Genomic DNA, 57,378 nt, shown 5'->3' with positions numbered 1-57,378 from the left:
AAGTTCTTACTGCAAAGAAGCTATCAACGTTTAGCTGTAATGTGGTTGCGGGAGCCGGATTTGAACCGACGACCTTCGGGTTATGAGCCCGACGAGCTACCAAACTGCTCCATCCCGCGTCCGGATGTTTCTCTTTTCGCATCATTACCGTTTAAGGAGAATGAGACTAAACCATTTTCATTCTGAGCACATTCTCAAAGAGACAGCTTCTAAGAATAGAATTTGGAGCGATACATCGGGTTCGAACCGATGACCTCAACCTTGGCAAGGTTGCGCTCTACCAACTGAGCTAGTATCGCATAAGCTAACCGTTAATCCGTACTGCAAGGCAGTGACCAACGTGTAACTGTAATGTGGTTGCGGGAGCCGGATTTGAACCGACGACCTTCGGGTTATGAGCCCGACGAGCTACCAAACTGCTCCATCCCGCGTCCGGATGCATTGTTAAGTACAATGAAACTTGACCATCTTCTTCAGTGCTAAGCACAAGAGAGAATTTGGAGCGATACATCGGGTTCGAACCGATGACCTCAACCTTGGCAAGGTTGCGCTCTACCAACTGAGCTAGTATCGCAATCTGAAACGTCTTTCGTCGTTCAGGGCTGCGAATTATAAGAGCATTTTTTTGTGATGCAAGTCCTTAATGCAAAATTACGAAAGTTTTTACTCAACTGCTGTAAAAGCACGCAGATTTGCAAAAAAATCAGCTCTTATGTCCCTGAAAAGTTAGATAAACGTGATCATTTGATCTGATTAGATGTTAATAATCGTTTTTCGGTAGTACTGCAGTTCAGCGATCGACTCACGAATATCATCCAATGCAAGGTGACTTCCCGACTTTGAAAAACCATCGAGTACTTCGGGTTTCCAGCGACGAGTCAGCTCTTTCAGGGTACTTACATCGACATAACGGTAATGGAAGTACTCTTCCAGCTCTGGCATGTGTTTGTATAAGAAACGGCGATCTTGGCCAATGCTGTTCCCACAAATCGGTGATTTGCCTTTTGGTACCCACTTCTCAAGAAACTCAATCGTTTGTTGAATAGCCTCTTGCTCTGAAACCGTGCTTTCTTGAATTCGTTTCACTAGGCCGCTGCCGGTGTGGGTCGTTGTACACCACTCGTCCATCTTGTCCAATTCACTCTGAGGTTGGTGAATAGCCAAAACAGGTCCTTCAGCCAGGATGTTAAGCTCACTATCAGTAACGATAGTAGCAATTTCAATGATTTTATGAGTTTCAGGATCAAGTCCCGTCATCTCTAGATCAACCCAAATCAGGTTCTGATCGCTAAAGGACATAAGGCGTCGCCTATTTGTTTATGTATAAAAGAGGTACTATACCCAAATAACTATACTCAAACTAGCTTTAGGGCCATCGAAATCAATGGTACCAACAACATTCCGTTTGAGTCCTCAATCATCAAGTTAGATGTGTTAAGTGAAAAATTGTGGCTAAAAAAAAGAAGTTAACCAAAGGTCAAGTGCGTCGTGTACGTAGCAACCAGAACAAGCGACTCAAGAAAGAAGATTCTATCCAGTGGGATGAGAACATGCTTGGCGGAACAAAAAGCGGACTCGTAATTACGCGCTTTGGCCAACATGCCGATATCGAAGATCTTGAAACCAACGAAGTTCACCGTTGTAACTTACGCCGCAGTATTGAAACGTTAGTTTCTGGAGACAAAGTCATTTGGCGCGCAGGACTTGAATCAATGGCCGGCATCTCTGGTGTTGTAGAAGCCGTTGAGCCAAGAACGTCAATGCTAACTCGCCCTGATTACTATGACGGCCTAAAACCGGTTGCCGCAAACGTAGACCAAATGGTTATCGTTTCAGCTGTACTGCCGGAGCTATCACTTAATATCATCGACCGTTACTTGATCGCCTCTGAAACGGTGAATATTGCCCCGTTAGTTGTGCTCAATAAAGTCGACTTGCTGACAGAACAACAAATTAGCGAATACCGCGAAACGCTGAAAATATACGAGAAAATCGGCTATAAAGTCATGTTCGTCAGTAAAGAGTCGGGTTACGGCATCAAAGAGTTGGAAGCCGAATTGAAAGATCGTATCAACATTTTCGTTGGTCAATCTGGCGTAGGTAAATCCAGCGTAGTGAATGCACTCATGCCAACATTAGACATTGAAGAAGGCGCGGTTTCTGAAAACTCAGGACTGGGTCAACACACTACGACTGCAGCGCGTTTGTATCACTTCCCTTCTGGTGGTGATCTTATCGATTCCCCAGGGGTACGTGAATTCGGCCTATGGCATTTAGAACCCGATGAAGTCACTGATGCTTTCATTGAATTCAAACCATACCTGGGTGGTTGTAAATTCCGTGACTGTAAACACAATGACGATCCTGGATGCCTTCTACGTGAAGCCGTTGAAGACGGTAAAATTAGCCGCTTACGTTTTGCTAGCTACCATCGCATTATTGAAACAATGGCTGACAACAAAGATAACCGTCAGTACTCACGAAGCAAGAAAGCCGATCTCTAATCGCGTTTTTGTGAACAAATGTGTGCATTTACTGACAATTGGCGCGAATTTAAGTAACATCTCGCGCCCTAAACCGTCATCGACAGATTTAATTGAAAAACAATTAGCATTGGAAAATTAATACAATGGATAAGATTAAAGTTGGATTGCAGTACTGGATCCCACAGCATGGGCTAACTCGCCTAGTCGGTAAACTGGCATCTGCTAAAGCGGGTGGCTTAACGACAGCGATCATCAACTGGTTCATCAAGCAATACAAAGTAAACATGGATGAAGCTCTGCATAGCGATCCAAAACACTTTAAGACATTCAATGAATTCTTCGTACGTGAATTAAAAGAAGGCATGCGCCCTGTCGCAGAAGGTGACTCTGTTATTGTTCACCCTGCTGATGCACGTGTAAGCCAGTTTGGCCCAATTACTGACGGTCAACTGATTCAAGCTAAAAACCATAACTACTCAGCTCGTGAGCTATTGGGTGGTGATGCTGCTCTAGCGGATGAATTTAAAGACGGCGAATTCGCAACGCTTTACTTGTCGCCAAGTGATTACCATCGCGTGCACATGCCATGTGACGGCACACTGCGTCAGATGATCTACGTTCCGGGTGACCTTTTCTCTGTAAACCCGTTAACGGCAGAGAACGTTCCAAACCTATTCGCACGTAACGAGCGTGTGGTTTGTATCTTTGATACTGAGTTTGGCCCAATGGCACAAGTGCTGGTTGGCGCAACTATCGTTGGCAGCATCGAGCAAGTATGGGCTGGTACCATTACTCCACCTCGTGGTAACTCAGTTTACAAGTGGGATTACCCTGCACAAGGTGATACAGCCGTCGTCTTGAAGAAAGGCGAAGAGATGGGCCGCTTTAAGCTTGGTTCAACGGTTATCAACCTGTTCGCTAAAGACGCAATCAAGTTTGACGAAACGATGCAAAATGGTGAGAAAACCATTCTAGGCACCCCTTTCGCGCATATTGCGGGCAAAGACGCTGAAGTAAATGAAGAGACTGCTGAAGCTGTTGATTCAACAGAGAACACAGACCAAGTCTAACTCTCTGAGTTAACTTAGTAAGCTTTAAGGGCGCGTTAGCTTTCTATTTTTAGAGAATAACGCGCCTTTTTCTTATCTAGTTCGAGACATTTCCCTTCAAGATTTCAACAAATCTAACTACCGATAACCTTATTCTCAACGAGCAGTACGTCGAATTACCAAGAAAAAAGATTGACCAAAAACAAAACAACTGTCGAAACCTTAAACAACTTTCCGATTTTACAACCCGTCTCCAAGTACCAAAAATCCAGATAACTTACTCTATTTGAAGATATTTTATTCATAGGGTCTTTGTACATGCCTAAACTCAATGTTGGCGTTCTGGCCAAGCTGTTGATTTGTTTTGCGATTCCCTTGGGCGTGTTATTCATGCCGATAGATTCAATACCAATCGATGATCTCACGCTGATTCAACACCGCTTGTTGGCAATATTCTTGTTGGCCGCTTTACTGTGGGTGCTTGAACCTGTTCCGGTATTCGCCACTTCCATTTTGATCATAGCACTTGAACTTGTGATGATTTCTGACAAAGGCTTACACCTATTTAGAAACCCACCAGCGGGACACGATCTCGGGGAGTTAATCAAATATACCGACATATTCGGTGCATTTTCGTCACCAATCATCATCCTCTTTATGGGTGGTTTCGCTCTCGCGATATCGGCATCTAAGTACGAACTCGACAACAACTTAGCACGAGTATTGCTCAAACCATTTGGTACAGAACCGCGCTTCATTATGCTCGGCTTAATGCTGATCACCGCCGTGTTCTCAATGTTCATGTCAAATACCGCAACAACGGTAATGATGCTCGCTCTGCTAGGCCCAATCGTAGCCTCAGCGCCAAAAGGCGACATGGGGATTAAAGCGCTCGTGTTGTGTATTCCAATTGCTGCTAACACCGGTGGTATCGCGACACCAATCGGTACACCGCCCAATGCCATCGCACTGCAATACCTGACGGGTGAGAACAGTATCGACTTCCTAAGCTGGATGATGATGGGCTTGCCCTTTGTGATCATTCAACTCACCATCGCTTGGTTCCTTCTACAGAAATTTTTCCCGTCCAAGGAAAAAAACATGGTGCTCAAGCTTGATGGCCAATTTAGAAAAAGCTGGCGTGCGATTGTGGTTTACGTCACCTTCGCTGCGACAATCTTATTGTGGATGACCACCAAACTGCACGGCATGAACACTTATGTGGTCTCGATCATTCCACTGGCTGTCTTTACTCTCACCGGCATCATGGGCAAAGAAGAGCTCAAGCTGATTAACTGGGATGTATTGTGGCTAGTAGCCGGTGGTATTGCGATTGGTATAGGACTAGATAAAACAGGCTTAGCCGTGGCACTCGCACACGCGATTGATTATGAGTCGCTCTCACCAACAGCGGTAGTGCTAACGTTATCCATCGTATGTTGGTTAATGGCAAACTTCATGTCAAACACCGCAACGGCCAACTTACTGATGCCGATCGCCGCTGCGATTGGTGCATCAATGGAAAGCTTGGTTGCGATAGGAGGCCTGCAAGGACTACTGGTTGTGGTCGCTTTCTCTGCATCGCTAGGTATGATTTTACCCGTATCGACACCACCAAACTCGTTGGCCTACTCGACCGGGCTTATCGAAAGTAAAGACATGGCGAAGATGGGTATCATCTTAGGGATCGTCGGCTTGTTGATGGTCTACCTCGCACTGTTTATTATCACTTAGCACGTTAGCTTATTATCACCTAGCACGTTAGCTTATTATCACCTAGCACGTTAACTTATTATCACCTAGCACGTTAGCTTTTCACTACAACCCTCCAGATAGCAATCATGATTTCGCTATCTGGAGGGTTTATCAGTTTTTAATCGATAGATAATTGTGATTCTACTTCACGGTTTATTAAAAATAACGACAAGTCATTTTAAATTTTTGATTTTAAACACATTTACCAACATTAAGACAACGGCACTATACACGCACCAGAGACACACCAATTCGCCATCAAGTACGTAATTAGGTTTTTGTCTAATAGAGAGGAATAGACCTTGAGACATACTATTAAGTTTAAAATTCAGATCGCGATTGCGGTCATTATCGCCGTCGTGAGTTGCGCTCAAGCCTGGATATCAGTTAATCAGCTGACTCAAGAAACCGAGGTCGCAATTAACCAAGAAATGAAAAATGTCAGTGTTGGCACCACCAATTACATTGCCGATTGGCTCTCAATCCGCAGTGATATGATGCTTGCCAATGAATCGACTATTTCAAGCAATAGTAACTCTGATCGCGAGTTATTGATCACCAAGCAAGCCGGACAATTCTTGTCTGTATATGCAGGGTTCAGCGATGGCACGATCGCTTATGGCGACAAAGGTGAAGATTGGCCAGCAGGTTATGACCCGCGCACTCGCCCTTGGTATAAAGATGCCAACGCAACATCAGATCTCATCATTACCGAACCTTATCAAGACTTTGACGGCAGCATTGTCATCAGCTTTGCGAAAGCATTCAGTGGCGATAGACAAGGTGTTCTCGCGGCCGATCTAACCGTAACCAGCATTATCGATACGGTTCTCAATGTAAAACTGGATAACGATGGCTTTGCGTTTTTAGTCGACGGCAATAACAACATTGTGGCCTACAGTGATGAAGAACTGAGTCAAAAACCACTGACCAGTTTGAATCCAGAACTCACAACCAACAAGGTGTCACAACTGCTCCAAGACCAGATGATCACCACTCTCACTTGGCCGGGTCAAGGCGATAAGCTAGTCTATATTGCCAATGTCCCGAACACCGATTGGTCGTTAGGTATCGTTATCGATAAAGACATGGCGTTTTCTGCAGTATCCGATGCCATTCAATTCATCACGCTGACCTCTTTGATTTTGTACATCATCATTTCAATTGCGAGTACCGTGGTGATCAACCGCCTACTTTCTCCATTACAAACCTTGTCAGAAGCGCTGACTCAGCTCGCTCAAGGCAGAGGCGATCTCACTCAGCGCATTGATATCACACGTATGGATGAGATTGGTAAACTTGCCGAGCTTGTGAACCAGTTCTTAAGCCAGATGCAAAGCATGTTGAAGGGCGTGATAGAGCACAGCCACGATCTCAACAATCATGCAGAGAAAGCCAATCAACTGGCGACCCAGTCTTCGATTAGCGTTGAGAATCAACAAAACGATATCAACCAAATTGCGACCGCGATTCATGAGATGTCCGCCACCGCAGCCGAAGTGGCTAGCCATGCCGAATTAACGGCATCCGCTTCTCAGGCATCCGCCACCGCTTGTAACGAAGGCCAAGAGGTCATCCAACAAAACCGCGATGCGATTACTGGCTTGGCGACTCAAGTTGAAGATGCCGCCAATGTGATTCGTGAATTAGAGAGCAATGCTCAAAGCATCAACCAGATCCTCTCCACCATTCAAGGCATTGCCGAACAGACCAACCTGTTGGCGTTGAATGCGGCGATTGAAGCCGCTCGTGCAGGTGAACAAGGTCGTGGATTTGCGGTTGTGGCCGATGAAGTGCGCGTGCTAAGCCAACGAACGCATGGCTCGACCGAAGAAATCCGCGTGATGATTGATACGCTGCAGAAGAATACCGAACATGCCGTTGAAAGCATGACCACCAGCACTCAACTGGCAGAGAACAGTGTTGGCTTCGCAGAACAAGCCCATGGCAGCCTGACTAAAATCACGCAAGCGATCACTGAAATCAACGATATGGCGCTGCAAATAGCCAGTGCTGCAGAAGAGCAACGCGCGGTCAGCGAGGACATCAGTCGTAATACGCAAGGAATCAAAGACGCATCCGACGATCTTGCCCAGCAAGCGGAAAGCAGTCGCAATAGCTCAAATGAAATGAGCAGCGCTGCTGAGTCGATGCGCCAAGACGTGGAGCGCTTTAAGGTATAGCGCTTTAAGGTATAGCGTTTTAAGGTTTAGCGCTTTGAGGTATAGCGCTTTGAGATATAGCGCGCCTCAAGCAAAGTAAGTTGAACCACACCAGCAAGTGACAGCTGACATAAACTAATAACTGAAACAAAGTCGTTCTTTCATAAGAATCACTTTGTTCTCAGTTCGGTTTGATGCATATTGATGAGCTAATTTATCCCAGACACAAGGATGTTATTCAGATGGGATTCGAATGGTTAGCTCTAGCTGCCGCTTTTCTTTGGGCGATTGCGAGCCTAATGTCAGTAAAGCCTGCTCAACACTTAGGTTCTTTCGCCTATAGCCGCTGGCGAATGGGTTGTACCGCTATCATCTTATCGAGCATGGCTTGGTTTACTGGCGGTTGGTCAAGTGTGGAAGCTGACTTAGTCACGCCGATGATGCTGTCTGGACTAATTGGCATCTTCATTGGTGATACCGCCCTATTTGCTTGTTTGAACCGAATGGGACCGCGCCAAGCGGGTTTGCTGTTCTCTTGTCACGCCGTGTTCTCCGCGATTCTTGGTTACTTCCTGTTTAGCGAAAGCATGACTTCGGTGGAGCTGATTGGCTCGGCATTGGTGTTTAGTGGTGTATTAACCGCAATCTTCTTTGGTCGTCGTGGCCAAGCGAACAACCAACTCGAAACCATTAAGGGCACGGTGTGGATTGGTGTGGCGTTGGGAATCACCGCCGCGATCTGCCAAGCATTGGGCGGCATTATTGCCAAACCCGTGATGCAAACCAGTATCGACCCAATAGCCGCCTCTGCTATTCGAATGATCACCGCTTTTGTTGCTCACTCACTGTTTCGCTTAACGGGCGCCAAACTTTCACGCGCACTTAACCCAATGAATAAGCAGATATTCGCGATTACCGCGGTTAACGGGTTTTTGGCAATGGCTGTAGGAATGACGCTGATCTTGTACGCGTTGCAGGAAGGCAATGTCGGCATGGTCGCTCTGTTATCTTCAACCACGCCCATCATGTTGTTACCGATACTCTGGTTGTACACCAAACAGAGGCCAAATGCCTACGCTTGGATAGGTGCCATTGTTGCCGTGGTGGGTACTGGTATCTTGGTTAGCTAGTGGCACTGGTATTCTGGTCAGCGAGTAAAGCTGATTAGAAGCGGATTGAAAGCTGAGAGTTAACCGTTACTAGCTAAGGACTATTAACTCTCAGTAAAAACAAAAGCAAAAAACTAAGAACGCGGGAACGGGAAAGCCGTCACATCATCGATGTGGTCGTAGCCCAGCGCCAGCATGATTAGCCTGTCGATACCTAAAGCAACACCCGCACAGTCTGGTAAGCCCGCTTTTAATGCCTCAATCAAGTGATGGTCAATCGGTTGAGGCGATAAGCCCATCTCAATACGTTTGGCATTATCACCTTCAAAGCGCTGAAGTTGTTCTTGTGGTTTATCGAGTTCATGGAAGCCGTTTGCCAATTCAATCCCTTTGAAATACACCTCAAAGCGATCCGCCACTCGTGGATCATTCGGGTTAATCTTGGCTAACGCTGCTTGTGATGCTGGGAAGTCATAAACAAACGCAGGAACGTCTTGGCCTATTTTCGCTTCAACGCCAATACTGAAAAGAAGCTGCAATAGCGTATCGCGGTCTTGTTCTGGATCTGCAATGTCGCTGAGCCCTAGTTTCGCGGCAGCCTGCTTTAAGGTATCCATCGAATCTTCCAACGGACACACACCCAATACATCAATAAAGACTTGTTGGTAAGTCATTCGCTCCGCAACACCTGATTTTAGAACCTGCTGTAACAGCAAATCCATTTCATCCATCAGGTCATGATGATCAAAGCCAACGCGATACCACTCCAACATGGTGAACTCAGGATTATGGTAACGGCCGTTTTCTTCATTACGAAAAGACTTACAAATTTGGTAGATACAGCCACTGCCCGCCGCTAACAGTCGTTTCATATGAAACTCTGGGCTCGTCATAAAGAACAGTGGTTGGCCGTGCGCATAACCCGGCCCTACAAATTCAGTTTTGAACGTATGCAAATGCACATCCGTCACCGTGGCGTGACTCATGGCTGGCGTATCCACTTCCATCACGTTTCGCTCTGTAAAGAACTGGCGAATTTGATTAAGGATATCAGCACGTTGCTTTAACTGCTTAATGGTTGCGGCCGGTTGCCATGTAGAGTGCATTATTAAGTTCCATATCACTGAATTCTAGGCGACGAAAATTACCACCTTTCGTCTCTTTTGTAAGCTTCTATCTGTCTATTGATGAAAGCAAAATGTTGTTTTAATGAAGCCAGAAAATTACGTTCTACAATACAATTATCAATACAGCTTTCACATCAACATTGATAACGAAAATCATACTCAACAAGCCGTTAACACCCGTCCTGTGGGTTAATCGTTATCAACAATTCATTGCCGTGATTGCAGTCACATAACCTATAATTTCTATGCCTCCATATGCATTACCGACCTAAAAACCCAAATACATCAATTTTTGAAATGCCTTCCTCTCTTACACTGAACCTACCACTTAAGGCTTAGGGGTGCTAAATGGTTCCTACGATTTAGAACCTCCTAAATAGGCTTTTTATAATAACAAGCGGAATACTCCGCATCACACTGGAGAATAACTGTGAAGACAATTACCACAGATATCGCAGTCATCGGCGCAGGCGGCGCTGGTCTTCGTACAGCTATCGCTGCGGCTGAAGCTAATCCTGAATTGGAAGTAGCACTGATTTCTAAAGTTTACCCAATGCGTTCGCACACGGTAGCAGCAGAAGGCGGTTCAGCAGCAGTAATTAAAGACGAAGATAGCCTAGATAACCACTTCAACGATACTGTTGGCGGTGGCGACTGGCTATGTGAACAGGATGTTGTTGAATACTTTGTTGAAAACTCGACTCGCGAAATGATCCAAATGGAACAATGGGGCTGCCCATGGAGTCGTAAAGAAAACGGTGAAGTAAACGTACGCCGATTCGGCGGTATGAAAGTAGAGAGAACGTGGTTCGCAGCGGATAAAACCGGCTTCCACATGCTTCATACTCTGTTCCAGACTTCGATGAAGTACGACACAATCAAACGATTTGATGAGTACTTTGTGGTGGATTTGATCGTTGAAGATGGCGAAGTACAAGGCCTAATCGCGATTCATATGTCTGAAGGTGAGCTTGTTACGATTAAAGCGAAATCTGTTGTATTAGCAACCGGTGGCGCAGGTCGTGTTTACCACTGCAATACTAACGGCGGCATCGTAACTGGCGACGGTATGGCAATGGCTTATCGCCACGGTGTACCACTGCGTGATATGGAGTTCGTTCAATACCACCCAACAGGCCTACCGGGCACTGGCATCTTGATGACCGAAGGTTGTCGTGGTGAAGGCGGTATCATCGTCAACAAGAACGGCTACCGTTACCTACAAGATTACGGCATGGGCCCTGAAACTCCAGTGGGCGAGCCGAAAAACAAATACATGGAACTGGGTCCTCGTGACAAAGTTTCTCAAGCATTCTGGCACGAGCAGCAGAAAGGCAACACCATCAAGCACCCACTTGGTGATGTCGTACACCTTGACCTTCGCCACCTTGGTGAAGAGTACCTGCAAGAGCGTCTTCCGTTCATCTGTGAGCTTGCAAAAGCGTACGTAAACGTAGACCCAGCAAAAGAGCCAATCCCAATTCGCCCTACCGTTCACTACACCATGGGTGGTATTGAAACTAACGGTACGTGTGAAACTCGCATTAAAGGCCTATTCGCCGTTGGTGAATGTGCTTCAGTTGGCCTACACGGTGCAAACCGCCTAGGGTCTAACTCTCTGGCTGAGTTCGTGGTATTTGGCCGCGTAGCCGGTGAACAAGCCGTGAAACGTGCCGCTGAATTCAAAGGCTGGAACGAAGAAGCTATTACTAAGCAAATCAAAGCGGTTGAAGATCGCATCGCAGGCATCTTGGCTCAAGAAGGCGATGAGAACTGGGCTGACATCCGCACTGAAATGGGTCACACCATGGAAGCGGGTTGTGGTATCTACCGTCAAGAAGACTTGATGCAAGAAACCATCGACAAAATCACTGAACTGAAAGCGCGCTACAAGAAGATCAGCATTAAAGACAAAGGCAAAGTGTTCAACACTGACCTACTTTACGCTATCGAAGTGGGTTACGGCCTTGAAGTTGCAGAAGCGATGGTTCACTCAGCGATCCTTCGTAAAGAGTCTCGCGGTGCACACCAACGTCTAGACGACAACTGCACAGAACGTGATGACGTGAACTTCCTGAAACACTCTCTATCTTTCTACAACGAAGATGCAGCACCAACCATCGACTACAGCGGCGTTAAGATTACTAAATCTCAACCTAAAGCTCGTCTATACGGTGAAGCAGCCGAGAAAGCCGCTGCTGCTGAAAAAGCAGCAGAAGAGAATGCGAAGAAGAGCGAAGAGGAGCAAGCATAATGTCAGCGAATCGAATCCAAAAAATTGAAATCCTGCGTTATGACCCTGAGCACGACGCAGAACCTCATTTTCAAACCTTTGAAGTTCCGTTTGATGAAACCATGTCAGTACTTGATGCGATTGGTTACATCAAAGATAACCTAGATAAAGACCTGTCTTACCGTTGGTCTTGTCGTATGGCGATTTGTGGTTCTTGCGGCATCATGGTTGATGGCGTGCCAAAACTGGCATGTAAAAGCTTCTTACGTGACTACCCGAATGGCTTCAAGATTGAGCCTTTGGCTAACTTCCCAATCGAAAAAGATTTGATTGTCGACATGACGCCGTTCATCGAGCGCCTTGAAGCAATCAAGCCTTACATCATTGGTAACGACCGCAAGCCAGAAGACGGCACTAACATCCAAACTCCAGAGCAAATGGCGAAGTACAAACAGTTCGCTGGCTGCATCAACTGTGGTTTGTGTTACGCAGCGTGTCCTCAGTTTGGTCTCAACCCTGAGTTCATCGGCCCTGCGGCACTTGCTCTTGCTCACCGCTACAACCTAGATAGCCGTGACAATGGTAAAGCTGAACGTATGAAGCTTATCAATGGCGACAACGGCGCTTGGGGCTGTACGTTTGTAGGTTACTGTTCTGACGTATGTCCGAAGAAAGTAGACCCAGCGGCTGCAGTAAACCAAGGTAAAGTTGAGTCTTCAATGGACTTCGTTATTTCGATGTTCAAACCTGATGGCGAACCGGTTAAAGCGACGGAGGAAGCGTAATATGAGCAATCGTAAACCTTATGTTCGTGAAATGAAGAGAACGTGGTGGAGCAACCATCCGTTCTACCGTTTCTACATGCTACGTGAAGCGACTGTACTGCCTTTGATTCTATTCACTCTGTTCCTAACCTTCGGTTTGGGTTCGCTAGTGAAAGGTCCTGAAGCGTGGGCAGGCTGGTTGAGCTTTATGGCTAACCCTGTCGTTGTTGGTATCAACATCGTGGCACTGCTAGGCAGCTTACTGCACGCTCAGACCTTCTTCAGCATGATGCCTCAAGTAATGCCAATCCGCCTTAAAGGCAAATTGGTAGATAAAAGAATCATCGTACTGACCCAGTGGGCAGCGGTGGCATTTATTTCTTTAATCGTTCTTATGGTGGTGTAAGGAGCTTCGTTATGAACACAAATTACAAAATGAAACCTGTTAACCACCTTAAGTCTGTTAACCAAAACCCGAAACGCTCTGATGAACCAATCTGGTGGGGCCTATTCGGCGCTGGCGGTACTTGGTTCGCGATGATCACACCAATCACGATTTTAGTGCTGGGTATCTTAGTCCCAATGGGCATTATCGATGCGGATGCAATGAGCTACGAGCGTGTTTCTGAGTTTGCCACCAGCATTATCGGTGCGTTATTCATCATCGGTACGCTAGCTCTGCCAATGTGGCACGCAATGCACCGTCTTCACCACGGCATGCACGACCTTAAGTTCCACGTCGGCGTTGCAGGTAAAGTGGGCTGCTACTTCGTTGCAGGCCTAATCAGCGCACTGTCTGTTATCTTCATCTTTATGATCTAACAGTTAAGAGCAGATGCGGGATTCGAGTAGTCGAGTATCGAAGAGCTTAAAAGCAGATGCGGGATTCGAGTAATCGAGATTCGAAGAGCTTAAGAGCAGAAAATAGAAAGCAGAGCTAGGTTATCCAGCTCTGCTTTTTTATTGTTTGTCGAATATCTCGCATCCCGTTTACTCGCATCTGCCCTTCTAGCTCTTCTCATCCCGCATCTCGTTTACTCGCACCTGCCCTTCCCGCTCTTCGTATCCCGCATCCCGTTTACTCGTATCTGCTCTTCCCGCTCTTCGTATCCCGCATCTCGTTTACGCGCATCTGTTCTTAAGGCACAAAAAAGGCCGCTCATAAGCGACCTTTTCTATTTCACTGAGCCACCCCAAATAAGGTGGACACAATCAAATTACTTCACACGACCAACGTATTCGCCAGTACGAGTATCAACTTTAACAACTTCACCGATAGCGATGAATAGAGGTACACGAACAACCGCGCCTGTTGCTAGAGTTGCAGGTTTACCACCCGTACCCTGTGTATCGCCTTTCAGGCCAGGATCAGTTTCAGTTACTGGGATCTCAACAAAGTTTGGCGGAGTAACAGTGATAGGGTTATCATTCCACAACGTTAGAGTACAAACGTCATTTTCAACTAACCATTTTGCTGAATCAGCGACTGCTTTTACGTCTGCTGCGATTTGCTCAAATGTTTCGTTGTTCATGAAGTGGTAGAATTCGCCATCGTTGTATAGGTAGCCTAATTCAACGTCAACAACATCTGCAAGCTCGAAGCTTTCGCCTGACTTGAATGTTTTCTCTAACACTTTGCCTGACAGCAGTTTACGAAGTTTTACACGGTTAAACGCTTGGCCTTTACCTGGCTTAACGTATTCATTGTCGATAATTGCGCAAGGCTCGTTATCTAACATGAATTTTAAACCGCCTTTGAATTCATTGGTGCTTACTGACGCCATGATTTTCTCTTCCACATCTTTGAGTTAATTTCAATGCCGCATATCATAACCCGAAAAGTCGAATCTGTTGAGCAAAACTGGCTCAAACAACTATCGAATGCGATCTCTGACCCGTCAAAACTGCTTGAGGCATTGGAAATAGACCCAACACCGTGGCAAGCAGGCTTCGCTGCTCGTGAATTATTTGCACTTAGGGTACCCCTTAGCTTTGTCGAACGAATGGAAAAAGGCAACCCACACGACCCTCTATTGCGTCAGGTGTTACCACTCAACGAAGAGTTCGAGGTTCATCAAGGCTATTCAGCCGATCCACTAGAAGAGCAAGAAAACGCGATCCCAGGGTTGCTGCACAAATATAAAAGTCGTGCACTGATGATCGTAAAAGGGGGCTGCGCCATAAACTGCCGCTACTGCTTCCGCCGTCACTTCCCTTATCAAGATAACAAGGGTTCTAAGTCTGTGTGGCAAACCAGCCTCGACTATGTAGCCGCTCATCTAGAGATCAACGAAGTTATCTTATCCGGTGGCGACCCTTTGATGGCCAAAGACAGCGAACTCGAATGGCTGATCAATACCATCGAACAGATTCCGCATGTGAAAACCGTTCGAATTCATAGCCGATTACCGGTTGTAATCCCAGCTCGAGTGACGGATGAACTGTGCCAACTGTTAGCTCAAACTCGCCTCAATGTGGTGATGGTGAGCCATATTAATCATGCCAACGAGATTAACTTAGAACTCAAGCAAGCCTTTCATAAGCTTAAGCAAAGTGGGGCCACTCTGCTCAATCAAGGCGTGATGCTAAAAGGTGTAAATAACAGTGCTAACTCATTGAAAGAATTAAGCGAAAAGCTATTCGACGCCGGTGTTTTACCTTATTATATGCATGTACTTGATAAGGTTCAGGGCGCCGCTCATTTCTATATTTCCGATGAAGAAGCCAAGCATCACTTTAAGGGATTAATCTCTGAGGTTTCTGGCTACCTCGTACCTAAGTTAACTCGTGAAATTGGCGGACGCAGCAGCAAGACGCCACTCGATCTACATATTGAATAAAGAAGTTGCCGAAATGAAGACGTATCCGAAAAACAAGCCATCCTCACACAGAGGTTTTACTATGATCGAATTGGTCATCGTAATTGTTATTTTAGGCATTATTTCAGTGACTGCGGCGTCGAAATTTCTCAATCTACAGAGTGATGCTCGTATTTCAGCCCTTCAAGGTTTGAGAGGCGGTATGCAAAGTGCTGCTGACATGGTTTACCCGATTGCAATTCAGCAAGGTTTAGAAAAGTTAAGCGCTGCTAAAATTACAATCGAAGGTGACAACATAGAACTTGCATATGGGTACCCAGCGGCAGACTCAGCAAATGCTTGGAGTCTGTTGATTGAAAGTACTTTCGCAGATTCCATATTTAATGCGAATGATCCTGCTGAATGGTATTTCCATAATACTTCTAAAGAAATACCATGGATTCGTTTCATGACCAAAAGTAAGAAGAAATCTTCGGAAGACTGCTTCTTACTTTACAACGAAGCAACCTCTTCTTCTGCGCCTAGCTTTGAATTAACGACAAACGGCTGCTAGATTTTAAGTCATCACTAGCAATCGTTAAGACAAAAATTTTTTGTTCGATCGTCCGGTCTATTATTAGCATACTCGGCTCTATTCTAAATTCTTAGGAGGGGTGATATGTCACAATTTATAGAACAAACTCTCAACCTTGCCCCCTTTAGCTGGGCAGGCCTCGCAGCATGCATGTTATGCGGTTCTTTAATCGGAATCGAAAGGCAAACACGCGGTAAACCCGTCGGAATCCGAACGTCGATTCTGATCATCAGTGGTACCTATTTCTTTCTCACCATGGCGATTAGCCTATCCCCCAACACGCTCGATCAAGCTCGTGTGCTTGGTCAGATCATTACGGGTGTTGGATTCCTTGGTGCAGGGGTCATGATGACGCTTGATGGCAAGATTCATGGCGTGACTTCAGCTGCGATTATTTGGGTACTCGCTGCATTAGGCATGATGATTGCCTTAGGCCATCTCTCTCAGTCTGTCATTATCACGCTAATGGCGCTGGTTATCCTACTTGGTGTCGACAAGGTGGAAAACAGCTTCCAGAGCCTACGCCGTGGTGTGCATCAGAAGTGGATGAGAAAAGGCCGCGTGAAGAAGTAACCTCAACCTGAAACAGACATTAAAAAGGCCTAGTCACACGACTAGGCCTTTGTGTATCCAACTAATTAATACACCTGAATACACACCTGGTTCTTACCAGCAGCCTTGGCCTTATAGAGCTGCTCGTCCGAAGAACGAATACTCTGGTTTTCCCACAAGTGCCCGACACTGTCGAACTTATACAGAGAGTAGAGCGTCGCTCCCCCAGAAACAGAAATATTCACCTTGTCACCCGTTGGGCATCGATAACTTTGCAGGCTAATATCGTTTTGAATTCGCTCAAAGATCGACGAAAGCAACTCAGAAGATTCACCCGTGATCGCGACAACAAACTCTTCACCACCAAACCGTGCCACGATATCTTGCTGCCTAACGCTGTTCAGCATCAACTGAGCAACATGGCAAATCACCTCGTCCCCCGTTTTGTGGCCATACTGATCATTAACCACTTTAAAATCATCGATATCAAACACGCCAACACCAATAATCGGCTGTTCATCCTGAGCCAGTAATCGAGCTTCAAAGCCACGTCGATTCAGTAAGCCCGTTAATGGATCGCGCATTGCTAGGTCATTCAAACGCTGGTGTTCTTGTCTTGTATAAAAACGCCATAGCCATAAAACCGAGAGCAAATACAAAACCAACAGTATCGAAAGCTGAATCTTCTCCATCGCCAATACATGCAGAAAGTGCTCGATCTTATCTTCTTCAATGCTCAGGTATAGCTGGGTGTTAATGTCATCAACATAGAGAGGCTTGGAATAAGTAAAGTCCATAAACCCGTACTTGTTTGCGCCTCGAGTACTGGTGACTTTATAACCATGGGTAGGGTTCGATACGAGGTTAGAGACATAGCCATCGACACCCAATACCCCTTTAAACTCGCCATTAACGTAGATCCCTTTGGTTAAGGTCACCACTTTCTTACCTGTTAAGTAATCATCGTATTGACCGGTATACACTACCTGATCTTGGCCTTGAGCTAAGCCAAAGCGAATCGTATTAATCCAATATGGTCGGCTATTTACGACAGAGTCGAACGTATCGCCTTTCATATATTGGGCAATATCTGAGGGAGAAGAGATAATAAACTTCTCTTTTGAAATAAAGTAGATCGCAGAGATGGTCTCTATGGTATTGGCAAAATAAGCCATGGTCGGCGCGATAAACAGGCGCTTCCCCGCCTCGGTATAAAGGTCCGATTTCGGGTCGCACATCTCGCGAGGGCCAGAGAACATAAAGTCAAAGCGAGGGGCATGCTGCTCTTCACTGGTGAAATAGCACGTTTCATCTTCGATCTTTTTCTCATGCGAGAATACGTAGGTGTCACCATGCAGTGGGTAGAGCGCAGTGATGTTGTACTCAAGTGCATTAATGATCTGTGTGAGCTCCGCTAAAGAGCGTGTCACGCCTTGGTTTTCGATTCCATACTGTTTATCTGATTCTTCCGCTGAATCAACGAGCAACAAGCTCAAAACTACTAAAAAACTGGCGGTTAGACTTAAAAAAGCCTTTTTAAAATCGACGGTATGGGGATTAATCAAAGCATATAAATCATCGTTGGGAATTTATCGCACATTGTACTTATAAGTAAAAATACTGCAATAGCAAATATAAAACAGAATGCTTATTGAGTCATTTGAGATATGTGCGTTAGGAATGGAATGGGAAGCAATGACGCCTAAGCTCAAGGGCTTAGGCGTTAATAGGTTTAAACATTGAAAGCTTTAAGCCTTACTAAAAAAAGCAACTCGCCAATAGGGAGTTGAAAGGCTCACTACAATTTACTTAGCAAAGTTTACAATCGGGAAGCACGGGAAGAAACCGTTATCAGCACAGTTGATCAAGCCAATTTGCACGCCTTCAATCTTCGTTGTTTTGTTGAAGATACCAACCTGAACCGTCGACACTTCTGAAAGGTTCGCCGCACCAACATCAACCAAAGTGTCGCCTTCAGAATAGTTAACAAAACTCACGTTCGCGCCTTTCACATCATTAGTGATGTTCACAGCACCTAGGTTAAGACCCGTTGTTTTTCCTGGGTTCCAGTTGAATATACCCAAAGAAGCACCTGTCATTTCTTGGTTTACTTTGTGCGCGCCAAAAATACCCAGGTTCACACCCGTCGTGGTTTGTGTTTCTGACATACCAATAATAGCAAGGTCGACACCTTTAACGTCATTCACTTGCCCATGAAGCAACGCAACACGTACACCGCCAACCGCATCTGAATCCGGAGCATTGAAGCCGTTGATCGTTGAAAACATAACAGGCGAAGAAGCAAATGCCGCCGGTGCCATTACTGCTGCAGACACAGCAAGTACTGAAAGTAATTTTTTCATTGGGGAGTCTCCACTGACTTATTGTTGACTTGATTAATCCATTTTCAATCAAGCATTTATTATCCTTTATTCAACAGCTATCCATGTTAGACCAATGTCATAACTGTACTGTTGAATATAAGACGCTAAATCATAAAGAGCAATATAAAGAAAGGGATACGGTGAGAGGTAAGAGTAGCGATCTAGGCCCATGTTTCTATTTGAAGGTTGTAAAGATTCCCTATCACGCTCGTGCCTCGCTGTAGGGAATGACGAAACACAAAATAACTTAAACAGTAACAACTGTCATTCCTGAACTGAGGAACGAAGTATCTGGAATCTCAGTTTAACAACGAATCCAATTATAACGAGCAAAACAAAACGGAGACCGAGGTCTCCGTTTTCTAAAGCTTATGTATGGCTTTCTCTGTTACGAGAAAGGGGGATGATTACATCATGCCGCCCATAACAACCTAAGCTATTACTTTGAACGGAAATTAAAACAAAGCATGACAACAACACCCTTCATTGTACCCTCACCTATCATCAAATGATTGAATCATCGGCAATATATAGCTTTATGGTTACACTTAGAAGAATGTCACAATATCAATCTCTTTTATACTATCAGAAACGGAGTACCATATATCACTAGGTAATTTCGGAAGGTTAAGTTCTCCTAAAAAACAGTTAAACACCTTTAATGCAGCATTCATGTCTTTGTCAAATTAAAAATCTAGTGTTTAATATCGAGTCGGTAGAAACTAACCTGAGTATAATCTCCAGCCTCAATACCTTCGTTTTTACAACGAACAACACCCGTACTACATTGATTATATGCACCGGCTTTAAAGAAGAACCATTCATTTTTATATCCAGCATCGTACTTATTACCAAGGTAGTGCCCCTTCGCTAAGTCAATCGCAAAAGAACGAGTGATTGGCATTTTGCTCTCCAAGTTTTTCGTGAACTCGAGATACATAACATCACCATCAACTTGGATCTCGTAGGAAAATTTCTCCCCGAGTTTGATACCGTCAGTGGGTTCTGGCTCACCAAATCTAATTTTAGCCTTGCCAAAAACGTTGTGAGAAATATCCAAACGACGATGGTAATCATCGCCTAATGCGTTATTTTCATAATTCCAAAATACCGAACCATACTCTTGATCAGGCAACTTACGGTAGAAAATTTTAAGAGGTTCATTCGTCCCTGCATGAATCTGTCCAATAACAACAGAGAAAGAGTCATTATGACGATGGTCACCACTTTGGCTTACATGGTCGACAGCAAGAGTCGCATTCATTTTTCCACCAATGGCACCAAACTCATCAGCATCAGGATGTGATGCAAGGACAAAATTGTTCGCAGGTTCATAAGGACCAATCGATGCATTATCTGAGATTAAAGCATGAAGCTCAGAGCGAGCATTACTCGAATTCGGTGTCGTCATCGCTTTATTCGGAGCCGCAAACACCATTGCGCCACTTTCTTTGTCGGTATAAAACCACGGTGCATGTTGGTAGCCTTCATTCAACTCAGCTTTGGAGATTTCCATCACTTTACCTTTACGCTCAGGTTTTGTGTCTTCCATCGGAATTACTATTTTCCATTTGGACAAATCAAAATTTTCAGACGGTGCTTTGCTTGGATCAAGTTGCGCCATCGCATGAGAAGAGATAGCCGAAATGGTCAACGCCAGTAGGGTTTTAGAAGTAATATTCATTGTTGTTTCTCTTTATTGTTATGTTGAAAACCCACCGCGATAGCATTGCAGCGGGTTTGGTGTATCACTGCGGTTGAAGAAGACACTCTTTGACTCCGAGATGAAGAAGCACACCGTCCCAATCGATAACTGCCCCCTCTTCATTTAGATGACAGCTCAAGTTCACCTCCTTTACACAACTCATCAGTACACGGTGGTTAAAACGTGCTGGTAACTGCCACTCTAGATGGTTGATTTGCTTCTGAGCATCCGATTCAACGTCACCATAAAAGTCACTAGCATCATTGATTTCTGGAACGAACCTTGGGCTCCCCATATCTTCTCCAATAAGCTGAAGGCAGTACTCAAGATTGCCTTGAAGAAGTCGAACCTTATCAGCTCCAAGCTTGACGTCACTCGGAGTGTGCAAACGCCATTGGAGCTCTCTCGCTTCAGTTAGCTCGATGTCGTCAAAAATCACCACACCTTTATCTGCTACTTGAACAAGCGTTCGCCAATAATGTTTGCAGCCCACGTAAGCCTCGGTTAAATCAAGAACAACGTAGTTGAAATCCGCGTCGTTTTTCTGTTTGATCAATTGAGCAACACCTGAAGGACAATCCAACTTTTGCCCCATTCCAGCAATCAAAGGCAAGTTGTGCGCTTGAGTGGTTCGAGTCCACAAGCTGTGATGTTGGCTACCAAATCGATAACCATAACTGCCACTTGGGGTTAAGATATTTTGGCCCTGATCAACGAAAGCAAAGTTACCTTGGTCGGCATGACGGTGTGAGCTGTTGCCAAATTGACTCGCGCGGTAATACAGAGCCATCTTGTTTTTCGACAGCTTGCCCAGGCCAGCGTATGAGTAATAAATATGCGCTAAGTCATTTGAATACTCGTCGACGCCATCCGTCACCTCACGATGGCTCAACTGCGGTATGGTTGGCACAACATCTAATAGATGCAATTTGTAAGACTGGACTTCATCTTCTAGCACTTTATCCAAACTACGGGCGGCCTGATCACCGTAGCGTTGTGCGTAAATACGTAGTGGATTTTGAGCGAAGAACCCGGGCCACTCTTTGCCTTCTCGTTGACACCAAAAGCCGTCACCAAACGGGTGAATACGTTCTTGAGTCGCCACAAAGTCCATTGCAAATTTGACATAGTTTTTGTAAAACGGATGATTATAGAAAGAGAATCCACTCAAACGCTCCACAGCCAAAAAGAACGGATGATGCCACTTGGTATAAGACGACGAATAAAAAGGCCCTTCAACCCAACTTCCATCTTCGCCTCCATAAAATGGCAAAACACCTCGATAAATCGTCAATGCGTAGTCCAACCAACGTTCACACGTGGTGATATCAAACTCTTTATGCAAAGTAAGGGCGGCAATACCTAAGTAAGCTGGAAGCCTTGATGTATGAGAATGCCCCGGAAACTGCTTAAACTGGTCTTGTTCTAGCCTTTCTTCCATTTGAAACGCTAAGCGAACCAATAATGGACGAACAAAATCACGTTCTTCCTCTGTCAATAAAGGCGACAGCCAGTGGTAAGCGAGATATAAGTTCCTTGCTAAAGACAAACCGACCTCATCTCCCCAAGTACATGGGCGAAGCAAAGAAGCGGGTCCCTCTGGGCTCCACTCAGCAAGGCGCAATAACACCTGACAAGCTTGATGACCAGCAGTATCGTCACCCCAAACTCGATAGAGTAACGTTAAGGCAATCAAATCACGGTCAATCCAGTTACGCACATTTGCAATGGCTGTACGCTTCCCTTCTTCCTGCCCTCTGCGATAGTGATTAGGGTATTGGATCGCTTCAATATCAATGCATTCAACACTTGCAGAAAATTTCGCTCGAAACTCTGAAACCGACTTTTGTATAGTTGGGATATCAATGTCGAAATACAGTAAGAACTGATCATGCTCTTCACATAAAGCAAACAGCTCTTTCGCCGATGGGGCTAAATATCCCTCTGTCTCCGCATCAATAGAGAACTCGTGCCAAAGAGATAATCCCCCACTTTGTTCACATCTTACTCGCCAACGGTAGTTGCCCTGTTCAAGGGAAAAGTCCAGCTGCATAGGAGACTGAATACGCTCCCAATGCCATGATTTTTTATGGTCTACAGCCTCTAACTCAAGACAATACAACGCCTCATAACGCTCATGAGGCCAGTTAAAACTGGGTGGATTTACCACGACAGTATGCTTTGTTGGTGAAGTGAATAACTGAAAGTCATGTTTTCTTGTTAGGGTTAACATGGATTAATTACTCCTTATTAAACCAGTGATATTGGCCTGACTCAGGGTCAATCCGACCAATTTGTTTAGCTGGTGTGCCAGCGACTATCGCATAAGGGAGAACATCTGATGTAACCACGGAATTGGCACAGATAAGCGCGCACTCACCGACCGTCGTTCCTGGTGTAATAACGACACCAGAGGTAAGCCAGACGCCTCTTTGAATGACAACGCTCCCCTTCTCCCAACAACTTCGTCCACTAAAACAATTCGTCATTGGGTCAAACACATGGTTACCCGCAACAATAGAAACGTGAGGACCAATCGCGACATCTTCACCAATGACGACATCACCGTTGATGTAGCTGTACAAACCAACATAGCTACGTGGACCTAATTGATTGTCTCCAATGCGAACGATGGCACCCGGCGCAATACGCACGTTTTCATTCGTGAAACCAAGAATTTGAGCTCGTGCTTCATCGTCCTGTTTGTTGTTGCTTTGAGTGGTATATAAGGTGAATTTGCGAAACTCTTCATCGGAGAGTTCGCCACCAAACTTTTCTTGTACTGACATAGTGAGATCCTTGGGCTGAACGAATTCAGCCCATTTTGATTAAACATTATTTGTTATAGATATGGACTTTATTGAGCGGCTGGCTCTTTTTGAAGCAAGTAGAAGTAGACCACCAATACCACCGATGATCAGAGCAACAATCATAAACAACATGCGCCCCCACATTGGATTCGGAATAAGAACCAACATAGAGAGGAACACCGCGGCAACCAGCAGCATTTTTCCAAGCATATCGCGCTGTTTGTTGTCCATTGCGATGCTCGTAGCGTTGTCTTCCACCACGACTTCAGTATCAACATTGCTAAAGAAACGATTAACTTCAACTTCTCGCTCAGGAGTGTGCCCTTTATAGAAGAACTGGGAGAGAACAAAGAACGGCAAAGTAATTGACATATGGCCAACCACGCCAAGCGTCACTGATTTCATTTCCGCAAACTCACGAGCAGATAACGGTTGGTCAATCCCAAGAATGCCTTGCATCACCTCTGGAGTGATGAAAAACGCAATAATAGATGACACCACCATACCGACTAAGATAGTGCCCCATCCGGCCCAATCTGGTGTTTTTCTGATGAAGAAACACATAATAGATGGAATAAGGACTGGGAACCCAACCAAGGTGCCAACAAGCATCATGAGGTCAAAAAGACCAAACTGCTTCAAAGAAGTGAGGAACAGGGCAGAAATGATAATGATGATTCCGAATGCAGCGGTAAGCACTCGGCTCGCACTCATTAATTTAGCTTCTGTTGCCTCTTTACAGAAATAAGGTTCGTACACGCTTTTTAAGATGATCCCTGCGTTACGGTTTAGTGCAGAGTCCATTGATGACATTGTCGCGGCGAACATGGCTGCCAACATCAACCCAACCATACCAACTGGCATCTCGTTCTTAACGAACATGTAGTAAGTTGCGTCTGCGACTTTGCTGCCTAAACCTTCAAGTCCCCAAGTGCTGGTATCAGGATAATTTCCTGCGACAAACCAAGCAGGTAGGAACCACATCAAAGGGCCAATGATCATCAAACCACATGCTAACAGCGCTGCTTTCCGAGCATTCTTCGTGTCTTTTGATGCAATAAATCGATAAGAGTCCACCATGTTGTTGGTACTGAAAAACTGCTTAACAAAAATACAGATAAACCAACCAACAAATAGGTATGAATAACTGTAGCCATCGCCGATGAGTTGTTGTGTCGGTAAGCCCACTTCAAGTAAGTTACCAACACCACCTGATTTCCAGATAGCAACCATCGCAGCAATAAAGGTCATGACGGTGATGATTATCATCTGCATAAAGTCAGAAGCGATAACCGCCCAACTGCCACCAACCAAAGAAATAAATAGAACAACCAGCCCCGCACCTACGATGGTCTGTTCTAAAGGGACGCCAATTACGGCACTAGTGAAAACGGCTAAACCATTCAGCCAAATCGCAGCTTGCAGCACACTTAGGGGAACGTTAGCCCATGTAAAGACTTGCTCATTGACACGCCCAAGACGTAAACGTACACCTTGGATCGGGCTGATCACGCGCATTTGGCGGGCTTTCGCCGCAAAGAAAAGGTAGTTGACAAAATATCCAAGAGCGTTAGCGAAAAAAACAATCGCAACTGACATACCACTGGTCAGTGCTTTACCCATCAGACCTGTGAATGTCATGGCACTCAGCGCCATCATGAAGGCACTAGAACCGACCATCCACCAAAGCATCTTACCACCACCACGAAAGTACTCGCTCGTGTTCGCTGCGGCTGAACGAAACACCCAACCCAACCCGATAAGGAAGGCGAAGTACCCTAAAACTATGATTACATCGATGTCCATTTTTTGTTTCCTGTTTTGTAGGGAGTTAGTAAGCACATCTCATGCAGTTCGACACGCTCTAATCGACATGTTTTAGAAACAACTGAGACTTACACCATAAACAAAACTAAACGGACTTAAACAAAGTTGGAAATAGCATTAATGTATAACAATAATACAAACAAAAAATAGGCACTCAATGGATCTGAAAACACTCACTACTTTTGTCACAGTTGCGCGTTTGAAGAACTTCACAGCAGCCGCTAGAGAACTTCACACGGTACAGCCGACCGTGTCTCGTCATATTTCTGATCTAGAAAATGAACTGCAAACAAAGCTGTTTGATCGCACGACCCATCAGGTGGATCTGACCCCATCAGGGGAACGATTACTGCCAGAAGCCCTACACATCATCGAGAATGATCAACGAGTAAAGTCCGTAATCAAGCAAATAGATACTGATGAACATCAAGAAATTAAAGTCGGATATCTTGCTACGGCGTGCACTTTTTTCCTTCCGGAACTGATTAACCGATTTCGCGCTAGGTACACCAATGCCCAATTGCGTCTGTATGAAATGACACCTGCTGAGCAAATTGAGGCCATGGTCGACAATAAAGTTGATATCGTTTTCAGTCGTGAAAGCCATCATTTAGACGAAAGTTATTTTTCTTCTTATCTTGTCTACGAAGACAGTTTGACTGCACTCCTACCCCAAAATCATTCTCTCGCGGCTAAAAAATGCATCGACATTGAAGATCTCCAAAATGAAAGCCTTCATCTATTTCATCGCAATGAATGGTTAGGTGTTTATGAGAGAATCATTCGGGTTTGCAGGGAAAACGGTTTTGCGCCCAATGTCGTTGGAAACCCAATGAATATGCGTCACTTGGTTACGACCATCTCTTCAGGGTTAGGTATCTCCATCGCCCCTCGGTGCATTAAATTTATCGCCGATGACAGTTGCGTGTGCAGGCCAATCAACCAAATCGACATTCAATTACCTTTAACGGCCTATTTCCGTAAATACAACAAAAGCCGTATCGTCGATGAATTTATTTCGCACACTATTGCTGAGAGTACCAAAATTCAAACAATGCTTTAAAATAAAAACGAGGTTCATTGCAGGTTTACAAGAATGATAAAAGGGACAACTCGCGTCCCGAACGTCAGATTCGACCAATGAGATAATCAACGTTGTAGAAGCAAACCAGAAATTTATCAACGAAGTGACCACCATGATGGCTGAAATGTCGTCAATTACGAAAGAAGGCTATGCCAAAATCACCGAAGCCTCGATCGTTATGGTGAGATCCATAACGGTGCAGAGAATATTTCGAGCACGGTAATGAATCTTTCTAATATTCAACAGTAATCAAAAAAATTAGCGATAGATACATTCACGATGTGATAAGCCCGCAAGCAGGTTGCTCCGTGTTAACTCAACGTAAGATAGACACCATTTAATCGGCTGTTCGGTTAATGACAGAGCTTAAGTCTAAACCTTGAATGACCATAAATTTTGGAACTGAAACCTTGTTATTAAAGGCAACGAAAGGATCCGAACCGTGGTTGATATATCGAATAGAGTTGTGAAGTTTTGTTGGATGTCTTATTTGTTGAATGTCTTAGGCAGTAAAAACTAAAAAAGCCCCGTAAACACTAAGTTTACGGGGCTTTTCAGACTTTATAGGGTTAAGTCAGGGGGATGATTACATCATGCCGCCCATGCCACCCATACCGCCCATGCCACCCATATCAGGCATTGCAGGGCCAGAGTCTTGTGGCTTATCAGTGATCATCGCTTCTGTTGTGATCATAAGACCAGCAACTGATGCTGCGAACTGAAGTGCGCTGCGAGTTACCTTAGTTGGATCTAGGATACCCATAGCAATCATGTCGCCGTATTCGCCAGTAGCTGCGTTGTAACCGTAGTTACCTTCGCCAGCGCGAACGTTGTTAGCAACAACAGATTCTTCATCACCAGCATTCGTCGTGATTTGACGGATAGGCGCTTCCATTGCACGTAGTGCAACGCGGATACCTACGTTTTGCTCTTCGTTGTCGCCTTCAAGGCCAGCAACTTTAGACGCAGCGCGGATAAGTGCAACACCACCACCAGCAACCACACCTTCTTCAACTGCAGCGCGAGTTGCGTGAAGTGCATCTTCTACGCGGTCTTTCTTCTCTTTCATCTCAACTTCAGTTGCTGCGCCAACTTTGATTACTGCAACACCGCCAGCTAGCTTAGCTACGCGCTCTTGAAGTTTCTCTTTGTCGTAGTCAGACGTTGCATCTTCGATTTGTTGACGAATTTGAGAAACACGACCTTTGATCATCACTTCATCACCCGCACCATCGATGATGGTTGAGTTTTCTTTAGTGATCGTAATGCGCTTAGCTTGACCTAGGTCTTCTAGCGTTACTTTCTCAAGGTCTAGGCCGATCTCTTCAGAGATAACCGTGCCGCCCGTTAGGATAGCGATGTCTTGCAGCATAGATTTACGACGGTCGCCGAAACCAGGTGCTTTAACTGCAGCCACTTTCACGATGCCACGCATGTTGTTCACAACAAGAGTTGCTAGCGCTTCGCCTTCTACATCTTCAGCGATGATAAGAAGTGGACGAGATGCCTTAGCAACTGCTTCTAGAGTCGGAAGAAGTTCACGGATGTTCGAAACTTTCTTGTCGATTAGAAGAATGAACGGGCTATCTAGATCAACAGAACCGGCTTCTTGGTTGTTGATGAAGTAAGGAGATAGGTAACCGCGGTCGAACTGCATACCTTCAACTACGTCTAGCTCGTCTTGTAGAGCCTGACCTTCTTCAACCGTGATAACGCCATCACGACCTACTTTTTCCATCGCTTCAGCAATGATGTTACCTACTGTCGAATCAGAGTTCGCAGAGATAGTACCGACTTGCGCGATCGCTTTCGTGTCTGAACAAGGAACAGAAAGGTTCTTCAGCTCTTCAACAGCTGCGATAACCGCCTTGTCGATGCCGCGCTTAAGATCCATTGGGTTCATGCCAGCAGCAACGGCTTTTAGGCCTTCAGCAATAATCGACTGAGCCAATACTGTTGCTGTTGTTGTTCCGTCGCCCGCCGCGTCATTCGCTTGCGAAGCCACTTCTTTAACCATTTGTGCGCCCATGTTTTGGAACTTGTCTTCAAGTTCGATTTCACGTGCAACTGAAACACCATCTTTAGTGATCGTTGGTGCGCCAAATGATTTGTCTAGAACAACGTTACGGCCTTTAGGACCTAGCGTTACTTTTACTGCGTCAGCCAGAACGTTTACACCTTCTAGCATTTTAATACGTGCGTCGTTACCAAATTTAACGTCTTTAGCAGCCATCTTAATTTCCTTTAAAATTCTTTATTAAATCAGTTCAATGTGTGGCGCGGATTACTCAACGATCGCCATGATGTCGTTTTCAGACATGATCAGAACTTCTTTGCCGTCGATCTTTTCAGTTTTAGTGCCGTAGCCTTCAGAAAAGATAACAGTATCGCCAACTTTAACGTCCAATGGTTGTACTGAACCATTTTCTAAAATGCGGCCTTTGCCAACAGCTAGAATAGTACCGCGCGTTGATTTTTCAGCGGCAGAACCAGTTAGAACGATGCCACCAGCAGATTTAGATTCAACTTCTTGGCGCTCAACGATAACTCGGTCGTGTAGAGGACGGATATTCATCGGTCGGATCTCCTGATAATTTCCATTTAATTTGATAGTTGCCACGATTGGCATGGGGTTACCCAATATGTTGGGGCGATGTGGAAGAACCCAAGGGGGAAAAGATAAAAATTGTGATCTAAGGGGCAGATAAGAATAGGTAAGAGCAGATGCGAGTAAACTAGTAGCGAAGAGCGGAAGACAAGAGAATCGCCTTCTTTGTTTTCGCCTTTCGCCTTTCGCATCCCGAATCTCGTTTACTCGTATCAGCTCTTTCACATCCCGCATCTGCTTTTCTTCCCTTCCCGCCCGCATCTGTTTATCCTACGCTTTTGGTTTCTATCGGCGTTTTGCATGCAAGATAAGCACGGGCTATTAACCGCCCCAATTGAGAGTACATTGCGTACCATGACCATACCGACCATATTCGGTATGGTGGCGATCTTGATGTTTAACCTCGTCGATACTTTCTTTATCTCATTACTGGGTACACAAGCCCTTGCTGCGGTGAGCTTTACCTTCCCAATCACCTTTGCGATTAACTGCATCACCATGGGGATCGGCATCGGCCTTTCGACATGTATTGGGCGCTTACTCGGTCAAGGCTGCGCGCAAAACGCAGCAAGGTTTACCTGTCATGGATTATTACTCGCGCTGCTTCTGGTCTGTTGCGCTTCCGCTGTTGGCATTATCTCACTCGAACCTTTATTTACCTTGTTGGGTGCCGAAGCGGAGTTACTGCCTCTGATTTCTGAGTACATGCTGATCTGGTATGTCACCATTCCCCTATTAGTGATCCCAATGGCAGGCAACAGTGCCATTCGTGCCAGTGGCGATACCAAAACGCCCGCTAAAATTATGATGCTGGCAGGATTAATCAACGGCGTTCTCGACCCTTTGCTCATTTTTGGATACGGCCCCTTCCCTGAATTAGGGATTCAAGGTGCTGCGATTGCCAGTGGCTTCAGTTGGTTTGGTGCTCTGTGCTGCTCGCTGTACATCTTGATTAAACGAGAGAAGCTTCTGGCTTTACCGAATATCAAAAGCATCCTTAGCGATTGGCATCAAATACTCACCATCGGCACGCCTGCTGCGCTGTCGAACGCGCTCAATCCATTAGCAGGTGCCATCATAATGATGATGTTGGCCAAACAGGGAACCGAAGCCGTTGCTGCTTATGGTGCTGCCCAGCGTATTGAATCCATTCTTATCATTGTGTTGATGTCCCTGACCTCTGCCCTTACGCCTTTCATGGCGCAGAACTTTGGCGCAAACAACCCTCAACGCAGCTTTAAGGCACTGTTTCTGAGTATGCGTTTTGCTGTGATGTTCCAAGGTTTGATTTTCTTAATGATGGTGCCACTGAGCATTCCTTTGGCCGCCCTGTTCTCTCAAGAAGAATCCGTACGAGGCATTTTGTGGCATTACTTGTTGGTCGTCCCCTTTAGCTATGGATTCCAAGGTATTGTGATGATGCTGATCAGCGGCATGAATGCCATGCATCAACCACTCAAAGCCTTTCAATGGAGCTTCATGCGTTTGTTTGTATTTACCTTGCCCTTTGCTTGGATCGGCAGCCAAATCGATGGTGTCGAAGGGTTGTTTATTGGTTTAGCCTTGGGGAACATCATGGGTGGTATTTCAGGGTATTGCTTTGCACTTCGTGTTAGAGCTAAAGCAGATGCGGGATTCGAGTAACCGAGATGCGAAAAGATGTAAGAGCAGATGCGAGATTCGGGTAACCGAGATGCGAAAAGATATAAGAGCAGATGCGAGATTCGGGTAACCGAGATGCGAAAAGATGTAAGAGCAGATGAGAGATTCGAGTAACCGAGATACGAAGAGCTTGAGAGCAGAAAGAGACTAGAAGAAGGAAGATGACATGGAAGACACCATTTACAAAATGTTCTATGACGCACCAATTGGCAAGATGATCATTGTGAGTAATGGTGTGTCGCTTATTGAAATTGACCATGTAAATCATGAAGAGCCAATGACTAGCAATCCAGATGAGCTTTGCCAACTGGCGACGAAACAGTTAGATGAATACTTCGCAGGCAAACGTACAAGCTTTGATTTGCCACTGCAGCCAAAAGGGACTGACTTTCAACTTAAAGCTTGGACAGCTTTAACAACGATTCCTTATGGCGAAACCATCAGTTACGGTGAGCAAGCAAGAAGAATGGACAACCCAAAAGCCGTAAGAGCAGTGGGTGGCGCAAATGGCAAGAATCCATTTAGTATTGTTGTTCCCTGCCATAGGGTCATCGGCGCGAATGGAACATTAACCGGCTACACCGGCGGCATGAACCGCAAAGAATGGTTGTTGAGCTTTGAGTTAAAAATGGTAAACAGCGAGCGAAAAATGATAAACAACAAGTAACAGCAGACAACGAACTAAAAATCTTAAAAAAACAGATAGCCGAATAAACCAAGATACGTGTTTAAATGCTCTTAAAATCTTCGCGACAGCTCTTTAAATCTTCGCGACAGCCCTTTAAATCTTCGCAACAGCCATAGCGAAACGTTGTTTTTTCGCCACCCATAACCCACCAACGATAAGAACAAAAAACAAAATATGCAGCCATAACTTTGGCCCGACATCGGTGTTCAGTGCAGATAACGAACTGATAGACGGAAACTGTTTTGTCGTCACAAGTTTCACCACCCATTCATTGGCTGGCGTTGCAATAAGCGTGGTTATCCAACCCAATACGGCGATTTGGATGAGGTTAACGGAAAACGATGAATTGAAGATAAAAATAAGATTCGAAAGAAAGGCATAACACAATGAAACGCCAACATGCACAACCCACGACAACACCAGTGCACTCGTTGGATCATAACCACCTAACGTCACGTACGCAGCAGCGTGTCGAGATGTCAATGTCGACATACCAAACAAAGGCTGAATCAAGATAAAGGCAATACTAGCCATCACCCCGACAAAAAATGTCATGATAAGCGTCTTTTTATTCATATTTTTAACTTCCATTAGAGAAATAGAACAACTTGAATAGAAAAACACTCCAAGTGTTTATCGTATTTATCTTCATCAAATCAGACCTTGAACGACCGTTCAAGAGTTGGAAATTTAGCACTAACAAAATAGATGTGCAAGGTTTTGTTTATTTGATAAACAATGAGGAAATGAATCCATTTCGCTTCGATGCTCATGCTTAGAATCAGGCTCAAACTCATCAAGAGCGGATGTCGGCCATATTGGCTATAAAATAGAAGCAGGATGGAAGATAGGTAGACAGGTAAACAGATAGAAACTGGTTTTACTGGCTTTACTAGCTTGACATTGAGTCCAGAAAAATCAAAAAAAACGGCCACACTCGCGTGCAGCCGTTCTCGTATTCGATGAAAAGTAAGTCGCTATTTATCTAAAAAACATCTGCTTAACTTAAACAGTCACTGCTTATCTTAAACAGTACTACTTAACTAAAATATCACCTGACATTTCTGCTGGGATATCAACACCAGACAGAGAAAGCATCGTTGGTGCTAGGTCAGACAGCTTACCGCCTTCTTTGAACTCAACGTCTTTGCTGCCCACATAGATAAGTGGAACTGGTAGGTTAGTGTGCGCCGTGTGGATGCCGCCCGTTTCTGGGTTTACCATCATTTCCGCGTTACCGTGGTCAGCAGTGATAAGCAGTTGGCCATCGGCTTCTTTGATTGCTTCAACCACTTTGCCCAGACATTCGTCTAACGACTCTACGGCTTTAACCGCTGCATCGTAAACGCCAGTGTGGCCAACCATGTCACAGTTAGGGAAGTTACAAACGATAGCGTCGTATTTGCCGCCTTTGATTGCTGCAACAAGCTTTTCAGTCAGCTCTGGCGCGCTCATTTCTGGTTGTAGGTCGTACGTTGCTACTTTTGGAGAAGCAACAAGCTGACGCTCTTCGCCTTCAAACTCGTCTTCTTTACCGCCGTTGAAGAAGAACGTCACGTGCGCGTATTTCTCTGTTTCAGAGATACGTAGCTGCGTTTTGCCTTCTTTCGATAGCCATTCACCGTAGGTGTTCTCTAGAGAAGCCGGTGGGAATGCACATAGAAGCGGGATGTCGGCTGCGTATTGAGTCAGCATCACGAAATCGATCGCTGGGAATACATTACGCTCAAAACCGTCGAAGTTAGGCACGAACGCACGTGTAATTTCACGAGCACGGTCAGCACGGTAGTTCATGAAGATAACCGCATCACCATCAACGATAGCTGCTGATTCTTCGCCTTCCGCTTTGATTTCAGTCGCTTTCACAAACTCATCGTTTTCATCACGAGCGTAAGCTGCTTCTAGGCCAGCAACCGCTGTATCAAACGTGAATTCACCTTTCGCTTCGGTAAGCAGGTCGTAAGACTCTTGAACGCGATCCCAGTTGTTATCACGGTCCATTGCGTAGTAGCGACCAATAAGCGAAGCCACACGGCCTTTGCCCAGTTTAGCGAACAACTCTTGGAAGCGAGCTAATGTATTTTCTGCGCTACGTGGCGGTGTATCACGACCGTCGAGGAAAGCGTGTAGGTAGATTTTCTCTGCGCCACGCTCTGCTGCCATTTCAACCGCTGCGTAGATGTGATCTTCATGAGAGTGAACGCCACCTGGAGACATAAGGCCCATGATGTGCACGGCTTTGTCTGCTTTAACCGCTTTATCAACAGCATTCACTAGCGCTTCAGTTTGAGCGAACTCGCCGTCTGCGATTGATTTAGTAATGCGCGTTAAATCTTGGTATACCACGCGACCCGCACCAATGTTGGTGTGACCCACTTCTGAGTTACCCATTTGGCCATCAGGTAGGCCTACATCTAAGCCAGAAGCCGAGATTAGCGTGTTAGGTTGGTTAGCAATAAGACCGTCTAATACAGGCGTATTAGCGTTCGCGATAGCGTTGTCTTGGTTGTCTTCACGGTAACCGTAACCGTCAAGGATCACTAGAGCCATTGGCTTCTTAGCTGACATAGGACTGACCTCGTTCAATTCAAAATAAATCGGTATAAAAACAAATTAGCGTAATTTTACTACAGTTTACAGTCAAAACTGTAGTGGAAGATCAAGAAAGGGCGCAGGTAGGCGGATCGGATGTGAAAAAAAATGTCATTTGATGAACAACTTTTCGTAGATATTATCTGCCTACTGTTCACTGCTTCCTTGAAAATAAAGTTCCACTCATCAGCGTGACACACAACGCACGTTAGGCCGTGCGATGTTTTTTGTACACCAAAGACACCCCATACGCGAGCCCTAACCCCGTGAGGTTAGCAAGCCAATCGTAAAAAGACGCATGGCGCTCTACTTGGGTGCCTTGCAATAACTCAATGCCTCCGCTCATGACCCAAAAACCGGTTAACGTCATCACAAAATAACGCTGAGGAAGCGCAACGAAAGTCGTAAGCCCTAATACAAAATACGCAAACGCATGTTTGATTTTATCAGCGCCCTCAAAGCTCATCACTGTGGCGGAGTAATTCGGCGTAAGCGATAAATAAAAAATACCGACCAACACACACAATAAAGCCAACTTGGTGATTAACGATGTCATACGTGGAGAAAGCCATCTAGAGGGACGCAAGACGACCGATGTGTCATTCATTGACATAAATATTTCTACTGGTTAATTGGTTAGTGATTAATTGGTTAGTTGGTAAGTTGGTAAGTTGGTAAGTGCATTGAACGTCATGATTGCTCACGGTAACGAAAAATTTCCAGACATCATGATCTATGATTCATCAAACAAAAAGGGGCGGCTTTAACCGACCCTTTCACGATCGTCAATCGATACTCACGACAGATCGATTATTGATATCCTTCAGGATTTTTCGATTGCCAACGCCATGTATCTTCGACCATCGTTTTCAGTGATCGCGTGGCTTTCCAGCCAAGTACTTGCTCAGCATAACTTGGATCAGCCCAACATTCCGCAATATCCCCTGCGCGACGCGGCAACACCTGATAAGGCACCGCGCGTTGTGAGGCTTGCTCAAACGCCGCGACCATTTCAAGCACGCTGTTACCTTGACCAGTGCCTAAGTTAAAGACATGCAAACCTTGCTGGCTACCCACCTTATTTAGCGCAGCTAAATGACCTTCAGCCAAATCAACCACGTGGATATAGTCGCGTACACCAGTGCCGTCTGGCGTGGGGTAATCATTACCAAACACACCAAGCTTATCGCGGCGGCCCACCGCCACTTGCGCGACAAATGGCAACAGGTTATTGGGAATGCCTTGAGGATCTTCCCCAAGTAAACCCGACTCATGCGCGCCAACAGGGTTAAAATAACGAAGGAGCGTTATGCTCCATTCTGGGTTCGCTTTATGAAAATCCGTTAGGCACTCTTCCACCATCAGCTTACTGCGCCCGTAAGGGTTAGTGGCTGACGTTGGGAAATCTTCGCGGATCGGCACCGAAGCCGGATCACCATACACCGTTGCCGATGAGCTAAAAATAATGCTCTTCACGCCAGCTTTATCCATCTCACTCACCAGGTTCAATGTCCCTGAGACGTTGTTATCGTAATACATTAACGGTTTTTCGACGGATTCCCCGACCGCTTTAAGGCCTGCAAAGTGAATGACACCCGCGATGTCATGCTCAGCAAAAATAGTTTGAAGAATGGTCGAGTCACGAATGTCACCCTGATAGAAGGCGGGTTTAACACCTGAGACGTGTTTTACACGATCTAACACAATCTCTTTGCTGTTGTAGAGGTTATCCAAAATAATGGGCGTGATACCTGCCTCAATCATTTGAATGCAAGTATGACTGCCAATATAACCGGTACCACCAGTCACTAAAATTTTCATGTTCGTTTCCTATCCTTTTATCACTTTTCACCACGAAGCCTGCCGATGATAAAACAGGTTTTAAGCATTCAATTGTACATAAATTACTGTCAAAGCCCTTTAATTTATTTAGGCACGACGAGAAAAACCAACCTGTATACGACGGCAGCATGCATTTAGAAGCCTTTAGACTTATGCTTATGCTTATGCTTATGCTTATGCTTAACATCAGGCTAAAGATATACGTGAAGTTCAAGTCGTTTTAACTACTCAGGTATCGCTCTTATGCTGGTAATTATCAATAATTTTAATTGTCGTTATTTTGACATTAAGTAAGTACGTACAATCAAAAAAAGGACTAGATACAAAAGTAACTAGCCCTTCTTATTTCAATCCAAAAACCACTAAACTGTTTCTGTTTCTGTTTCTTCAATCACTTTCACGGTTGGCTTTTTAGCTAGCTCTGCACTTGGCGCTTTTTTATAGAAGGTTTCAAAGCAATGGTTAGTTGCTTCAATGTACCCTTCTACGCTACCACAATCAAAACGTTGACCTTTAAACTTATACGCAAGAACACAGCCTGATTTTGCTTGTTTTAGTAATGCATCGGTAATTTGGATTTCACCACCTTTACCCGGCTCTGTTTGTTCAATCAGCTCAAATATATCAGGAGTAAGGATATAACGACCAATGATCGCCAAATTACTTGGTGCAGTGCCAGGTTCAGGTTTTTCAACCATATCATCGATACGGAAGATATCATCTTTGATCATCTCTCCAGAAATCACACCATATTTGTGCGTTTCTGATTCTGGTACTTCTTGCACTGCAACAATTGAGCAACGGAACTGTTTGTACAATTCAACCATTTGCGCCAAAACGCCCTGCTGTTCGTTAACACACAAATCATCAGCCAGTACTACTGCAAATGGTTCATCACCAACAAGTTCACGACCCGTCAAAATAGCGTGACCTAAGCCTTTCATCTCACGCTGGCGAATATAGGTGTAGCTTGCAGAATCAATCAAGCCGCGGATATCATCCAACAAAGACTCTTTACTGGTGCCCATAATTTGGTGCTCAAGTTCATAGTTTTTATCAAAGTGATCCATCAACGAGTGCTTACCACGACCTGTTACGATACACATATCGCTCATGCCGGCTTGGATCGCTTCTTCTACTCCGTACTCAATGAGCGGTTTGTTCACCACTGGCATCATTTCTTTTGGCATAGATTTGGTAGCAGGAAGGAAACGAGTTCCGTAACCAGCCGCAGGAAAAAGGCATTTTTTTATCATGTTTATTAATCTTTTAGTTACTGACGTGATTTAAATTATACGTTAATTGAGAGCTCTTCCCAACAGTACAGATTAATATGTGTGTTTATTCGTAATAGAAAATCGAATATAATCTTGATACAAAACGTCAAATTTACGTATTAACTCATTTATAAATGGCTAGAACATGAAAACAACAGTGTTAAACAGACAAGCTCTAGATACTGAGACTCAAAGTGTTAGTACCGATGAAAATAGTAGAGTGCCAATCGATAAGCCCACGTCGAAAATCATACATATCTACTGTCCTGAGCATTGTATTGAAACATTAAACTCTGTTTTATCTAGACATGACCTAGACTACGATATCAATAACTACACAATCAGGGACTTTAAAGGTGAAACTTTATGTCACTTTAAAAGTGTGGAGCTAGCTGAAGAGCACCGTACATTTTTAATTTGTGCAACAGAGCTTGGCGCATGGGTTGAACCATTAGTCAGCTACTTTGATAGAACGCTTGGCTATACTGAAACGGAACTGCTCCACAGCGGGTACTTTCTGCACCAAAAAGCCTTTTCAATTCTTTCAAATAAAAGAAATGAAAATGAAAAACGCTTTATAGATCTACTGTTCGTTTTCATGATCGGCTTAATTGCCATTCCTATCGGACTTTTGACTGCTGCATTAATCAAGCTTGAATCACCAGGTCCTGTTTTTTTCAAACAACGACGTACTGGCCAATACAATCAAGAGTTTGAAGTTATCAAATTCCGTTCAATGCGTAACGATGCAGAAAAGAATGGTGCTCAATGGGCAACAAAGAATGATGCTAGAGTAACCAAAGTCGGTAACTTCATTCGTAAGACACGTATTGATGAACTGCCACAGTTAATCAACGTATATAAAGGTGAGATGTCGATGGTAGGCCCACGTCCTGAACGTGAAGTATTTATTGAAGATCTAGAAAAGGAGATTCCATACTACCGCTTTCGCCACGCAGTAAAACCTGGAGTCACTGGGTTAGCTCAAGTTAAGTACCCGTATGGCGCCTCTGTTGAAGATGCAGTTTGGAAGCATAAATTTGATATTTACTACATTAAACACCAGAACTGGCGTATGGAATTGAAGATTTTATTCTTAACCGTCAAGACTGTTGTTTTTGGAATGGGTCGTTAATAAACCCATATTTAGGACAGTACAAAACAATGAAAAAGAGGGAAGCTAAGCTTCCCTCTTTTTTTATACTTTTCTGGTCATTCCTTTGAATGCATAATGGCCAAAATATTTAATAGATTTACGTAACGACAAGCGCTCAACCTCTCGATAAATACGCCATTGATATTTGAGCACTCCAAGCTTATTGGATGAAACCGAGTTAGCACCGACTCTATACCTAGCAAGTGGCTTATCTACACAACCTCTAGCTACCACTCCCGCTTTCAATATCTTCAACCAAAGGCCCATATCCTGTCTTTTAGAGATATTAGGCATATAAACCTTACCCAGAGCATCAACACTGTACATAGCAGTCAAACAACCAATCTGGTTAGACTGGAGGATATCTGTATAAGTCAGGCTTGACGGCGGCGTTCTAAGTCCGATTACTTTGCCTTTTGTATCAAACACTTCATACGAGGTGTAAGACAAAGACACATCATTCTCTAACATAAATTGAAGTTGCAACTCCAACTTACTCGCATGCCAAACATCATCAGCATCCAAAAATGCAATAAAATTACCTTTCGCTTCCGCAATACCTCGGTTTCGAGTCACTGCAGGGCCTGCATTCCAAGATCTTTGAAAAAATTTGATTTTAGGATCAGATTCAATAATTCTTGACAATTCATCAGGCATCGTCGGGGTAGAACAATCATCGATAATAATATGTTCATAATTAGAGTAAGTTTGCTTTTGAACACTCTCTATCGTTTCTATAAGCTCTAAACTAGGGTTAAAGCAAGGAGTAATAATCGATACTAACATCTTTAGGTTTACCTTTAATCGCTACCAAATAAATCGCGTGTATACACCTTACTGGCAACATCCTGTAGCTCTTCAACCATACGATTAGAAACAATCACATCCGACATCGCTTTAAATTCGGTAAGATCTTCAATAACAGCTGAATGGAAAAACTCTTTTTCTCCAAGTACAGGTTCGTACACGATCACTTCAATACCTTTGGCTTTGATACGCTTCATTATGCCTTGAATCGATGAAGCGCGGAAGTTATCTGAGCCAGATTTCATAATCAAACGGTAAATACCCACTCGTTGTGGATTACGTTTAATAATTGAATCAGCGACAAAGTCTTTACGCGTAGTGTTCGCATCAACAATAGCACCAATAATGCTATTAGGCACATCAGCATAGTTAGCTCTAAGCTGCTTGGTGTCTTTTGGTAAGCAGTAACCACCATAGCCAAATGACGGGTTGTTATAATGTGAACCGATACGCGGGTCCAAGCCAACACCTTGGATGATTTGACGAGCATCTAGACCATGGGACTCAGCATAAGAGTCAAGCTCATTAAAATAAGCCACACGCATAGCTAAATAAGTGTTAGAGAACAACTTGACCGCTTCTGCCTCTGTAGAATCAGTGAAAAGCACTTCGATCTCTTGTTTAACCGCCCCTTCAACAAGAAGGTTAGCAAATACTTTAGCACGCTCACTTTTCTCGCCAACGATAATGCGAGATGGGTGCAAGTTATCGTATAGCGCACGACCTTCCCGCAAAAACTCAGGTGAAAACAATAAATTTTCACAACCAAGTTCTTGTTTAATCCGTGCCGTATAACCTACAGGCACAGTAGACTTAATCACCATTACCGCATTTGGGTTAATCGCCATCACGTCTTTAATCACGGCTTCAACTGAAGAGGTATTAAAGTAGTTGGTTTCCACATCGTAATCTGTAGGTGTAGCTATAACAACGTAGACAGCGTCTTTATAAGCTAATTCTTTATCGAGTGTCGCGGTGAAGTTAAGCGATTTATTGGTCAAGAAATCGGTAATTTCCGTATCAACAATAGGAGCCTGCTTGTTATTAAGCATCTCTACTTTTTCAGCAACAATATCAACCGCAACCACAACATGATGTTGCGCTAACAACATCGCATTTGATAAGCCAACATAACCAGTACCCACAACTGCTATTTTCATTTTTTATCTTCTATAAATTGGATAATTATTAAAACTCTGTCTGATTATAAATTTAAAAAATTCGTTTGATCATAATAATGGAAGTCATATCTCTCCATGAAAGGATAACAACATAACTTATCATGTTATAACTACAAACGTTAATAATCTCCAAAATTTATTTATCGAATAAAACACCCCTCATTGAATAAGGTCCTCATCTAACTATAAAATTACAAAATTTAAAAACAAAATATCACCTCTTAATAATATAAGCAGTCAGACCAAATAATATCTATCTATCTATGACTCAATCGACCTGATAATTAGATTGATTTATTGTAAATATCACTCATTTGACTAACACAGTCTTTCCAATTAAACGCATCTATGACATGCTTTCTAGCCGCAATTGACATTTCATTCATTTTCTCAGGGTCACTTAATAAATTTTCAAGTGCCTCATATAAAGCTTTAGGGTTATTTGGTTCAACAATAAAGCCGGTTTCACCATCAATAATAACTTCAGGTAAACCGCCAACATTTGAAACTAAAGTTGGTAACCCACAAGATTGAGACTCAACTGCCGCCACTCCAAAACTTTCACTTTGAAAGCGACTTGGAACTACAAAAACATCCATTTGATGAAGATAGTCTCTTACTTTATCATTATCAACCCATCCCAAAAATACAACGCTGTCTTTTATATTTAGTTCGTTGACAATACCCTTAAGTTTTTGTTCCTGGCTACCTCCACCAATAATAATCAACTCCAAACTATTATTGATAAATTTTTCCGATAATAGTTTAAAGGCCATAATTAATGTGTCTATACCATATTTTTCTTCTAGCTTTTTAACTATTCCAATAGTTATTTTATTTTTATTTTTATTTTTATTTTTATTACTTGGAAAATTAAACAAATCAACATCTACGCCGAATGGGGTTACAATTACATTATCAAAATTGGGATATAATGATTGAAACTTATTCGCCATTACATTGCTTGTTGATAGTATAAATTTGGCACGCTTTACCACTAGATTTAGTAATTTATAATTCAGTTTGGATTTCAAAGGAAATTCAAAAACTTCCGCACCATATAAAGAGGTAATAAATGGCGTCTTACTTCCTAACAATGCTAATACAGCCAATATTCCATTTCCACTTGAGTAGTGAGCATGAACCAAGTCAGGCCCAACACACTTTAGTATTTTTCTCAACTTTAAACTAGAGGAAAAATACCCCAACTTACCAAGTGAAGTCGGATATTCATGGACAACCACATCAGCATTAAGAGGCCTAACAATAGGAATGATAGAAAAAAAGTGGACTTCAAAGCCAGCCTCTGACATTGCATTCGCCCATCTTGTAGCATGGAATGATTTACCACTTCCTACAATAAGAATTTTTTTGTTATCGCGGTGAAACATTATTATACCTTTATATTATTAATGACTTTTTTATTAGATAAATATTTACAAATAAAAGCCATCCAATCTCTAATTTGAACTGTATCTTTTTTACTATCAAGCATACTGTCTATTCTCGTTTTTTTGTTCCTTCCATTATATCTATTAAGCCATACAGGAGTAGAATTGTATAAATAATAAACATCACAGGAAAAAACGATATTATCTAAGAGCAAACAAGCAAACTTTCTATTGCGTAAATTGCATTCTAAAGGAAATAAAAGCCCCCAAACAGCTTGATAAATCCCTTCTTCAAAAATAAAATTACTCTTTCCTAACTTATCATAAGATTTAATTTCATTAAATCTTATGATAAAACGACTAAGACCTTTTATATACAATAGATATTTACTAAAATGTATCCATTTTATCGGCTTGACTATTAAAAAAAAAAGAGTCGGATTTACAAATGGGAATACCATTAACATCAATAACTTATAAGTAGTTGGTTGTCTGTCCATCAATACTGGATCACTCGAAGATCTTTTAATGTAAGTCGACTTTCCTATTCCAGGCAAACCTAATAGCTCGCGATATTTATTCATTAAAACTATCCCAGATCGCAGAAATAGATTTTACCTTTACGCTTTCAAAATCTTGTTCTGCGTTAATTGGAGTAACTCGACTAAAGTGACTTGATGTTAATTCATACATCGCTTGTTTATACTCTCTAGCTTCACTCAGTGTTAGTTCGTTTGGTTTTCTGTCCAACGATGTCTCAGGTTCAATATCAAAAAACAAAAACTTATCGACACTGACAGTCGACAACTTTTCATAAAACTTTTTTTCTTTCCTAGCTAAAATACCTACTAAACCGCTTTCGTCACAAAAATCATATAACTTAGGATAATCTGCAAAACCGTTCACGCTAGATTGTGGCCAGCGATCTACCACAACTAAATTGCCATTAGCAACTGATTGAAATAGTTTTTTAAGTTCTCTATTTCGATCTCTTAAACAAAGGAGAATCCAAACCAATTTTAAAAAATTTGGTTTTCTAATTATATGACTATCCGCAATATTTGAACTTGATTTATTTTTGTCACGACTTCCGTAAACTTTGAATATTTGTCTCCTAATAAAACCTGCACCACTTCTTCCTGTTCCTAGAAAGACATTAGTTACATTAATTTGTTTTTTATAAAACTCAGTGCATTCTTCAAGCATAGATGATTTACCAGAACCATCCATACCTATAAATGCAATAACTCTACCACCACTAATCAATTGCCTACGCCCAAATGAATAGTTATGAATAACTCTGCGATTAAATTCGACATATAGACGATAAAGATACCTTACAACCTGACATAAGTAATAAAAAACATGGCCTAATCGTCTGTAATTAAACAACTTACGCTTAAACCTAAAGTTATCGAAAATAGTTACTGATGACAGTTCTCGATGGTAATATTTATCTAAAATTTTGTTGTCACAAAAACCATAAAGGTAAGAACTTTTAATATCATCGAATGATAGATTACTCTCATTTATTCTATTCAATAGATAGTCATTTTCTTTAACTACTGATTTTTTCTTTGTAGGTAATCTCCATTTCATATTCATTCTAATAATAAAAAATAAATACTCGGATATAGGGTCAATGTTATATATATCAAATCCCTTTAAATATACTCTATTTTCTAAAATATAATTTTCAAGTGGAATATGAAATGACTTAACCCAGCGATCCCCACATGGTAATTGATAATGAATATGAAAATGAAAAAATTTATTTAGATTAGAATCATAGTAAATATAATCTTCAACACATGGATAAGTTCTTAAATCTGGTGTTCTCGCACGTACAAACCCCTTATCTAATAGGATTTTCTCGAACTTAAATGCATCTTTTCGTTTAACCAAAATGTCAAAATCAGTATCTCCTAGAAAAGATGCATCTAAATGATCTGTACTTTTCCAATGGCAATAACTGATATCTGTTGAATTTATTTCACTAAAAAATTCGGTTACTATTTTAGAACTCATTATATTCCTGCTTCAACACTTTATGAAAATTTTTGTACGCATATCTATTATTAAATAACTCAATGCCATTAGGGGTTTTTTTATGATTTACCTTGAAGCTATTCCTCAATTGAATATCGCTTCGAGAAAAAGAGATTGACTTACCATGTAAATCTGCATACTTGTGAAAATCATATATCAATTTTTCATTATCATCGTCAGCAAAGTCTACATCACAAAACTTAAATACTAATAACCTATTATTATTTAACTCACTTTTCATTCGACTTAGACGCCGAGAGAATTTATCTTTCGCTTCATTCACGCTACGATAATGAAGAAAATGAATAGTAACACCGTTGACATTACCTATGGGGTATTTCAATCCCATGTGATAATGCATTTTACTATTTAAGAAAAGATCAAAATCCTTGACCAATGCTACATAATCCTTAGGAAGAATGTATAGGCCCACAAAAGGCGTTAAATACTCCACACGTATGTTCTTATATAAACCAGAACCCCAACAATTATTGGATATAATCACTGGACAGTTATCTTCATTTATAAAGTAACGGTCAATAGCTATGCCAATTAGTGAAATTATTCTTTTTTTTACCTTAGAATATACTAGTACCATAATCAACTGCCCTCATTATTCCACCAGTTAAGAAGTAGGTTTTAAACATATACAAAAATGGAAAAATAATCATTATCATTTCCAACATACGCTTAATATAATCTTTGTCACGAATCTGCTTTAAATATACAAATAGATGAGTAAATATAAGTAACAATATTAAAGGTTCCAAAATCATAAAATACCATGCAAGCCTATAATAGACCAAATGCATGTATATAAAAGGAGAGCAAGATATAAAACCTATGAAATAATAATTGACCAAAAAGTGTACTTTTTCAGAATATTCTATTCTTTTTGCAGACATCCAATAAAAGTTAAACACAACGATGATAAATATTGAACTAAATGTAAACCAAGGATTGGGATCTGTCTTTTTAAAATAATTCAATATGGTGACACCGACAAAGGTATCAGATAGAAAGCTCTTTGCGAATAATTGAAATACATCTACTATTGGAAATAAAATAAAAAATGCAAGTGTAGAATAAAGAAATAGTAAATTATAAATATTTAAACGCTGCCTACCTAAAAATGAGCTAACTAATAGCGCTGGTATAGCGAATATAGCTGAAGAATGAAATACCAATGACAATAAAACACCAACAATTGAAAAAAAATATTTTCTTTTATATAGATAATATGCAGATAATATTGATAAGGAAATAGCGATTCCTTGCCTCATTATATTTAATGAGAAAGAATAAAGCATATATGTACTTGAAACAAAGTACAATAATATTAAAAGATCTCTTTTATGCCACTTATAATATCCATAGTGTAAAGTAAATACAACCAGGAATGTCATGATGAAAATAAAAGTTTCTGGCGTGAACCCTAAACTTCTAGTTAAATGTACAAATTGACCGAACCAAAACTCTCGATAGCCATCAGGTTGATGAAAAATATCAATATAACTAACTGTATCAGTTCCAAGACTAGGGTCACGAAAACCGAATATAATCGTAAAAATGACCACAGCCGAAAAATAGAAATATTTCTTGTATAGATCGGGAAACCTATTCAAGCTAGTCATCAGTAATAGGGTAAATAAATTATAAAGAAAATAAATCATTTCAGATGTTCTGCTAACTCTTCCTTTGAACCATGTTGAAAATAATAATAGTCCGCGTTAAAATCGATAGGTCTGTCTCTCCCACCATGGACATTAATATAATCAAAATTTGAAACCATTAAGGATATTTTCCTCTGAGCATAATTTATTACCTTAGACACCTTACCTTTACCACATTTTTTAACAAATAGACGCATCGGTAATAGCTTAAAAAACTTAGATGTGCAAAGTGCAAACTTGACCTCACAAGAAATTTCGTTATCATCGTATTTAATACTTGTATACCTAGATATAAATTCGATGATTTTTCTCTTTTCGATTACAAATAGACTCTGTTGTAGCGGTTGTGGGTAGTCTTTTGATTTCCCAAAAGAATATCCCGTTTTCTGTGCGCTAATTATATTCTCTACAAAGTTATCCCCTTTGATTAGAACATCCTGTTCAATATACACGTAATAATCACATGAAGAATAGTAAGCGTATAACATCGATAGGATAACTCCACGAGACCATCCACAATGAAGACCAACTATATTAGTTGCATGCCCACCATTTTCTAATAGCTCTATATATTCAAAATCTCGATTCCCTAATAAAGACTGTGATTTAACAGGAGAGTTACTATCGACTACAACTAATTTATCATATTTTACAGTCTTATTTAGTTCTTGTAACCACACCTCTGAAAACTCTTTACTTCGAATTAAGTCATCACCATGTTTTATTTTCCTATCATCAACATTACTACTCCACCAGCCTGTGCCAATTATAACTTTCATTTTGTTCCTCTACATATAAGGTTACTGATTATATTTTTGAAAATAAATTTTGAATACCAGTAAGATAGTATCAACGCTACCAATGGGAAAAGCATATAATAATCATAGTTATATTTCACTGACACATAGAATAGTACAGGTACGGCTAAAGAGTTAAAAACAGAAACCCAAACAAAAGGTTCTATTTTAAAGCATCTTATAAAATTATTTTTTGATGTCATCAAAAAAAGAACAAAATAGAAAGCGAGTACTAATGCTAAATCATTACCAGTTATTAACTTATGATTAAAAATCCAATGATTTAATTGAGTATGAAGCATAAAGCAAAGACCAAAACCTATCATCATTACAAAGATAGATAGATATCTAGCTCTAGTAAACTCCCTTAAAGCATCGCTGACATGTCCACTACCTATGATATTTCCAAACTTGCTGAGCTGCGGAGATAATAAAGATTCACATATGTTATAGCCTGCTTTTGCAATCGCCAATGAAAATGCTAATTTACCCGCATCTGCTAGTGGTATCATCTTTATGGCTATTAAATTTATAGCATTCCAAAATACAACACCAACCCCCCAAACTATTGCAGTCTTCCGAATTAAAGGCCAGAGTTCATATCTAATAACCGAAGATTCGCTTGATATTTTTTTTGTTAACGAGTATTTAATCTCATCATCAGGAATGTTTTTTCTAACTAGAATATAGATTATAGAGTTTGATATAATTATTGCTAACGCTATAGAATACAACTGAAAACCGCTCATTATAAATACAGCAAGCAAAAAACCATAAATAATACTTTGTATTAGCCTAGCCCTGTAAACTAAATTAAGTTTCTGAATACCTTCGAGGTAGATTAGCAGAGGGTTAATCAAAAGACTAATCGCGGAAGAAATAACTAAAAGTAACCAAGCGTACTTCCAATCAACAACCGTATTAACGCTCATTAAATAAAGCGAACCAAGTGGCCCTATGATAATCAAGACAAAAAAGGCCACCTTCGAAAACCAACTAGCACAAAAGTTCACCTTATCCAAAATTAGGCTGCCGTTTTTCTCTAGATCATAACTATCATGTGATATCGATTGTTTGATAACAAAACCAACGCCCAACTCAGCTAATTGCTTAAACGCTATTATATTAAAAAATACATAATAAATTGCAAGCTCTTCGTCTGAAAGATTATTCGAAAGAGCTATCAGAATAATCGGGCCAGATAGTATCTTAAAGACACGGCTTGATACAGAATATAATATAGATAAATTCAAATTTAATCTTCTAACTTTATATTTATAAACTCAACAAGCCAAGATTTATAATATTTAGAATTCTTCCCGTAACTATTATCACGGATAGTTACATTTTTCCCGAGAAGATTTGCAAAAATTAGACCATGCAATCGATCAGTATCTACAATATCATATCTTAAAAAATGACTCTGCGAACGATTAATAATTGACTTAGTAACTGAATACCAGTATTTAGATAATAATTTTTGACTTACAGGAAGTCGACTTAGCAACCTATATAACTTTGCATGTAGACGATCTTTCTTGGTGATTAGGTCATTCCAATCAAAAGTATTAATATCGCCCTCTATTTTATTGCTTTCAATATCACAGCGTCGCAGAGTCAAAACTTCATTTGATTTTTTTCTACTTCCTATATCTAAAGGATGTAAAGAGTGCGCCATATCTGGCATCATAAATGTTTCATCTATTATGGCTGACGCCCATTCATAACTACTTACATCCCTTACAAACATAGTTAACCTTGGATGTGAACTTAAAACTCTTGTAGTATTTAATTGGTTTTCATCATCTTCGAAGTGAATAGATTGAGGTAATATTATTATTTCTTTATCTTTGAAATTATCTATAATATCTATTCTTCTATTATGAATCTTAGGGTATAAGTCACCAAAATTTCCACCGCCATGAAAAACAATTACATCGATTTTTTCCAACTCCGAACTAGAAACGTTAAATATATCACTTCTATATTTTGGGATTATTTCATTGTTTTTAAAAAAAGTTTCAGTGCCATGATATATTAAGAGATCACCGACATTAAAATGTACAGGATAATCGATATAAGCAATACTTTTTCCGTGTAATTTCCTAGCTATTTCAGCATGCTCATTTTTCAGACTGAACTGTAGATTGTTCCAAGACTGATAATTAGTCTCTCTTTTTATTTTTTCTTGACACATACACTTCTTCTATTTATTTGCATTAAAAACATTTTTAATAGTATTTGAAAATATTTATTATATCCATACGACCTAACTAATTATCACACAAATGATAATTGCCTTCTTAATTGTAATGTCGCTTTCACAATTTGACTGCTACTCAGCTACGCTACCGCCCTTAGGTTTGGCTCCTAAAGGCAATAGTTACAATCTGTACGCTTTATGCGGTTTTCATACGATTTTAAATATGCTGCGTATTCTAGCAAAGTAAGTGCATATTAACCAGTTTGAAATTAACCCAATTTGGACAGGCCTCTCACCAAGCATTTACCCAGCGGAAGCATTGTACGTCTTGCAAAAACTGGGTCCCTATGAAGTAGCGGTTTTCTTGTGCTGTATTACAGTAGCGTTTTTCTATATCAATGAATATGTTGCCGTTACGGTACAGCGAGACGAAGCTTGGGTTGTTGTTTACAACCAATAACACTTTAATCTCTGTGCGTGTTAGCCCTTGTGGGTAGTGGCTAACGAGCAGTTTCAAGAACTCGCCAATGCGCCCTTCAACTCGCGCTATCTCTTTCTCTAAAATGGTTACTTTTTCTTCCGTTGTTAGTTTTTTTAGGCTGGTATCGTCCATTTTCCCTCTCCTAATTCTACTTTTTTCTCTTGACGTTTTTTTGTCTATATTCGCGTTGGTCTGCCCTAGCTTTTGGTTTTCCTAAGCTCTTGGTTTCCTAAGCTATTGGTTTTCAATAGCTTTAGGCTGTGTGAACAAGCGCTTCGTCTGTGGAAAATCGAATGGTCACTTTTTAGAATCTGTGCCGGGCGATTTGGATTGAAGTAGGGCCTTGATACGTGCTTCGAACGGATTGGTGGTGCTTTTGGCTTTGTAATCCGCGAGCGCCTGAGAGACAGGTGTGGGTTGTTTAGGTTCCATGGGGTTGGCATCCTGTATTGCTGTTTCGGAACCTATTGCTTTTGTGGAACTTATCGCTTGTGCGACTTTTTTAAGCTTCGCTGTTTCTCGTGATGTTGATGTAGAAGCCCTTGCAGGTTTACCCGTCCCTGCTTGCTGAAAGACTGGCGATGAGTCTCTCTTCGCCTTGGCTTGGGCGCTTCTTCTTAGCCAGCCATTCACAAAGTGGCCAATGTGCTCAAAGGGTTTGCGCTTATCCGGGTTGATGTACAACCACGCTTGCATGGCATGCAGTTCTTGCAGCACATCTAACTTTGGGTAGGTGCGTTCTAATATTGTGGTGAACTCATGATAAATCGGCGCACTGCCCTCTTTGGTGAGTAGGTGAATTACAGCTTCATATTTGGATTTGGAGGTGGAGGTCGCTTTGGCTTGAGGTGTTGCTGGTTCTTTCTCGAGGGGCAAGGCTGTTTCAAGATCTGGGGCTATTTCAAGGGCAGGAACTTGGTCAGGAGTCTTTCCTGTATCAAGAGTATTGTCTGTTGCAGCGCTCGGATCTGTTTTACAAGAAATGTCTGTTTTATGTTCTTTATGAAAGATTATGTGTGTCATGTGATCACTCTCCGTCGTGGATCTTGAGTCACCCTGGAGAGTGTCTGAATTGCCTATTTCCTGCGCCTGTTCTGTTTTCTTTGCATTTTCTGGCGAGGCCAGCGGTAAGCCTGTTTGCTCTGCATTGGCGTTATCTAGGTCGGTTTGATCATTTAGGTCTAGCTCTCTGTCTTCTTGATCGAGAGCTCTGGCTGCTTGGTCTAGATCGGCCTGCTGAATGTGGCTGTCGCTGGGTAGGCGCAGCTGATATATATTGCTGCGCTGGCGTCCTGAATCATCAAACCGCTTTATCCGCTTCACAAAGCCTTGTTTTTCCAATTCATTAACGTGTCGTTTCACAGTTCTTACCGACACTTCGCAATATTGCGCCAAGTAATTTAGGGAAGGGAAACACACGCCACGCGCATCTGCGTTATCGGCTAATTTTAATAACACCAACTTGCTGATGGGCGAGCCGGTTTTTAATGGGATAAAAGAAAGAATAAGAGAAACACACATGCTTAACGCTCCTTGTTAAATGATCATTCGTACAGAAATCCATTGATATAAAGGGCATTAACAACACTTTTTGGCGCTTTGGGGGCAAAAGGCCTATGAGATAAGTTGTAAGAAAAGATGTTTGGTTAATCGCCTCGGATAGATATGCAACATTAACCTTATCAAGCAATGACTTTTCGAAGCATCTCTCACTTTTTTGTGTTCCTCCGTTTTCGCGCTATTACCGCCAACCCCAATCAAGAATCTTGAAGTACATTGCCCTCCCCATACAGCAATAAGGTGCTTAATGAAGGCGATAGTTTCTCTTTTTATTTCAGCGTACCAACCCGGAATGGCGAGCATCGAGTGCCGTGCTAACTCCCTCACTCAGTCGCGCCACACATTGTTTCAGGATGAGCAATATGGCGACGAGAGCAGTGAGGCTGGGGTTTATAAAGATAAGGGTTATAAAGACAAGGCTGATGAGGGCAAGGGCTATAAAGATAAGTATTTCGAAGACCAGCGCTTCGAAGAGCCTGATTTTGAAGGTGCTCGTTGTGAAAATCTGCTCTTTGAAAATCCTAGCTATGAGGATATTTGTTGGATGATCAGCCGAGCGCGGCGCAGGCAGCCACTGGGTTATTACGTGATGTATTTACGTTATGTAAATCACCACTCTGGTTATGCCAAAACCGTAGCCACCAGTTTGCGACAACACATCGCATTGCACCCTAATTTAAAAGAATCGTTATCAACGTCTTTAATCGCCTATTTACAACAACACGAGGATTTATTTTGTCAAACACTCCACCAGCAACTGATCGAGTTCCACACCAGCCGTTAAAAGCGTCTGCTGATTCACAAGAACTGGCTGACTCGGAAGAGCGGGCTAACACGGAAGAGCGAAGTCCTTCGTTAGAGCCTTGTTTTTCACTCGCGCCCTATTCCTTCAGTCTCGTTTCCGTTTTACTCCGTTTGCCTCATTGCCCGGCATTCTCATTTATTACGGTGCATTGCAGCGCCACGCCACCACAGCAAGATGTAGACGTAGCCGAGATTCGTCGATGGCATAAAAAGAAAGGCTGGCGCGATGTCGGGTATCACTTTGTTATTCGTCGCAACGGGGATGTCGAACTTGGCAGGCCGCTGTCACAAACCGGCGCGCATGTGAAAGGACACAACAAGGGCAATATTGGGATTTGTTTGGTCGGTGGCTGTAATGCTGAGCTGCAACCAGAAGACAACTTCACACTTGCGCAGCGTAAGGCGCTGTTTGGTTTGGTGGCAGCCTTGCAAGAGCAGTTCTTGATTTCAGATGAGAATGTTAAGGGGCATAAAGATTGGGGCGTGAATAAGGCGTGTCCGGTTATGGCTTTAAGATCTTGAAAGCAGATGCGGGATGCTAGTAATCGGGATACGAAGAGCAGGAAGAGCAGTAGCGGGATTCGGGTAAACGAGATTCGAAGAGACTAAGAGCAGATTCCAGACACTTCGTTCCTCGCCTCTAAAGCAACAGAATGGCGGAATGACGAGAAAGGCGGTATATAACCATCAATAAACCAAGGAGCAGTATGACATTGTTCGGAAGAATATTCGGAAGCCAGTCTTCGATTAGCAAGGGGTTAGATGCACTCACCAACACAGGAGATGCGATGTTTTTTACTGATGAAGAAAAAGCGAAGCACAAGCTGGCACTGCTTAAAGCGTATGAACCTTTTAAGTTGGTACAACGCTACATTGTGTTGTTGTTCACCATTCCTTATGTGGCACTTCATGTGATGGTGATTCTGGGCTGTATGCACGGTTACGACTGGAAGCCGTTGGGGGAAATGACCAATGAAGCGTTTGGCTATCCAGTGTTAGCGGCAATTGGATTGTATTTAACGGGTGGGGTGGTGAAGAAGTAGAAGAGCAGATTCGAGTGGCGCTTTTCGTATCTCGCCACTCGAATCTCGTTACTGCTCTTTATTTCTTGTCGCTAGAATACGTGTAGTTGTAGTAACCGTAGCCGTACGAGCTTGATGCTTTCTTCTCGATGGCGTTGAAGATAACGCCTTTCACTTCGATACCGGATTGTTCGAAACGGTTACGAGCCACATCAATCTCTTTGATGGTGTTTTGGCCGTAACGCGCCACCATTAATGTGGTGCCAGCAAAGGCGCCAACAATACTTGGGTCGGTTACTGCCAGTACAGGCGGGGTATCGACAATCACCAAGTCATACTCTTTAGCTGCCCATTCCATTAGTTCTGCAAAGCGCGGGTGCATCAGCAGCTCAGATGGGTTGGGTGGCACTTGGCCGCGGGTAATGATTTCTAGGTTTTCAACTGGGGTCGTTTTAACTGATTGAGCGAATTCTTTCTTGCTGCTCAATACATCAGAAAGGCCGTTTTCCCACTTCAAACCGAAGCTTTGCTGTAGGTAACCTTTACGCATATCGGCATCAATCAACAGTACCTTTTGGCCTGTTTTTGCAGCTACTGCGGCAAAGTTGGTCGAGATGAATGATTTACCGATACCCGGTGCCGGGCCAGAGATCATTAAGACGTTGTTTTTCGCTTCTAGCATTGCAAAGTGCAAGCTGGTACGAAGGCCACGCAGTGCTTCAACCGAAAGGTCAGCAGGGTTAGATTCGGCAAGCAGAGCTTGAGTACCCTTGGTTTGTTGTTTCTTCGACTTAAAGCGATTGGTTAGCTCAATCTGTAAATCAGACTTTGGTACCGCTGCGTAAACCGGAAGGCCAATTTGTTCAATTTGGTCTGGGCTTTCCACGCCACGGTGGAATGCCGCCTTCACCAATACAAACGCAACGCTTAGCATGCCACCCAGTAATGTTGCTAATACAACAATCAGCGGCTTCTTCGGTTTAACGGCGCGAGCATAAGCTTGTGCATCATCTAAGATACGAACGTTACCGACCGTACCCGCTTTAATAATGCTCAGTTCTTGAACCTTGTTTAAAAGCTGGATGTAGATTTGTTGGTTTACTTCAACATCACGTGTCATACGCAGTACTTCACGTTGTGTTTTTGGCAGCTTTTGTACTTGCTTGTTTAGGCGCTCTTTCTCACCCAATAGCGTTTTACGCTTATCAAGCAAGGCTTTGTATGCAGGGTGATCTTTAGTGAAGCGTTGGCTGATTTCACTCTCTTTAAACGTTAGCTCATTCAATTGCGCTTCAAGCTCTACCATTACCTTCAAGGTTGATTGTGCTTCTAAGCCCAAGTCGATCGATTCGTTCTTTTGACGGTAATTGTTTAATACATCTTCATAGCCGGTTAGCTCAGATTTAATGCCCGGAAGGTGGCTCTCTAAGAACTCTAGGCTCTTCTCTGCTTCTGCTGAATTACGCTTCACGTTTTGTAAGAAGTAGATCTGGCTAATATGATTAAGGATTTCAGAAATCTGTTGCTTGTTTTCGCCTTCAAAGCTTAGCTTCAAAATACCGGTTTGCTTACCTTGCTCAGACAGAGACAAAGAAGCTTTCAACCATTCTATTGCTTCTAGTCGGCTTTGCTTACCGATAGAGAATTCAAAACCGTTGTGTGATTCAAAACCTGCCACAAACACGCTGTAGTCGTCAGCGGTGGCTAGCTCACCCACTTTGCCTTTTAAGATAACGCGCTCATCGTCACGAACCAGCTGGTAAGTACCTTGCTCGACATCGACGATCTGAATGGTGTGTCCGTAACCGTTCGCGTAGCTTGGCAAAGTAAAACGACTCACTGCGATGTGGTTGATATCGCCAGTTAAGCGAGCGAACCCTTTACCCACGATGGGTGCATAGTTAGGAGATGTCACCGTCGTGAGGTTAAACTTATCGACCGTTTCGCCCAAGATCATACGAGATTTGATGATCTCCACTTCTGTTGTGGCAGAAGACTCCTGAGAGAACAGATCCCCCATATCACCGACCATCGATGAAATGCCGCCAGAGCTCTTCTCTTCTATTTGAATCAAGGCATCCGCTTTGTATATCGGCGTTGAAAGCAGGGCAAACGCAATACCCAACACAGCAAAAACAAATGTGGTCAGTATGATTAACCATTTAGCATCTAATAAGATACCAAGCAGTTTTCCTAGATCTATCTCATCAGAGTTATCTGTGTGTGATTGCTGAGATGGTTGTGTTGTCATCAGATTACTACTTCCTAAATTATTGCTATTTAAGAGACGATATATACGCTCCGCGTACTTCTCTTCTATATGATTCTGTTAGTGGTTTAGCCACGCTTACGTGTAGAGCATGACATTTAAAAAGCTGTCTATTTTAACCTACAGTATTTAAACCTAAAGTTTTTTGGCCCAAGCTTGTGCGGCTTCGTCAATCAGTTTGTAAGCGTATTCAAACGCTTCGCGGCTTTGACGGTGCGGGTCGGGAATGTCTTTTTGACCAATCCACTGACCAAACAGCATGGTTTTACCACGCGCTTCCGGTGATATTTGAGTGAGCGCCTCCATATGGCCCTTCTCCATCACCAAGATCAAGTCATACTGAGCGCAAAGCTGTGGTGTCACTTGTTGAGACTGATGATTTTCAACATCGACCCCGTTTTCTGCGGCGATCAAAATCGCGGTATCGTCTGCTGGCTGACCAATTAAACGACTTTTCTCGGCAGCAATACCCGCAGAGGCCACTTCTTTGTTGGGGAGCAGCTTTTGAAGAACGCGCTCTCCCGTCGGAGAACGGCAAATATTGCCCACGCAGACGACTAAAATTTTATTAAACATAACGGACTTCTAACTGTAATGAGCTTAACGAGATTCAAGTACTTATAAACATAAAAATCAGGTCACACGTAAATGTGACCTGATGACTGCTCTACCTTAGCCTATGGCCAAGTGCGGACACGTAACGCACCTTCGGTTAAATTGTTAAACCCGTTAATGGTTGGTAGCAACTGCCCGACAACACGATTCCAACGACTAATAGGGGCTGCCGTGACATAAACAATATCGTAAGGTTTTAAATCAAACTCGGTGCCAATCACCAACGCAGAGGCATCTTCTATATTCAGTTGGTAGATGTCCGCCATGCGCTCTGATTTATCATCAGAAGTACGAATCACAAACACACCTGTTGCATCAGCGGTCAGTTCATTGATTCCGCCAACATTACTGAGTGCTTCTGTCAGGCTCATGCCTACACGATCAATCTTCAATAACTTAGGTTCTTTAACTTCCCCCATCACGAAGACTTTCTGCTTATCATTACGCGGCACGTGAACGATATCCCCCGCTTGCAGTAAGCGGTTTTGCGTTAGGTCACCACGTTGCATCAAGCCATAAAGTGAAAGGTTCTCTTCCACACCATTGCGCGTTAGTGAAACATTACGCCAATCAGCGTCTTCAGACAAACCACCAGAACGGTTCACGGCATCGAGTAACGTTAAAGGGATGTTGGTAATTGCTTGCTGGCCAGGTTTTGACACCTCACCAGTAATGTAGGTTTTCTTAGATCGGAAAGCCGCGACGTTAACATCAACCTGAGGGCTTTCGATGTACTTGGCTAAGCGAGTCGCAATATCGGCACGCACTTCACGCACGGTTTTGCCTGCGACTTCGACGGTACCAATGTAAGGGTAAAAGATGGTGCCATCAGCATGAACCCAGTTACCCGCTTCTGTGCTGCTACGGTAAGAACCGGCAGGAATCGTCAGTTCAGGGTGATCCCAAATGGTAATGTTTAAAATGTCACCGATGCCCACTTGGTATTCATATTTGGCGATATCAATATCAAGCTCAGGGTTGGCTTGTGAAACCGATAAAGATTCATTTCGGTAGCTTGATACAGATTGAGCCGTCAATGGGTAAAGATTAACCACATCAGAGATGTCAGATTCTTGCTGTTCTTCAGAAGGAAGAATCACATTCTTATTGTCGGTAGAAAGGTGGCTCCCTGGAGTGGTACACCCTGCCAGTAATGCAGGAAGGAGCGCTAAAAGGAGGCGATTTTTATTAATCTTCATGTTTACCAATTCATAGAAACGGAATGTGTCTGGCGCCTAAAAGGACATCCAAAGAATAGAGGTATTTTGATTTCATCAGTTACACAAGAGGGAGTTCGGGGGAAGTAGCAAGATATGACTCCCATTTAAATAAGTGGGGGAAATGCTACCGCCCTTTGATAATCCGCGACATCACACTGCGTAACTTATTTGATTTACTCACTTAGCTGGCCCAAAAAGACGCTGAAAATTGAACAGGGCTATCTAACTAACTGAGCAACTAAACGTCGCAAAAAATACCACTGCACACGGTTAGTTTAATTCGTGAACATTATCCACAATTTATGCTTATTATCAACCTAGTTGAATGGTTTTAGGTGTAGATAAGAGCAGATTCGGGATGCGAGTAAACGAGATACGAAGAGCCTAAGGGCAGATGCGAGTGAACGAGTGACGAAGAGCTTAAGGGCTCAAGAGCAGATGAGAGTAGCGAGATACGAGTAAACGAAGAGCCAAGAGCAGGTTAAACCGTAACGGGATGCTTTTAGCTCCTCCCCTTTATCACAGGTGCAGCTTGGCAGAAAATACCAACATAAGGGGAGGCTGGGAGGGGTTGGTAACACATAGATTAACATCCCCCTCTAACTCCCCCTTTGATGAACATCACCGCTCACAAACGAACGGCGTTCAAGGGGGAGAACCAAAAGATAGGCTTTCGTAGGCTCAATTTCTCTCACCTACTTTGAAGCTCTTCAAGACCCGATCACCCGAATCTCGTTGCTGATTTTTAGATCTTTGTACCCGTTACTCGATAACCCGATACCGCTCTTTCCCTGCTCTTCGTATCTCGCTACTCGTTACCCGAATCTATCTTTTCTCGCTCTTCGCTACCCGTTTACCCGCATCTCGATACTGCTCTTTCCGCTCTACTTAACGCTACTTGGTCTTTGGAACCAAGGTGAGCGAGCGTCGGTTTGGTCGAACAAGTTGTATTGCTTATTCAAGACTTGTCCACCATCACGAGTCAGCGGTTGCCATGTGAATTGTGAACGGCTTGAGCTCGGCTTAACCGTGATTAGATCG

The 57,378-nt window shown here is 42.8% G+C and carries 51 protein-coding genes and 4 tRNA genes (1 of these 55 cut by a window edge); 19 read left to right on the top strand and 36 right to left on the bottom strand.

All coding sequences use genetic code 11. The features are described from left to right. Positions 1 to 42: 42 nt before the first annotated feature. From L3V36_RS19805 to orn, 5 genes are all read right to left on the bottom strand, one after another. A tRNA-Met gene (locus L3V36_RS19805) sits at positions 43 to 119 on the bottom strand. Between the two features lie 104 nt (positions 120 to 223). Next, a tRNA-Gly gene (locus tag L3V36_RS19800) sits at positions 224 to 299 on the bottom strand. Between the two features lie 55 nt (positions 300 to 354). Further along, positions 355 to 431: transfer RNA gene (locus L3V36_RS19795), tRNA-Met, on the bottom strand. Between the two features lie 67 nt (positions 432 to 498). After that, positions 499 to 574 (bottom strand) — tRNA-Gly (locus L3V36_RS19790). A 179-nt stretch (positions 575 to 753) separates the two neighbouring features. Then, positions 754 to 1,299 (bottom strand): oligoribonuclease, encoded by a 546-nt coding sequence (orn, locus tag L3V36_RS19785; RefSeq protein ID WP_004733351.1) that lies wholly within the window; start codon positions 1,297 to 1,299, stop codon positions 754 to 756. Between the two features lie 149 nt (positions 1,300 to 1,448). On the opposite strand from orn, the gene rsgA reads away from it, so the two are divergent. The 5 genes from rsgA (at position 1,449) to L3V36_RS19760 (ending at position 8,582) form a co-directional block, all read left to right on the top strand. Continuing rightward, positions 1,449 to 2,504 carry a small ribosomal subunit biogenesis GTPase RsgA gene (gene rsgA, locus L3V36_RS19780; protein WP_004733350.1) on the top strand — a complete coding sequence of 352 codons (1,056 nt, stop codon included), beginning with the start codon at positions 1,449 to 1,451 and terminating at the stop codon, positions 2,502 to 2,504. Positions 2,505 to 2,629: 125 nt separating this feature from the next. Beyond that, complete coding sequence (gene asd, locus L3V36_RS19775) at positions 2,630 to 3,556, top strand: archaetidylserine decarboxylase (protein WP_208775595.1); 927 nt, start codon at positions 2,630 to 2,632, stop codon at positions 3,554 to 3,556. 297 nt (positions 3,557 to 3,853) lie between these two features. Next, positions 3,854 to 5,269 carry an SLC13 family permease gene (locus L3V36_RS19770; RefSeq protein WP_108092365.1) on the top strand — a complete coding sequence of 472 codons (1,416 nt, stop codon included), beginning with the start codon at positions 3,854 to 3,856 and terminating at the stop codon, positions 5,267 to 5,269. Positions 5,270 to 5,592: 323 nt separating this feature from the next. After that, entirely contained in the window at positions 5,593 to 7,473 is a 1,881-nt protein-coding gene (locus L3V36_RS19765) for a methyl-accepting chemotaxis protein (protein ID WP_208775593.1), read from the top strand. A gap of 221 nt (positions 7,474 to 7,694) precedes the next feature. Next, positions 7,695 to 8,582, top strand: coding sequence for a DMT family transporter (locus L3V36_RS19760; protein ID WP_016799445.1), 888 nt, complete (start codon positions 7,695 to 7,697; stop codon positions 8,580 to 8,582). A gap of 113 nt (positions 8,583 to 8,695) precedes the next feature. Here the strand turns inward: L3V36_RS19760 and epmA are convergent, their stop codons facing one another. Next, entirely contained in the window at positions 8,696 to 9,667 is a 972-nt protein-coding gene (epmA, locus tag L3V36_RS19755) for an elongation factor P--(R)-beta-lysine ligase (RefSeq protein WP_102535432.1), read from the bottom strand. Positions 9,668 to 10,118: 451 nt separating this feature from the next. On the opposite strand from epmA, the gene frdA reads away from it, so the two are divergent. The 4 genes from frdA to frdD are packed head-to-tail and all read left to right on the top strand — an operon-like array spanning position 10,119 to position 13,507. Continuing rightward, entirely contained in the window at positions 10,119 to 11,942 is a 1,824-nt protein-coding gene (gene frdA / locus L3V36_RS19750; protein ID WP_004733344.1) for a fumarate reductase (quinol) flavoprotein subunit, read from the top strand. After that, positions 11,942 to 12,706 (top strand): succinate dehydrogenase/fumarate reductase iron-sulfur subunit, encoded by a 765-nt coding sequence (locus L3V36_RS19745; RefSeq protein WP_004733343.1) that lies wholly within the window; start codon positions 11,942 to 11,944, stop codon positions 12,704 to 12,706. The genes frdA and L3V36_RS19745 overlap by 1 nt, the downstream gene beginning before the upstream one ends. A 1-nt stretch (position 12,707) precedes the next feature. Further along, entirely contained in the window at positions 12,708 to 13,091 is a 384-nt protein-coding gene (frdC, locus tag L3V36_RS19740; protein WP_108167134.1) for a fumarate reductase subunit FrdC, read from the top strand. A gap of 29 nt (positions 13,092 to 13,120) precedes the next feature. Then, positions 13,121 to 13,507, top strand: a complete 387-nt coding sequence (gene frdD, locus L3V36_RS19735; protein ID WP_086027483.1) for a fumarate reductase subunit FrdD — start codon at positions 13,121 to 13,123, stop codon at positions 13,505 to 13,507. A gap of 395 nt (positions 13,508 to 13,902) precedes the next feature. On the opposite strand, the gene efp is transcribed toward frdD, so the two are convergent. Continuing rightward, positions 13,903 to 14,469 carry an elongation factor P gene (efp, locus tag L3V36_RS19730; RefSeq protein WP_004733338.1) on the bottom strand — a complete coding sequence of 189 codons (567 nt, stop codon included), beginning with the start codon at positions 14,467 to 14,469 and terminating at the stop codon, positions 13,903 to 13,905. A gap of 33 nt (positions 14,470 to 14,502) precedes the next feature. Between efp and epmB the strand changes: the two genes are divergently transcribed. The 3 genes from epmB (at position 14,503) to L3V36_RS19715 (ending at position 16,651) form a co-directional block, all read left to right on the top strand. Further along, positions 14,503 to 15,525: an EF-P beta-lysylation protein EpmB gene (gene epmB / locus L3V36_RS19725; protein ID WP_208775592.1), complete on the top strand. Its 1,023-nt coding sequence runs from the start codon at positions 14,503 to 14,505 to the stop codon at positions 15,523 to 15,525. A 13-nt stretch (positions 15,526 to 15,538) separates the two neighbouring features. Further along, positions 15,539 to 16,057 (top strand): prepilin-type N-terminal cleavage/methylation domain-containing protein, encoded by a 519-nt coding sequence (locus L3V36_RS19720; protein WP_102572174.1) that lies wholly within the window; start codon positions 15,539 to 15,541, stop codon positions 16,055 to 16,057. A 105-nt stretch (positions 16,058 to 16,162) separates the two neighbouring features. Continuing rightward, positions 16,163 to 16,651, top strand: a complete 489-nt coding sequence (locus L3V36_RS19715) for an MgtC/SapB family protein (protein ID WP_004733333.1) — start codon at positions 16,163 to 16,165, stop codon at positions 16,649 to 16,651. A gap of 65 nt (positions 16,652 to 16,716) precedes the next feature. On the opposite strand, the gene L3V36_RS19710 is transcribed toward L3V36_RS19715, so the two are convergent. The 6 genes from L3V36_RS19710 to L3V36_RS19685 form a co-directional block, all read right to left on the bottom strand. Further along, a complete protein-coding gene (locus L3V36_RS19710; RefSeq protein WP_017095430.1) occupies positions 16,717 to 18,195 on the bottom strand; it encodes a diguanylate cyclase in 1,479 nt (492 codons plus the stop codon). A 240-nt stretch (positions 18,196 to 18,435) separates the two neighbouring features. Next, entirely contained in the window at positions 18,436 to 18,993 is a 558-nt protein-coding gene (locus L3V36_RS19705) for a hypothetical protein (protein ID WP_017076345.1), read from the bottom strand. A gap of 715 nt (positions 18,994 to 19,708) precedes the next feature. Next, the gene (locus tag L3V36_RS19700) at positions 19,709 to 20,698 is read right to left on the bottom strand and encodes a polysaccharide lyase family 7 protein (protein WP_181258326.1); all 990 of its coding nucleotides are present in this window, start codon (positions 20,696 to 20,698) and stop codon (positions 19,709 to 19,711) included. Positions 20,699 to 20,762: 64 nt separating this feature from the next. Then, positions 20,763 to 22,952: a heparinase II/III family protein gene (locus tag L3V36_RS19695; RefSeq protein ID WP_102453415.1), complete on the bottom strand. Its 2,190-nt coding sequence runs from the start codon at positions 22,950 to 22,952 to the stop codon at positions 20,763 to 20,765. A 7-nt stretch (positions 22,953 to 22,959) separates the two neighbouring features. After that, complete coding sequence (locus L3V36_RS19690) at positions 22,960 to 23,508, bottom strand: acyltransferase (RefSeq protein ID WP_102453416.1); 549 nt, start codon at positions 23,506 to 23,508, stop codon at positions 22,960 to 22,962. Positions 23,509 to 23,547: 39 nt separating this feature from the next. Then, entirely contained in the window at positions 23,548 to 25,335 is a 1,788-nt protein-coding gene (locus L3V36_RS19685) for a transporter (protein ID WP_102453417.1), read from the bottom strand. Between the two features lie 178 nt (positions 25,336 to 25,513). Here L3V36_RS19685 and L3V36_RS19680 point away from each other — a divergent pair, with 178 nt between their 5' ends. Further along, a complete protein-coding gene (locus tag L3V36_RS19680) occupies positions 25,514 to 26,419 on the top strand; it encodes a LysR family transcriptional regulator (RefSeq protein ID WP_108091922.1) in 906 nt (301 codons plus the stop codon). A gap of 607 nt (positions 26,420 to 27,026) precedes the next feature. Here the strand turns inward: L3V36_RS19680 and groL are convergent. Beyond that, the gene (groL, locus tag L3V36_RS19675; RefSeq protein ID WP_065606565.1) at positions 27,027 to 28,673 is read right to left on the bottom strand and encodes a chaperonin GroEL; all 1,647 of its coding nucleotides are present in this window, start codon (positions 28,671 to 28,673) and stop codon (positions 27,027 to 27,029) included. A 51-nt stretch (positions 28,674 to 28,724) separates the two neighbouring features. Then, positions 28,725 to 29,015 (bottom strand): co-chaperone GroES, encoded by a 291-nt coding sequence (locus L3V36_RS19670; RefSeq protein WP_004733324.1) that lies wholly within the window; start codon positions 29,013 to 29,015, stop codon positions 28,725 to 28,727. A gap of 333 nt (positions 29,016 to 29,348) precedes the next feature. Between L3V36_RS19670 and L3V36_RS19665 the strand changes: the two genes are divergently transcribed. Continuing rightward, the gene (locus L3V36_RS19665; RefSeq protein WP_102498352.1) at positions 29,349 to 30,692 is read left to right on the top strand and encodes an MATE family efflux transporter; all 1,344 of its coding nucleotides are present in this window, start codon (positions 29,349 to 29,351) and stop codon (positions 30,690 to 30,692) included. Between the two features lie 184 nt (positions 30,693 to 30,876). Then, positions 30,877 to 31,377 carry a methylated-DNA--[protein]-cysteine S-methyltransferase gene (locus L3V36_RS19660; protein ID WP_208775590.1) on the top strand — a complete coding sequence of 167 codons (501 nt, stop codon included), beginning with the start codon at positions 30,877 to 30,879 and terminating at the stop codon, positions 31,375 to 31,377. Positions 31,378 to 31,491: 114 nt separating this feature from the next. Here L3V36_RS19660 and L3V36_RS19655 read toward each other — a convergent pair whose 3' ends face one another. From L3V36_RS19655 to galU, 5 genes are all read right to left on the bottom strand, one after another. Further along, positions 31,492 to 31,974 carry a hypothetical protein gene (locus tag L3V36_RS19655; RefSeq protein ID WP_208775588.1) on the bottom strand — a complete coding sequence of 161 codons (483 nt, stop codon included), beginning with the start codon at positions 31,972 to 31,974 and terminating at the stop codon, positions 31,492 to 31,494. A 459-nt stretch (positions 31,975 to 32,433) separates the two neighbouring features. Beyond that, a complete protein-coding gene (gene gpmM, locus L3V36_RS19650) occupies positions 32,434 to 33,966 on the bottom strand; it encodes a 2,3-bisphosphoglycerate-independent phosphoglycerate mutase (RefSeq protein ID WP_061023849.1) in 1,533 nt (510 codons plus the stop codon). A 232-nt stretch (positions 33,967 to 34,198) separates the two neighbouring features. Continuing rightward, a complete protein-coding gene (locus L3V36_RS19645) occupies positions 34,199 to 34,603 on the bottom strand; it encodes a hypothetical protein (protein ID WP_208775586.1) in 405 nt (134 codons plus the stop codon). A gap of 197 nt (positions 34,604 to 34,800) precedes the next feature. Beyond that, entirely contained in the window at positions 34,801 to 35,811 is a 1,011-nt protein-coding gene (gene galE / locus L3V36_RS19640; protein ID WP_208775583.1) for a UDP-glucose 4-epimerase GalE, read from the bottom strand. A 383-nt stretch (positions 35,812 to 36,194) separates the two neighbouring features. Next, positions 36,195 to 37,088 carry a UTP--glucose-1-phosphate uridylyltransferase GalU gene (galU, locus tag L3V36_RS19635; RefSeq protein WP_208775582.1) on the bottom strand — a complete coding sequence of 298 codons (894 nt, stop codon included), beginning with the start codon at positions 37,086 to 37,088 and terminating at the stop codon, positions 36,195 to 36,197. 166 nt (positions 37,089 to 37,254) lie between these two features. Here galU and L3V36_RS19630 point away from each other — a divergent pair, with 166 nt between their 5' ends. After that, the gene (locus L3V36_RS19630) at positions 37,255 to 38,244 is read left to right on the top strand and encodes a sugar transferase (protein ID WP_208775580.1); all 990 of its coding nucleotides are present in this window, start codon (positions 37,255 to 37,257) and stop codon (positions 38,242 to 38,244) included. Between the two features lie 63 nt (positions 38,245 to 38,307). Here L3V36_RS19630 and L3V36_RS19625 read toward each other — a convergent pair whose 3' ends face one another. The 12 genes from L3V36_RS19625 to L3V36_RS19570 form a co-directional block, all read right to left on the bottom strand. Further along, on the bottom strand, positions 38,308 to 39,051 hold the full coding sequence (locus L3V36_RS19625) for a glycosyltransferase family 2 protein (RefSeq protein WP_208775578.1): 744 nt from the start codon (positions 39,049 to 39,051) through the stop codon (positions 38,308 to 38,310). A 14-nt stretch (positions 39,052 to 39,065) separates the two neighbouring features. After that, positions 39,066 to 40,232, bottom strand: a complete 1,167-nt coding sequence (locus tag L3V36_RS19620) for a nucleotide sugar dehydrogenase (RefSeq protein ID WP_208775577.1) — start codon at positions 40,230 to 40,232, stop codon at positions 39,066 to 39,068. 305 nt (positions 40,233 to 40,537) lie between these two features. Continuing rightward, entirely contained in the window at positions 40,538 to 41,644 is a 1,107-nt protein-coding gene (locus tag L3V36_RS19615; RefSeq protein WP_208775575.1) for a glycosyltransferase family 4 protein, read from the bottom strand. Between the two features lie 2 nt (positions 41,645 to 41,646). Next, on the bottom strand, positions 41,647 to 42,228 hold the full coding sequence (locus tag L3V36_RS19610) for a hypothetical protein (RefSeq protein ID WP_208775573.1): 582 nt from the start codon (positions 42,226 to 42,228) through the stop codon (positions 41,647 to 41,649). Then, positions 42,221 to 43,672, bottom strand: coding sequence for a hypothetical protein (locus tag L3V36_RS19605; RefSeq protein ID WP_208775571.1), 1,452 nt, complete (start codon positions 43,670 to 43,672; stop codon positions 42,221 to 42,223). Before L3V36_RS19605 ends, L3V36_RS19610 begins: the two co-directional genes overlap by 8 nt. Next, positions 43,662 to 44,291 carry a DUF1919 domain-containing protein gene (locus L3V36_RS19600; protein WP_208775568.1) on the bottom strand — a complete coding sequence of 210 codons (630 nt, stop codon included), beginning with the start codon at positions 44,289 to 44,291 and terminating at the stop codon, positions 43,662 to 43,664. The genes L3V36_RS19605 and L3V36_RS19600 overlap by 11 nt, the downstream gene beginning before the upstream one ends. Next, entirely contained in the window at positions 44,272 to 45,366 is a 1,095-nt protein-coding gene (locus tag L3V36_RS19595) for an EpsG family protein (protein ID WP_208775567.1), read from the bottom strand. Before L3V36_RS19595 ends, L3V36_RS19600 begins: the two co-directional genes overlap by 20 nt. Continuing rightward, on the bottom strand, positions 45,363 to 46,145 hold the full coding sequence (locus L3V36_RS19590; RefSeq protein WP_208775565.1) for a hypothetical protein: 783 nt from the start codon (positions 46,143 to 46,145) through the stop codon (positions 45,363 to 45,365). The genes L3V36_RS19595 and L3V36_RS19590 overlap by 4 nt, the downstream gene beginning before the upstream one ends. Then, on the bottom strand, positions 46,142 to 47,416 hold the full coding sequence (locus tag L3V36_RS19585; RefSeq protein WP_208775560.1) for a hypothetical protein: 1,275 nt from the start codon (positions 47,414 to 47,416) through the stop codon (positions 46,142 to 46,144). Before L3V36_RS19585 ends, L3V36_RS19590 begins: the two co-directional genes overlap by 4 nt. 2 nt (positions 47,417 to 47,418) lie before the next feature. Continuing rightward, positions 47,419 to 48,360: a polysaccharide pyruvyl transferase family protein gene (locus tag L3V36_RS19580; protein ID WP_208775558.1), complete on the bottom strand. Its 942-nt coding sequence runs from the start codon at positions 48,358 to 48,360 to the stop codon at positions 47,419 to 47,421. Between the two features lie 298 nt (positions 48,361 to 48,658). After that, positions 48,659 to 48,979 (bottom strand): hypothetical protein, encoded by a 321-nt coding sequence (locus tag L3V36_RS19575; protein WP_208775552.1) that lies wholly within the window; start codon positions 48,977 to 48,979, stop codon positions 48,659 to 48,661. A 165-nt stretch (positions 48,980 to 49,144) separates the two neighbouring features. Beyond that, positions 49,145 to 50,368 (bottom strand): helix-turn-helix domain-containing protein, encoded by a 1,224-nt coding sequence (locus tag L3V36_RS19570; protein ID WP_208775550.1) that lies wholly within the window; start codon positions 50,366 to 50,368, stop codon positions 49,145 to 49,147. Between the two features lie 286 nt (positions 50,369 to 50,654). Between L3V36_RS19570 and L3V36_RS19565 the strand changes: the two genes are divergently transcribed. The 3 genes from L3V36_RS19565 (at position 50,655) to L3V36_RS19555 (ending at position 52,254) form a co-directional block, all read left to right on the top strand. Then, entirely contained in the window at positions 50,655 to 51,191 is a 537-nt protein-coding gene (locus L3V36_RS19565) for a hypothetical protein (RefSeq protein ID WP_208775549.1), read from the top strand. Continuing rightward, complete coding sequence (locus L3V36_RS19560) at positions 51,143 to 51,733, top strand: N-acetylmuramoyl-L-alanine amidase (protein ID WP_208775547.1); 591 nt, start codon at positions 51,143 to 51,145, stop codon at positions 51,731 to 51,733. Before L3V36_RS19565 ends, L3V36_RS19560 begins: the two co-directional genes overlap by 49 nt. A gap of 185 nt (positions 51,734 to 51,918) precedes the next feature. Next, complete coding sequence (locus tag L3V36_RS19555) at positions 51,919 to 52,254, top strand: hypothetical protein (RefSeq protein ID WP_004733275.1); 336 nt, start codon at positions 51,919 to 51,921, stop codon at positions 52,252 to 52,254. 58 nt (positions 52,255 to 52,312) lie between these two features. On the opposite strand, the gene L3V36_RS19550 is transcribed toward L3V36_RS19555, so the two are convergent. The 4 genes from L3V36_RS19550 to L3V36_RS19535 form a co-directional block, all read right to left on the bottom strand. After that, complete coding sequence (locus tag L3V36_RS19550) at positions 52,313 to 54,484, bottom strand: polysaccharide biosynthesis tyrosine autokinase (protein WP_208775546.1); 2,172 nt, start codon at positions 54,482 to 54,484, stop codon at positions 52,313 to 52,315. Positions 54,485 to 54,637: 153 nt separating this feature from the next. After that, on the bottom strand, positions 54,638 to 55,078 hold the full coding sequence (locus L3V36_RS19545; RefSeq protein ID WP_208775544.1) for a low molecular weight protein-tyrosine-phosphatase: 441 nt from the start codon (positions 55,076 to 55,078) through the stop codon (positions 54,638 to 54,640). 101 nt (positions 55,079 to 55,179) lie between these two features. Continuing rightward, the gene (locus L3V36_RS19540) at positions 55,180 to 56,316 is read right to left on the bottom strand and encodes a polysaccharide export protein (protein WP_208775542.1); all 1,137 of its coding nucleotides are present in this window, start codon (positions 56,314 to 56,316) and stop codon (positions 55,180 to 55,182) included. Between the two features lie 905 nt (positions 56,317 to 57,221). Then, positions 57,222 to 57,378, bottom strand: the 3' portion of a protein-coding gene (locus L3V36_RS19535) for a YjbH domain-containing protein (protein WP_208775541.1). Its footprint extends 2,117 nt past the window's final position; the window shows 157 of its 2,274 coding nt (coding positions 2,118-2,274); its start codon lies off the right edge, out of view — the gene reads right to left on this strand; the stop codon is at positions 57,222 to 57,224.

This window comes from Vibrio sp. G-C-1, from assembly GCF_021728015.1.
Classification (GTDB): Bacteria; Pseudomonadota; Gammaproteobacteria; order Enterobacterales; family Vibrionaceae; genus Vibrio; species Vibrio splendidus.
This window is presented reverse-complemented; position numbering and strand designations above follow the sequence as displayed.

Bases quoted from the DNA above. Each gene is read 5' to 3' on its own strand.
- orn (WP_004733351.1), bottom strand. From the start codon at position 1,299: ATGTCCTTTAGCGATCAGAACCTGATTTGGGTTGATCTAGAGATGACG.
- asd (WP_208775595.1), top strand. From the start codon at position 2,630: ATGGATAAGATTAAAGTTGGATTGCAGTACTGGATCCCACAGCATGGG.
- L3V36_RS19770 (WP_108092365.1), top strand. From the start codon at position 3,854: ATGCCTAAACTCAATGTTGGCGTTCTGGCCAAGCTGTTGATTTGTTTT.
- L3V36_RS19760 (WP_016799445.1), top strand. From the start codon at position 7,695: ATGGGATTCGAATGGTTAGCTCTAGCTGCCGCTTTTCTTTGGGCGATT.
- epmA (WP_102535432.1), bottom strand. From the start codon at position 9,667: ATGCACTCTACATGGCAACCGGCCGCAACCATTAAGCAGTTAAAGCAA.
- L3V36_RS19745 (WP_004733343.1), top strand. From the start codon at position 11,942: ATGTCAGCGAATCGAATCCAAAAAATTGAAATCCTGCGTTATGACCCT.
- frdC (WP_108167134.1), top strand. From the start codon at position 12,708: ATGAGCAATCGTAAACCTTATGTTCGTGAAATGAAGAGAACGTGGTGG.
- frdD (WP_086027483.1), top strand. From the start codon at position 13,121: ATGAAACCTGTTAACCACCTTAAGTCTGTTAACCAAAACCCGAAACGC.
- efp (WP_004733338.1), bottom strand. From the start codon at position 14,469: ATGGCGTCAGTAAGCACCAATGAATTCAAAGGCGGTTTAAAATTCATG.
- epmB (WP_208775592.1), top strand. From the start codon at position 14,503: ATGCCGCATATCATAACCCGAAAAGTCGAATCTGTTGAGCAAAACTGG.
- L3V36_RS19720 (WP_102572174.1), top strand. From the start codon at position 15,539: ATGAAGACGTATCCGAAAAACAAGCCATCCTCACACAGAGGTTTTACT.
- L3V36_RS19715 (WP_004733333.1), top strand. From the start codon at position 16,163: ATGTCACAATTTATAGAACAAACTCTCAACCTTGCCCCCTTTAGCTGG.
- L3V36_RS19705 (WP_017076345.1), bottom strand. From the start codon at position 18,993: ATGAAAAAATTACTTTCAGTACTTGCTGTGTCTGCAGCAGTAATGGCA.
- L3V36_RS19700 (WP_181258326.1), bottom strand. From the start codon at position 20,698: ATGAATATTACTTCTAAAACCCTACTGGCGTTGACCATTTCGGCTATC.
- L3V36_RS19695 (WP_102453415.1), bottom strand. From the start codon at position 22,952: ATGTTAACCCTAACAAGAAAACATGACTTTCAGTTATTCACTTCACCA.
- L3V36_RS19690 (WP_102453416.1), bottom strand. From the start codon at position 23,508: ATGTCAGTACAAGAAAAGTTTGGTGGCGAACTCTCCGATGAAGAGTTT.
- L3V36_RS19685 (WP_102453417.1), bottom strand. From the start codon at position 25,335: ATGGACATCGATGTAATCATAGTTTTAGGGTACTTCGCCTTCCTTATC.
- L3V36_RS19680 (WP_108091922.1), top strand. From the start codon at position 25,514: ATGGATCTGAAAACACTCACTACTTTTGTCACAGTTGCGCGTTTGAAG.
- groL (WP_065606565.1), bottom strand. From the start codon at position 28,673: ATGGCTGCTAAAGACGTTAAATTTGGTAACGACGCACGTATTAAAATG.
- L3V36_RS19670 (WP_004733324.1), bottom strand. From the start codon at position 29,015: ATGAATATCCGTCCTCTACACGACCGAGTTATCGTTGAGCGCCAAGAA.
- L3V36_RS19665 (WP_102498352.1), top strand. From the start codon at position 29,349: ATGCAAGATAAGCACGGGCTATTAACCGCCCCAATTGAGAGTACATTG.
- L3V36_RS19660 (WP_208775590.1), top strand. From the start codon at position 30,877: ATGGAAGACACCATTTACAAAATGTTCTATGACGCACCAATTGGCAAG.
- L3V36_RS19655 (WP_208775588.1), bottom strand. From the start codon at position 31,974: ATGAATAAAAAGACGCTTATCATGACATTTTTTGTCGGGGTGATGGCT.
- gpmM (WP_061023849.1), bottom strand. From the start codon at position 33,966: ATGTCAGCTAAGAAGCCAATGGCTCTAGTGATCCTTGACGGTTACGGT.
- L3V36_RS19645 (WP_208775586.1), bottom strand. From the start codon at position 34,603: ATGTCAATGAATGACACATCGGTCGTCTTGCGTCCCTCTAGATGGCTT.
- galE (WP_208775583.1), bottom strand. From the start codon at position 35,811: ATGAAAATTTTAGTGACTGGTGGTACCGGTTATATTGGCAGTCATACT.
- galU (WP_208775582.1), bottom strand. From the start codon at position 37,088: ATGATAAAAAAATGCCTTTTTCCTGCGGCTGGTTACGGAACTCGTTTC.
- L3V36_RS19630 (WP_208775580.1), top strand. From the start codon at position 37,255: ATGAAAACAACAGTGTTAAACAGACAAGCTCTAGATACTGAGACTCAA.
- L3V36_RS19625 (WP_208775578.1), bottom strand. From the start codon at position 39,051: ATGTTAGTATCGATTATTACTCCTTGCTTTAACCCTAGTTTAGAGCTT.
- L3V36_RS19620 (WP_208775577.1), bottom strand. From the start codon at position 40,232: ATGAAAATAGCAGTTGTGGGTACTGGTTATGTTGGCTTATCAAATGCG.
- L3V36_RS19615 (WP_208775575.1), bottom strand. From the start codon at position 41,644: ATGTTTCACCGCGATAACAAAAAAATTCTTATTGTAGGAAGTGGTAAA.
- L3V36_RS19610 (WP_208775573.1), bottom strand. From the start codon at position 42,228: ATGAATAAATATCGCGAGCTATTAGGTTTGCCTGGAATAGGAAAGTCG.
- L3V36_RS19605 (WP_208775571.1), bottom strand. From the start codon at position 43,672: ATGAGTTCTAAAATAGTAACCGAATTTTTTAGTGAAATAAATTCAACA.
- L3V36_RS19600 (WP_208775568.1), bottom strand. From the start codon at position 44,291: ATGGTACTAGTATATTCTAAGGTAAAAAAAAGAATAATTTCACTAATT.
- L3V36_RS19595 (WP_208775567.1), bottom strand. From the start codon at position 45,366: ATGATTTATTTTCTTTATAATTTATTTACCCTATTACTGATGACTAGC.
- L3V36_RS19590 (WP_208775565.1), bottom strand. From the start codon at position 46,145: ATGAAAGTTATAATTGGCACAGGCTGGTGGAGTAGTAATGTTGATGAT.
- L3V36_RS19580 (WP_208775558.1), bottom strand. From the start codon at position 48,360: ATGTGTCAAGAAAAAATAAAAAGAGAGACTAATTATCAGTCTTGGAAC.
- L3V36_RS19575 (WP_208775552.1), bottom strand. From the start codon at position 48,979: ATGGACGATACCAGCCTAAAAAAACTAACAACGGAAGAAAAAGTAACC.
- L3V36_RS19570 (WP_208775550.1), bottom strand. From the start codon at position 50,368: ATGTGTGTTTCTCTTATTCTTTCTTTTATCCCATTAAAAACCGGCTCG.
- L3V36_RS19565 (WP_208775549.1), top strand. From the start codon at position 50,655: ATGAAGGCGATAGTTTCTCTTTTTATTTCAGCGTACCAACCCGGAATG.
- L3V36_RS19555 (WP_004733275.1), top strand. From the start codon at position 51,919: ATGACATTGTTCGGAAGAATATTCGGAAGCCAGTCTTCGATTAGCAAG.
- L3V36_RS19550 (WP_208775546.1), bottom strand. From the start codon at position 54,484: ATGACAACACAACCATCTCAGCAATCACACACAGATAACTCTGATGAG.
- L3V36_RS19545 (WP_208775544.1), bottom strand. From the start codon at position 55,078: ATGTTTAATAAAATTTTAGTCGTCTGCGTGGGCAATATTTGCCGTTCT.
- L3V36_RS19540 (WP_208775542.1), bottom strand. From the start codon at position 56,316: ATGAAGATTAATAAAAATCGCCTCCTTTTAGCGCTCCTTCCTGCATTA.